General features: G+C 68.2%; 52 protein-coding genes and 7 pseudogenes. 29 read left to right on the forward strand and 30 right to left on the reverse strand.

The window, feature by feature from the left end:
• Positions 1-119 precede the first annotated feature (119 nt).
• Positions 120-2279, reverse strand: a complete 2160-nt coding sequence (locus H7I57_RS24015; RefSeq protein ID WP_264026577.1) for an acyl-CoA dehydrogenase family protein — start codon at positions 2277-2279, stop codon at positions 120-122.
• Between the two features lie 196 nt (positions 2280-2475).
• On the opposite strand from H7I57_RS24015, the gene kstR reads away from it, so the two are divergent.
• The 3 genes from kstR (at position 2476) to H7I57_RS24030 (ending at position 4585) form a co-directional block, all read left to right on the forward strand.
• The gene (gene kstR / locus H7I57_RS24020) at positions 2476-3183 is read left to right on the forward strand and encodes a cholesterol catabolism transcriptional regulator KstR (RefSeq protein ID WP_275081639.1); all 708 of its coding nucleotides are present in this window, start codon (positions 2476-2478) and stop codon (positions 3181-3183) included.
• A gap of 3 nt (positions 3184-3186) precedes the next feature.
• Entirely contained in the window at positions 3187-3939 is a 753-nt protein-coding gene (gene otsB, locus H7I57_RS24025) for a trehalose-phosphatase (RefSeq protein ID WP_264026578.1), read from the forward strand.
• Positions 3940-4006: 67 nt separating this feature from the next.
• The gene (locus H7I57_RS24030; RefSeq protein ID WP_264026579.1) at positions 4007-4585 is read left to right on the forward strand and encodes a class I SAM-dependent methyltransferase; all 579 of its coding nucleotides are present in this window, start codon (positions 4007-4009) and stop codon (positions 4583-4585) included.
• Here H7I57_RS24030 and H7I57_RS24035 read toward each other — a convergent pair.
• Positions 4527-5627, reverse strand: a complete 1101-nt coding sequence (locus H7I57_RS24035; protein ID WP_264026580.1) for an Rv3575c family transcriptional regulator — start codon at positions 5625-5627, stop codon at positions 4527-4529. The genes H7I57_RS24030 and H7I57_RS24035 overlap by 59 nt on opposite strands.
• Positions 5628-5731: 104 nt before the next feature.
• On the opposite strand from H7I57_RS24035, the gene H7I57_RS24040 reads away from it, so the two are divergent.
• Genes H7I57_RS24040 through H7I57_RS24055 form a run of 4 tightly spaced genes read left to right on the forward strand, consistent with a single transcriptional unit; the run spans position 5732 to position 9168 of the window.
• Positions 5732-6640: a metal ABC transporter solute-binding protein, Zn/Mn family gene (locus H7I57_RS24040; RefSeq protein ID WP_264026582.1), complete on the forward strand. Its 909-nt coding sequence runs from the start codon at positions 5732-5734 to the stop codon at positions 6638-6640.
• Between the two features lie 9 nt (positions 6641-6649).
• A complete protein-coding gene (locus H7I57_RS24045; RefSeq protein ID WP_264026584.1) occupies positions 6650-7534 on the forward strand; it encodes a metal ABC transporter ATP-binding protein in 885 nt (294 codons plus the stop codon).
• The gene (locus H7I57_RS24050) at positions 7527-8384 is read left to right on the forward strand and encodes a metal ABC transporter permease (RefSeq protein ID WP_264026585.1); all 858 of its coding nucleotides are present in this window, start codon (positions 7527-7529) and stop codon (positions 8382-8384) included. Before H7I57_RS24045 ends, H7I57_RS24050 begins: the two co-directional genes overlap by 8 nt.
• A gap of 19 nt (positions 8385-8403) precedes the next feature.
• The gene (locus H7I57_RS24055; RefSeq protein ID WP_264026587.1) at positions 8404-9168 is read left to right on the forward strand and encodes a LamB/YcsF family protein; all 765 of its coding nucleotides are present in this window, start codon (positions 8404-8406) and stop codon (positions 9166-9168) included.
• Here H7I57_RS24055 and H7I57_RS24060 read toward each other — a convergent pair.
• Positions 9165-9497 (reverse strand): ArsR/SmtB family transcription factor, encoded by a 333-nt coding sequence (locus H7I57_RS24060; protein ID WP_264026589.1) that lies wholly within the window; start codon positions 9495-9497, stop codon positions 9165-9167. The two genes, H7I57_RS24055 and H7I57_RS24060, sit on opposite strands and share 4 nt — an antisense overlap.
• A 101-nt stretch (positions 9498-9598) precedes the next feature.
• Here H7I57_RS24060 and H7I57_RS24065 point away from each other — a divergent pair, with 101 nt between their 5' ends.
• The 3 genes from H7I57_RS24065 to H7I57_RS24075 are packed head-to-tail and all read left to right on the forward strand — an operon-like array spanning position 9599 to position 12966.
• Entirely contained in the window at positions 9599-10801 is a 1203-nt protein-coding gene (locus H7I57_RS24065; RefSeq protein WP_264026654.1) for an MFS transporter, read from the forward strand.
• A 9-nt stretch (positions 10802-10810) separates the two neighbouring features.
• Positions 10811-11725 carry an MBL fold metallo-hydrolase gene (locus H7I57_RS24070; RefSeq protein WP_264026591.1) on the forward strand — a complete coding sequence of 305 codons (915 nt, stop codon included), beginning with the start codon at positions 10811-10813 and terminating at the stop codon, positions 11723-11725.
• The gene (locus tag H7I57_RS24075; RefSeq protein ID WP_264026592.1) at positions 11716-12966 is read left to right on the forward strand and encodes an SLC13 family permease; all 1251 of its coding nucleotides are present in this window, start codon (positions 11716-11718) and stop codon (positions 12964-12966) included. The genes H7I57_RS24070 and H7I57_RS24075 overlap by 10 nt, the downstream gene beginning before the upstream one ends.
• Here the strand turns inward: H7I57_RS24075 and rlmB are convergent.
• The 4 genes and pseudogenes from rlmB to carD all read right to left on the reverse strand — a co-directional run bounded on the left by rlmB (position 12963) and on the right by carD (position 16436).
• Positions 12963-13904 (reverse strand): 23S rRNA (guanosine(2251)-2'-O)-methyltransferase RlmB, encoded by a 942-nt coding sequence (gene rlmB, locus H7I57_RS24080; RefSeq protein WP_264026593.1) that lies wholly within the window; start codon positions 13902-13904, stop codon positions 12963-12965. The genes H7I57_RS24075 and rlmB overlap by 4 nt on opposite strands.
• On the reverse strand, positions 13904-15295 hold the full coding sequence (cysS, locus tag H7I57_RS24085; protein WP_275081648.1) for a cysteine--tRNA ligase: 1392 nt from the start codon (positions 15293-15295) through the stop codon (positions 13904-13906). The genes rlmB and cysS overlap by 1 nt, the downstream gene beginning before the upstream one ends.
• A gap of 182 nt (positions 15296-15477) precedes the next feature.
• A pseudogene (gene ispF, locus H7I57_RS24090) lies at positions 15478-15942 on the reverse strand (2-C-methyl-D-erythritol 2,4-cyclodiphosphate synthase); the annotation flags it as partial.
• Between the two features lie 5 nt (positions 15943-15947).
• Positions 15948-16436: an RNA polymerase-binding transcription factor CarD gene (gene carD, locus H7I57_RS24095; protein ID WP_264026596.1), complete on the reverse strand. Its 489-nt coding sequence runs from the start codon at positions 16434-16436 to the stop codon at positions 15948-15950.
• 304 nt (positions 16437-16740) lie between these two features.
• On the opposite strand from carD, the gene H7I57_RS24100 reads away from it, so the two are divergent.
• The 3 genes from H7I57_RS24100 to disA all read left to right on the forward strand — a co-directional run bounded on the left by H7I57_RS24100 (position 16741) and on the right by disA (position 19963).
• Complete coding sequence (locus H7I57_RS24100) at positions 16741-17337, forward strand: copper chaperone PCu(A)C domain-containing protein (protein WP_264026598.1); 597 nt, start codon at positions 16741-16743, stop codon at positions 17335-17337.
• Positions 17338-17416: 79 nt separating this feature from the next.
• On the forward strand, positions 17417-18805 hold the full coding sequence (gene radA / locus H7I57_RS24105) for a DNA repair protein RadA (protein ID WP_264026599.1): 1389 nt from the start codon (positions 17417-17419) through the stop codon (positions 18803-18805).
• Between the two features lie 39 nt (positions 18806-18844).
• The gene (gene disA / locus H7I57_RS24110) at positions 18845-19963 is read left to right on the forward strand and encodes a DNA integrity scanning diadenylate cyclase DisA (RefSeq protein ID WP_264026601.1); all 1119 of its coding nucleotides are present in this window, start codon (positions 18845-18847) and stop codon (positions 19961-19963) included.
• Between the two features lie 12 nt (positions 19964-19975).
• Here disA and H7I57_RS24115 read toward each other — a convergent pair whose 3' ends face one another.
• The gene (locus H7I57_RS24115; protein WP_264026602.1) at positions 19976-20740 is read right to left on the reverse strand and encodes a hypothetical protein; all 765 of its coding nucleotides are present in this window, start codon (positions 20738-20740) and stop codon (positions 19976-19978) included.
• 59 nt (positions 20741-20799) lie between these two features.
• Positions 20800-21420 (reverse strand): carbonic anhydrase, encoded by a 621-nt coding sequence (locus tag H7I57_RS24120; RefSeq protein ID WP_264026604.1) that lies wholly within the window; start codon positions 21418-21420, stop codon positions 20800-20802.
• A 28-nt stretch (positions 21421-21448) separates the two neighbouring features.
• On the opposite strand from H7I57_RS24120, the gene H7I57_RS24125 reads away from it, so the two are divergent.
• Positions 21449-22375, forward strand: coding sequence for an HhH-GPD family protein (locus H7I57_RS24125; RefSeq protein ID WP_275081640.1), 927 nt, complete (start codon positions 21449-21451; stop codon positions 22373-22375).
• Here H7I57_RS24125 and H7I57_RS24130 read toward each other — a convergent pair.
• Complete coding sequence (locus H7I57_RS24130) at positions 22324-23298, reverse strand: helix-turn-helix domain-containing protein (protein WP_264026607.1); 975 nt, start codon at positions 23296-23298, stop codon at positions 22324-22326. The genes H7I57_RS24125 and H7I57_RS24130 overlap by 52 nt on opposite strands.
• A 72-nt stretch (positions 23299-23370) precedes the next feature.
• Between H7I57_RS24130 and H7I57_RS24135 the strand changes: the two genes are divergently transcribed.
• Positions 23371-23622 (forward strand): hypothetical protein, encoded by a 252-nt coding sequence (locus H7I57_RS24135; protein ID WP_264026608.1) that lies wholly within the window; start codon positions 23371-23373, stop codon positions 23620-23622.
• Here the strand turns inward: H7I57_RS24135 and H7I57_RS24140 are convergent.
• Positions 23596-24366 carry an alpha/beta fold hydrolase gene (locus H7I57_RS24140; protein ID WP_264026610.1) on the reverse strand — a complete coding sequence of 257 codons (771 nt, stop codon included), beginning with the start codon at positions 24364-24366 and terminating at the stop codon, positions 23596-23598. The genes H7I57_RS24135 and H7I57_RS24140 overlap by 27 nt on opposite strands.
• 39 nt (positions 24367-24405) lie before the next feature.
• On the opposite strand from H7I57_RS24140, the gene mhuD reads away from it, so the two are divergent.
• Both mhuD and H7I57_RS24150 read left to right on the forward strand, forming a co-directional pair.
• Entirely contained in the window at positions 24406-24735 is a 330-nt protein-coding gene (gene mhuD / locus H7I57_RS24145) for a mycobilin-forming heme oxygenase MhuD (protein WP_264026613.1), read from the forward strand.
• Complete coding sequence (locus H7I57_RS24150; protein WP_264026616.1) at positions 24710-26074, forward strand: serine hydrolase; 1365 nt, start codon at positions 24710-24712, stop codon at positions 26072-26074. The genes mhuD and H7I57_RS24150 overlap by 26 nt, the downstream gene beginning before the upstream one ends.
• A 1-nt stretch (position 26075) precedes the next feature.
• On the opposite strand, the gene H7I57_RS24155 is transcribed toward H7I57_RS24150, so the two are convergent.
• The 6 genes from H7I57_RS24155 to lysS all read right to left on the reverse strand — a co-directional run bounded on the left by H7I57_RS24155 (position 26076) and on the right by lysS (position 32725).
• A complete protein-coding gene (locus H7I57_RS24155; protein ID WP_264026617.1) occupies positions 26076-26627 on the reverse strand; it encodes a histidine phosphatase family protein in 552 nt (183 codons plus the stop codon).
• Complete coding sequence (locus tag H7I57_RS24160; RefSeq protein WP_264026619.1) at positions 26624-27418, reverse strand: CbtA family protein; 795 nt, start codon at positions 27416-27418, stop codon at positions 26624-26626. Before H7I57_RS24160 ends, H7I57_RS24155 begins: the two co-directional genes overlap by 4 nt.
• 25 nt (positions 27419-27443) lie before the next feature.
• Positions 27444-27659, reverse strand: coding sequence for a CbtB domain-containing protein (locus tag H7I57_RS24165; protein WP_443678342.1), 216 nt, complete (start codon positions 27657-27659; stop codon positions 27444-27446).
• A 249-nt stretch (positions 27660-27908) separates the two neighbouring features.
• Positions 27909-30458: an ATP-dependent protease ATP-binding subunit ClpC gene (clpC1, locus tag H7I57_RS24170; RefSeq protein WP_264026622.1), complete on the reverse strand. Its 2550-nt coding sequence runs from the start codon at positions 30456-30458 to the stop codon at positions 27909-27911.
• A 283-nt stretch (positions 30459-30741) separates the two neighbouring features.
• A complete protein-coding gene (gene lsr2, locus H7I57_RS24175; protein WP_264026623.1) occupies positions 30742-31083 on the reverse strand; it encodes a histone-like nucleoid-structuring protein Lsr2 in 342 nt (113 codons plus the stop codon).
• 115 nt (positions 31084-31198) lie between these two features.
• A complete protein-coding gene (lysS, locus tag H7I57_RS24180) occupies positions 31199-32725 on the reverse strand; it encodes a lysine--tRNA ligase (protein WP_372510357.1) in 1527 nt (508 codons plus the stop codon).
• Positions 32726-32748: 23 nt separating this feature from the next.
• Here lysS and H7I57_RS24185 point away from each other — a divergent pair, with 23 nt between their 5' ends.
• Positions 32749-34011 carry an alanine racemase gene (locus tag H7I57_RS24185; RefSeq protein ID WP_264026624.1) on the forward strand — a complete coding sequence of 421 codons (1263 nt, stop codon included), beginning with the start codon at positions 32749-32751 and terminating at the stop codon, positions 34009-34011.
• On the opposite strand, the gene H7I57_RS24190 is transcribed toward H7I57_RS24185, so the two are convergent.
• From H7I57_RS24190 to ftsH, 11 genes are all read right to left on the reverse strand, one after another.
• Entirely contained in the window at positions 34012-34830 is an 819-nt protein-coding gene (locus tag H7I57_RS24190; RefSeq protein WP_264026625.1) for a type III pantothenate kinase, read from the reverse strand.
• A 4-nt stretch (positions 34831-34834) separates the two neighbouring features.
• The gene (gene panD, locus H7I57_RS24195; protein WP_264026626.1) at positions 34835-35242 is read right to left on the reverse strand and encodes an aspartate 1-decarboxylase; all 408 of its coding nucleotides are present in this window, start codon (positions 35240-35242) and stop codon (positions 34835-34837) included.
• On the reverse strand, positions 35242-36177 hold the full coding sequence (gene panC / locus H7I57_RS24200; RefSeq protein WP_275081641.1) for a pantoate--beta-alanine ligase: 936 nt from the start codon (positions 36175-36177) through the stop codon (positions 35242-35244). Before panC ends, panD begins: the two co-directional genes overlap by 1 nt.
• Positions 36174-37121, reverse strand: a complete 948-nt coding sequence (locus tag H7I57_RS24205; protein ID WP_264026628.1) for a Rossmann-like and DUF2520 domain-containing protein — start codon at positions 37119-37121, stop codon at positions 36174-36176. The genes panC and H7I57_RS24205 overlap by 4 nt, the downstream gene beginning before the upstream one ends.
• Before the next feature lie 78 nt (positions 37122-37199).
• On the reverse strand, positions 37200-38501 hold the full coding sequence (locus tag H7I57_RS24210) for a DUF6779 domain-containing protein (RefSeq protein WP_264026630.1): 1302 nt from the start codon (positions 38499-38501) through the stop codon (positions 37200-37202).
• 77 nt (positions 38502-38578) lie between these two features.
• Complete coding sequence (locus H7I57_RS24215; protein WP_264026632.1) at positions 38579-39055, reverse strand: DUF3180 domain-containing protein; 477 nt, start codon at positions 39053-39055, stop codon at positions 38579-38581.
• The gene (gene folK / locus H7I57_RS24220; protein ID WP_264026657.1) at positions 39055-39582 is read right to left on the reverse strand and encodes a 2-amino-4-hydroxy-6-hydroxymethyldihydropteridine diphosphokinase; all 528 of its coding nucleotides are present in this window, start codon (positions 39580-39582) and stop codon (positions 39055-39057) included. The genes H7I57_RS24215 and folK overlap by 1 nt, the downstream gene beginning before the upstream one ends.
• Positions 39583-39589: 7 nt before the next feature.
• Positions 39590-39973: a dihydroneopterin aldolase gene (gene folB / locus H7I57_RS24225; RefSeq protein WP_264026633.1), complete on the reverse strand. Its 384-nt coding sequence runs from the start codon at positions 39971-39973 to the stop codon at positions 39590-39592.
• Positions 39966-40775 (reverse strand): dihydropteroate synthase, encoded by an 810-nt coding sequence (gene folP, locus H7I57_RS24230; protein WP_264026659.1) that lies wholly within the window; start codon positions 40773-40775, stop codon positions 39966-39968. The genes folB and folP overlap by 8 nt, the downstream gene beginning before the upstream one ends.
• Before the next feature lie 38 nt (positions 40776-40813).
• A complete protein-coding gene (folE, locus tag H7I57_RS24235; protein WP_372510359.1) occupies positions 40814-41425 on the reverse strand; it encodes a GTP cyclohydrolase I FolE in 612 nt (203 codons plus the stop codon).
• Positions 41426-41476: 51 nt separating this feature from the next.
• Positions 41477-43822, reverse strand: a complete 2346-nt coding sequence (ftsH, locus tag H7I57_RS24240; RefSeq protein WP_264026636.1) for an ATP-dependent zinc metalloprotease FtsH — start codon at positions 43820-43822, stop codon at positions 41477-41479.
• A gap of 186 nt (positions 43823-44008) precedes the next feature.
• Between ftsH and H7I57_RS24245 the strand changes: the two genes are divergently transcribed.
• The 6 genes and pseudogenes from H7I57_RS24245 to H7I57_RS24270 all read left to right on the forward strand — a co-directional run.
• Positions 44009-44749: an alpha/beta fold hydrolase gene (locus H7I57_RS24245; protein WP_372510362.1), complete on the forward strand. Its 741-nt coding sequence runs from the start codon at positions 44009-44011 to the stop codon at positions 44747-44749.
• Entirely contained in the window at positions 44635-44961 is a 327-nt protein-coding gene (locus H7I57_RS33865; protein ID WP_264026639.1) for an alpha/beta fold hydrolase, read from the forward strand. The genes H7I57_RS24245 and H7I57_RS33865 overlap by 115 nt, the downstream gene beginning before the upstream one ends.
• 61 nt (positions 44962-45022) lie before the next feature.
• Entirely contained in the window at positions 45023-46456 is a 1434-nt protein-coding gene (locus tag H7I57_RS24255) for a PE-PPE domain-containing protein (RefSeq protein WP_264026640.1), read from the forward strand.
• A gap of 102 nt (positions 46457-46558) precedes the next feature.
• Complete coding sequence (locus tag H7I57_RS24260; RefSeq protein ID WP_264026641.1) at positions 46559-47296, forward strand: SIMPL domain-containing protein; 738 nt, start codon at positions 46559-46561, stop codon at positions 47294-47296.
• Between the two features lie 224 nt (positions 47297-47520).
• A complete protein-coding gene (locus H7I57_RS24265) occupies positions 47521-48924 on the forward strand; it encodes an IS1380 family transposase (RefSeq protein ID WP_264026642.1) in 1404 nt (467 codons plus the stop codon).
• A gap of 282 nt (positions 48925-49206) precedes the next feature.
• Positions 49207-49425: pseudogene (locus tag H7I57_RS24270) on the forward strand (transposase); the annotation flags it as partial.
• A 67-nt stretch (positions 49426-49492) separates the two neighbouring features.
• Here H7I57_RS24270 and H7I57_RS24275 read toward each other — a convergent pair.
• Positions 49493-50704, reverse strand: coding sequence for an NADH:flavin oxidoreductase (locus tag H7I57_RS24275; protein WP_264026643.1), 1212 nt, complete (start codon positions 50702-50704; stop codon positions 49493-49495).
• A gap of 139 nt (positions 50705-50843) precedes the next feature.
• On the opposite strand from H7I57_RS24275, the gene H7I57_RS24280 reads away from it, so the two are divergent.
• From H7I57_RS24280 to H7I57_RS34000, 4 genes and pseudogenes are all read left to right on the forward strand, one after another.
• Complete coding sequence (locus H7I57_RS24280) at positions 50844-51398, forward strand: cupin domain-containing protein (protein ID WP_264026644.1); 555 nt, start codon at positions 50844-50846, stop codon at positions 51396-51398.
• 255 nt (positions 51399-51653) lie between these two features.
• Positions 51654-52568: pseudogene (locus tag H7I57_RS24285) on the forward strand (IS256 family transposase); the annotation flags it as partial.
• A gap of 160 nt (positions 52569-52728) precedes the next feature.
• Positions 52729-53966: pseudogene (locus tag H7I57_RS24290) on the forward strand (IS1380 family transposase); the annotation flags it as partial.
• Positions 53960-54166 (forward strand): annotated as a pseudogene (locus tag H7I57_RS34000) (IS256 family transposase); the annotation flags it as partial. The pseudogenes H7I57_RS24290 and H7I57_RS34000, both read left to right, overlap by 7 nt.
• Before the next feature lie 60 nt (positions 54167-54226).
• Here the strand turns inward: H7I57_RS34000 and H7I57_RS33590 are convergent.
• Positions 54227-54385: pseudogene (locus H7I57_RS33590) on the reverse strand (wax ester/triacylglycerol synthase family O-acyltransferase); the annotation flags it as partial.
• Between the two features lie 129 nt (positions 54386-54514).
• Between H7I57_RS33590 and H7I57_RS24305 the strand changes: the two are divergent.
• A pseudogene (locus tag H7I57_RS24305) lies at positions 54515-55689 on the forward strand (IS3 family transposase).
• The last annotated feature ends 604 nt before the right edge of the window (positions 55690-56293 follow it).

Genomic DNA, 56293 nt, shown 5'->3' on the forward strand with positions numbered 1-56293 from the left:
CAGCGTGCACACAGATCACGCAAATCACCTCGAACGCGATCTATGTGCACATTCGACGCCCCGACCCCCTCGAAGCGTTACTGACCCACGCTCCTAGCTCAGCGCGGCGTTCAACTAGCTCAGCGCGGCAGGCCCAGCAACCGCTCCCCCGCCATGGTCAGCAGGATCTGCTCGGTGCCGCCCGCGATCGTCAGGCAGCGGGTGTTGAGGAAGTCGTGCACCTGCTGGTTCTCGACCGCGCCTGCGCCCTCGGACAGGTCCATCCGGAACTCGGCGAGGGCCTGCCGGTAACGCACGCCGATGAGCTTGCGCGCGCTGGCCTGCGGGCCGGGATCCTGGCCGACGACGGCGAGCTGGGCGATGCGCTGGTCGAGCAGCGAGCCCACCTGCGCAGTGACGATCAACGTCCCGAGCCGATCTTGTTGGGCGCCATCGAATTCCAGCTCGGCGACGACACGCAGCAGCTCTTCCATCGGGTTGCCCAGCGCGGTGCCCTGAGCCATCGCGACGCGCTCGTTGGCCAGCGTGGTGCGCGCCAACCGCCAGCCGTCGTTGACCTGGCCGACCACCATCTCGTCGGGCACGAACACGTCGTCGAAGAACACCTCGTTGAAAAGTTCGTCGCCGGTGATCTCACGCAGCGGCCGAATCACGATGCCCGGTGACTTCATGTCGATCAGGAAATAGGTGATGCCCTTGTGCTTCGGGGCATCCGGGTCGGTCCGGGCCAGGCAGACACCCCAGTGCGCCTTCTGCGCAGCCGACGTCCACACCTTCTGCCCGGTGAGCTTCCAACCGGAGACCTTGGCGCCGCTCGCGTTCGCGCCCTCGGCCCGAACGGCTTTGGTGCGCAGCGCGGCGAGATCCGATCCCGCGCCGGGCTCGCTGAACAGCTGGCACCAGGTCAACTCGCCCCGCAACGTCGCGGGCACGAACTGCTCGACCTGCTGCGGGCTGCCGTGTTCGAGGATCGTCGGCACCGCCCACCAGCCGATCACCAGGTCGGGGCGCGCGACGCCGGCGGCCGCCAGTTCCTGGTCGATCAGCAGCTGCTCGGCCGGGCCCGCGGCCCGCCCGTAGGGCCGCGGCCAGTGCGGTGCCAGCAGGCCGGTCTCGGCGAGCGCGATCTGGCGCTTCTCCTCGGCTGTTGCGGCGACTTCGGCCACCGCGGAAGCGATCTCGGGACGCAGGTCGGCCACCGAGGCCAGGTCGATCTGCAATGCCCTGCGGACGCCCTGCTGTGTCAGGGCCGCCACCCGCCGAAGCCATCGCGAGCGGCCGCCGAGGAACTGCGCGATGCCGTATGCGCGCCGCAGATAGAGGTGCGCATCGTGCTCCCAGGTGATCCCGATCCCGCCGAGCACCTGGATGCAGTCCTTGGCATTCGCCTTGGCGGCCTCGATTCCCACCGACGCCGCGAGCGCCGCGGCGATCGAGAGCTGGTCGTCGTCGTCTTCACCCGCGGCACGGGCGGCGTCCGCGGCCGCAACGGATACCTGCTCGGAACGCAGCAGCATCTCGGCGCACATGTGCTTGATCGCCTGGAAACTGCCGATCGGTTTGCCGAACTGTTCACGGACCTTCGCGTACTCGGTCGCGGTCTCGAGCAGCCAGCGGGCCAACCCCGCCGCCTCGGCGGCCAGGACCGTCGCCGCCAGATCGACGACGCGCTGCGCGGGCATCGTCACCTCCTCGGCGGCTGCGCCGTCGAACACCACCCGCGCCAGCGGGCGGGAGAAATCGGTGGCCTTCAGCGGCTCCACGGTCACCCCGCCCGCGGCGGCGTCAACCAGCAACCAGTGCTGACCGGCCGGCACCAGCAACACCCCTGCGGAGTCCGCGCCGAGCACGTAGGGCGCGCTCCCCGACACGCGGCCGTCGGCGTAGGACAGCTCGGCGGTCAACGTGATCCCGGCGGTGCGCTCACCCGACGCCAGGGCCTCGAGCAACTCGACGTGGGAGCCGTCCAGCACGAGGGTGGCCAGCGCCGTCGTCGCCACTGGGCCCGGCACCAACGCCGCCGCCGCTTCGTCGACCATCGCGCAGAGGTCGGCCACCGTGCCGTCGGCGCCGCCGTGCTCCTCAGGCAGCGCCACCCCGAAGATCCCTAGTTGCGCCAGACCCGTGTAGGGAGCCCGCCACCCGGCCGGGTCCCCCTGCTCCACGTCGCGCGCTGCGTCCACCGCGCCGGACCCGGAGGCCCAGCTCCGGACCAGTTCGCGCGCGGCGGACTGCTCATCGGTGATGGTCGCCGAGGTTTTCAATGATTGGGCCGACACCAGGACTCCTAGCGTTTGGGCGAGAAGACCGTGCTTCCCACTAGAACGTGTTCTAATAGTGCCAGCGTTGGACCGTCAAGTCGACCGCCATCGCAGCAGGGCACGCCGGGGTCTGCAGGGCACAGAGGTGAGAAATTCGAGACCGGCATGCGTATCGTTTTCAGCGTGACCGCATCACGAAGGAGTCGCTCGTCGCATGTCCGGGACGTCTGAGCTGTCAGCCGCGAACTCACCGACACCTGCGCGCGGCACCGGGTCCACCGATCCCGAGTCCCGACCGCGTCGGGTGATGAACGTGTCGGTGCTGGCCGAGTCCGAACTGGGATCCGAGGCGCAGCGCGAGCGACGCAAGCGCATCCTGGACGCCACCCTCGCGATCGCGTCCAAGGGCGGCTACGAAGCCGTCCAGATGCGGGCCGTGGCCGAACGTGCCGACGTCGCGGTGGGAACCCTGTACCGGTACTTCCCGTCGAAGGTCCACCTGCTGGTGTCCGCGCTGGGCCGCGAGTTCGAGCGCATCGACGCCAAGACCGACCGGGCCGCGCTGTCGGCGGGCGCCACCGCCTATCAGCGGCTCAACATCATGGTCGGCAAGCTCAACCGGGCGATGCAGCGCAACCCGCTGCTCACCGAGGCGATGACGCGCGCGTTCGTCTTCGCCGACGCGTCGGCCGCCGGCGAGGTGGACCACGTCGGCAAGCTGATGGACTCGATGTTCGCCCGCGCGATGAGCGACGGAGAGCCCACCGAGGACCAGTACCACATCGCCCGGGTGATCTCCGACGTGTGGCTTTCCAACCTGCTGGCCTGGCTGACGCGGCGGGCCTCGGCCACCGATGTCGCCAAGCGGCTCGACCTGGCCGTGCGGTTGCTCATCGGAGACGGCGACGAGCCTAAGATCTAGCCCGTGGGCCTGCCGCCGGAGTTGTCGACCGCTCTCGATCTGGCGGCCACCGTTCCGCGACTGCTGGTCACCTCCGACTTCGACGGCACGCTGGCACCCATCGTCAACAACCCGGCCGACGCCCGGCCGTTGCCGGAGGCCGGGCGGGCACTCGCCGAGCTCGCCGAACTGCCGTCGACCGCCGCCGCACTGATCTCCGGGCGTGCGCTGCGTGACCTGCGGGTGTTGTCGTCGATGCCCTCGACGGTGCACCTTGTCGGCAGCCACGGCGCCGAGTTCGCGTCGGGGTTCGCCCACGACATCGACCTGGAGCTGTTGCAGGCGATCACCGACACCCTGCACTCGATCGCGTCGGGCAAGCCGGGGGTGACCGTGGAGACGAAGCCCGCCAGCGTCGCGTTGCACGTGCGCAACGCCACTGCCGCCGACGGTGAGTCCGCGCTGCGGGAGGCACGCTCGGCCTCCGAGACCTGGGACGCCCATACCACCGCGGGTAAGGCCGTCCTCGAGTTCGCGGTGATCTCGACCGACAAGGGCGAGGCAATCGACATCCTGCGCGAGCGCCACGAGGCGTCGGCGGTGGTGTTCTTCGGCGACGACGTCACCGACGAGAAGGCGTTCCGGCGCCTGCGCGAGGGCGACGTCGGGGTCAAGGTGGGGCCCGGCGACACGCTGGCCGGCTTCCGCATCGACGCGCCGGACGACGTCGCTTCGGCGTTGAGCTACCTGCTCGACGTGCGGCGGACATTCGGCTGACCCCGGCGGTTTGTCAGATCGGCAACTCCTCTTGGCGTCGCGCGAGTCGTCGTTCAAGCTGATGGTCATGGCAGATTCTGCAGATGTGGCCGGCGCTCTGGCCGCCGAATGGGATGAGCGGTACACCTCACTCGGCGCCAAGATCCCCGACGGCAGGCCCAACCAGGTGCTGATCACTGCGGCGCGCGATCTCACACCCAGTCGGGCGCTCGAAATCGGCTGCGGCACAGGGGGTGACGCCATCTGGCTTGCCGGCCAGGGCTGGAAGGTGACGGCGCTGGACGTGTCACAGGTGGTGCTCGACCGCGCGGCCCGGGCAGGTCGGCAAGCCGGTGTCCACGTGGAGTGGGTGTGTGCCCGACTCGAGGACGCGCCATTGCCCGCCGGCGGCTTCGACCTGGTGGCCGCACACTACCCCCGCGCTGCGTCACTCGCCTGGGCGCGACGCGCAGCGGGCACTTCTCGCGGCCGTTGCGCCCGGGGGCACGCTGCTCGTCGTGCACCACGCCGACGTGGACGCGGAGAAGGCGAAGTCATTCGGGTTCGACATCACCGACTACCTCAGCCACGACGACGTGCTGCTCGCGTCACGCAGGCGGGCCTGACGTCCGGCCCCGAACCACCTCGGTCTCGAGCACCTCGATGACCGGCAGACCCGAACGCGGCGGGTGGTGCAGCAGTTCGCCTGCGCGGCGCCCCTTCTCGACGCTGGGCTGCACCACGGTGGTCAAGCCGCGCTGCAGCGCGTCGGGCACGCCGTCGAAACCGGTCACCGTCATCTGCCCGGGCACATAGATTCCCCGGGCACGCAGATGGTCCATCGCGGACAGCGCGAGGACGTCGGCCGTGCACATCAACGCGGTGATCCGGGGATTGGCCTCCAGCGCGATGTCGGCACCCGCACCGCCCGACGTGCTCAGATGTTCGTAGCTCTCGACCACGGTCAGCGACTCCGGGTCGAGACCCGCGGCCGACATCGCGTCGTGCACGCCCCGGATCCGCTCGCTCTGGACGTGGAAGTGCGGGGTCTGCACCCGCTCCGGGTCGGCCACCGCCGGTTCGGGTCCACCGTGCGGCCAGTCGCGGCCGAGGCGCATCGTCAGCAGTCCGATCTCCCGGTGACCGAGTTCCACAACATGTTCGGCGAGGCTGCGCATCGCCGCGCGGTCGTCGATGCACACCCGCGATACGCCGGGAACGTCCTTGGGCTGGTCCACCACGACGACGGGCAGATGCCGTTGCAGCACCGCGGGCAGATAGGGGTCGTCGTCGGAGGCCGAGTACACCACGAACCCGTCCACCCCGGCCGCCAGGACGGCCGCAGATCCGTCGGAGACGCTGCGATTGGGACCGACCGCGACCAGGAGCAGGCCCTGACCGGCCGCTTCACACGATTCGGCAAGGCCCGCAACAAAATCCAGTGCCGCGGGATCGCTGAAGGAGTAGTTCAGCGGCTCGGTGATCACCAGCCCCACCGCGCCCGCCTTGCGGGTGCGCAGCGAACGGGCCACGGGGTCCGGGCCCGGGTAGCCGAGCCGCTTGGCGGTGGACAGCACGCGCTCACGAAGCTCGGCCGACAACTGATCGGGCCGGTTGTAGGCGTTGGAGACGGTGGTCCGCGAAACCTTGAGCTCGGCGGCGAGCGAGGCCAGGGTCGCCCGCCGCCGCGGCGTCGGGCTTCTTGACATGCCAATTGACGTTAGTGGATGGGGTGGCCCCGGACCGCGAGGCACAGCACCCCGCATGGGCTATAGTTATTGGAAACGGTTTTCATTTGTATTAGGAGATGTGTATGCGTGCCCTCGTCGCCGCGGGAGCGGCCGCCCTGCTGACGGTCGCTGTCGCCGGTTGCTCACAGGAGCAGAAAGGCCCCGACAGCGACCAAGCCTCGGTGAACGTTGTGGCCTCCACCGACGTGTGGGGCAGCGTGGCCAGTGCCGTGGCCGGCGGCCATGCGACGGTGACCTCCATCGTCACGGGGACGGTCGCCGACCCGCACTCCTTCGAGGCCAGCCCCAGTGACGCCGCGAACATCTCCGACGCCTCCCTGGTGGTCTTCAACGGCGGCCACTACGACCACTGGGTCGAGGAGGTCCTCGCGAGCAACCCCGATGTGCCGACGGTCGACGGCTACTCACTGCTGGCGCCCTCGCAGCAGCCCGCCAACGAGCACGTCTTCTACGACCTCGGCACCGTCAAGGCGGTGGCCGACAGCATCGCCGAGAAGCTCGGCGAGTCCGACGCCGCCCACGCCGCCGACTACACCGCCAACGCGGAGCGGTTCGGCCAGGAACTCGACACCATCGCCGCGGCGCAGCGTGCGGTCGGCCAAGCGCACCCCGGAGCATCGGTGGTGTCGACCGAGCCCGTCGCCTACTACGCCCTGCGCAACGCCGGAATCACCGACAAGACGCCGGAGACGTTCGCCGACGCCGTAGAGGAGGGCGACGATCCCTCGCCCGCCGACGTGGCTGCGATGCTCGACCTCGTCAACGACCGCCAGGTGTCGGCTGTCGTGGTCAACACCCAAACCGAAACATCTGCGACCAAACAGATCTCGGAGGCCGCGCGACAGGCCTCACTGCCGCTCATCGAGGTCACCGAGACGCTTCCAGAGGGCCTCGACTACCTGAGCTGGCAGCGGGCGACGGTCGACGAGATCGCGACCCAACTGGATAGCGCGCCGCAGACAAGCCGATAATCGCTCCCTGTGCCCCCCAAGCCACGCGATGACCCGGACGAGGTCGTCTCGCTCGACAGTGCTCGCCTCGCGTTCGGCGAACGCGTCCTGTGGGACGGCCTCGATCTGGTCGTCCGCGCCGGCGAGTTCATCGCCGTGCTCGGCCCCAACGGCACCGGCAAGACGTCGTTGCTCAAGGTACTGCTCGGGCAGTTGCCGCTGAGCGCGGGCGCCGTCGCCGTCGCGGGCCGGCCGGTCACGTCCGGCAGCGACGACATCGGCTATGTGCCCCAACACCGGTCCCTCGATCGGGGACTGGCACTGCGGGGCTCGGACCTCGTCGCGCTCGGCTACGACGGACATCGCTGGGGCGTGGCCGGCTGGGGCCGCGCGGCCCGCAGCACCAAACGCGACGCGGTGCGGCGCGCACTCGCCCAGGTCAACGGCGGGCACCTCGCGCACGTCCCGGTGGGGGTGATGTCGGGCGGCGAGCAACAGCGCATGCGCGTCGCCCAGGCGCTGGTGACCGACCCGCTGCTGCTGCTCTGCGACGAACCGCTGCTCAACCTCGATCCGGCGAATGCCCGTCTGGTCTGCGCACTGATCGACCGGCGCCGCCAGGAGGCCGACACCGCGGTCCTATTCGTCACCCACGAGGTCGATCCGGTCCTGCCGTACGTCGACCGGGTGCTCTACCTGGTCGACGGGCGCTTCCGGATCGGCACCGTGGAGGAGGTCATGACGTCGGAGACGCTGTCCGAGCTGTACCGCTCCGACATCGAGGTCGTCAAGATCGGCGGGCGGTACATCGTCGTCGGCGACCAGAGCCAGTACCACCACGACCATTTCGATGACCACGTGCACGACCACGTGCACGACCACATCGACGACGCCCGCGGACACGGCCATGACTGAGAAACTCGACCACCTGCTGTCGAAGTTCTTCGCCTTCGACATCACCGCAGACCTGCTCAGCCGCGACTTCGTGCAGCAGGCGCTGCTCGCCTCGGCGCTGCTGGCCCTGGTGTCGGGCGTGATCGGACCGATGATCGTGATGCGCCAGATGTCGTTCGCGGTGCACGGGTCCAGCGAGTTGTCGCTCACCGGCGCGGCGTTCGCGTTGCTCGCCGGCTTCAACATCGGTGTCGGCGCCCTTCTGGGTTCCGCGCTGGCCGCCGTCTTGTTCGGCATCCTGGGACAGCGTGCGCGGGAACGGGATTCGGCGATCGGCGTCGTGCTGGCCTTCGGGCTCGGCCTGGCCGTGCTGTTCATCCACCTCTACCCCGGCCGCACCGGCACCAGCTTCGCGCTGCTCACCGGGCAGATCGTCGGCGTCGGCTACTCGGGGCTGGCCCTGCTCGCCACCGTCACCGTGCTGGTGGTGATGGTGCTGGCCGTGTCGTACCGGCCGCTGCTGTTCGCCACCGTCGATCCCGATGTCGCTGCCGGGCGCGGCGTACCGGTGCGCGGACTCGGCATCGTGTTCGCGGCGCTCGTCGGCGTGACCGCGGCCCAGGGGGTGCAGATCGTCGGGGCCCTGCTGGTGATGTCGCTGCTGATCACCCCCGCCGCCGCGGCGGCGCGGGTGTTCACCTCTCCACTGCGGGTGATGGCCGCATCGGTGATCTTCGCCGAGATCGCCGCCGTCGGCGGCATCGTGCTCTCGCTGGCACCGGGGGTGCCGGTATCGGTCTTCGTCACGACCATCTCGTTCGCGATCTTCCTGGTGTGCTGGTTGATCGGTAGCCGCCGTCGGGTGGGCTGAGCGACCTAGGCTTGTTGCCATGGCGGCACCGACCATCGATCTGAACGCAGACCTCGGCGAGAGCTTCGGGGTGTGGCGCCTCGGAGACGACGACGCGATGCTCGACACCGTCACCAGCGCCAACATCGCCTGCGGTTTCCACGCCGGCGACGCCGCCACCCTGGCGCGCGCCTGCCACGCCGCTGCCCAGCGCGGTGTCCGCATCGGCGCGCAGGTGGGCTACCGCGACCTCGCGGGCTTCGGCCGCCGTTTCATCGACGTGCCACCCGACGAGCTGACCGCCGAGATCATCTATCAGATCGGCGCTCTGCAGGCACTCGCGCGGGCCGCGGGTTCGGTGCTGAGCTACGTCAAACCCCATGGCGCCCTGTACAACACAATCGTCAGCCACGAATCTCAGGCCAGGGCGGTGGCCGAGGCGGTACACACCGTCGATCCCGAGCTGCCGGTACTCGGCACGGCCGGATCGGTGTTCTTCAGGCACGCCGAGCGGCTGGGACTCCGCACGGTCGCCGAGGCGTTCGCCGACCGGGCATATCAACCCGACGGCCAGCTCGTCTCGCGCCGCGAACACAACGCGGTGCTCTCCGACGTCACCGAGATCTGCGAGCGCGTCGCATCCATGGTCAAGACCGGGCGGATCACGGCGGTGGACGGGTCCACCATCGCGGTCCGCTTCGAATCGGTCTGCGTACACGGTGACTCGCCGGATGCCGTGCAGATCGCCCGCGCGGTACGCGAACGGCTGACGGCAGACGGCGTGAGCGTGGCGCCGTTCAGTTAGCGCGCAGCGTCCCTGTTAGCGCTGCGCACCACGCTGTCGAGCAACCCCGGGATCGCGGCCTCGACGTCGTCGCGGCGCAGCCGCTGGTAGGTGAGGCCGTCGATCACCAGCCGCTCGATGACGCCGGCCTCGCGCAGGATCTTGAAGTGGTGGGTCGCGGTCGACTTGTTGATGCCGTCGTAGAGCGCACCGCACTGCAGGGGAGCATCCGCGTTGTGGAGGCGGCGGACGATCTCGAGGCGGACGGGATCATGGATCGCGCCGAGCACCTGCTGCACCGAACCGACCGGGCGCACGGCCTTGTCGGCGTCGAGCACATCGTCGGCCATGAGTGTCCTTCACCACGAGAGGTTTGATGTCCGTCGAACCGAGCGTACGCTCGGTCGAGTTCGATGTCTGTCAAACCGACTCGGCGGGAGGTGACACCACGATGGTGGCGATCGACCGTTCGATCCCCGAGACGCAGCGGTGGGCCTATCCGCTCCTGCTGGTCCTGAGCGGCGTGGCACTCGGGGTGTCGGGGCTGCCCGCGCCGCTGTACGGCATCTACGAAGCCAACTGGCGCCTGTCCCCTCTCGCCACCACGATCGTCTTCGCCGTGTACGCGCTCGCGGCGCTCGCGGCGGTCCTCGTGTCGGGCAAGATCTCCGACGTCGTCGGCCGCAAGCCGGTGCTTCTCGGGGCGCTGGCCGCCCTGCTGGTCGGGCTGGGCGTCTTCCTGATCGCCGACAACATGGCCATGCTGCTGCTCGCCCGGACCATCCACGGCGCCGCCGTCGGCTCGATCGTGGTCGCGGGCGCGGCGGCACTGCTGGACCTGAGACCGGACCACGGGGTACGCGCGGGTCAGCTCAGCGGGGTGAGCTTCAACATCGGGATGACCGTGGCGATCATCGGGTCGGCGCTTCTGGCCCAGTACGCGCCGCATCCACTGCGGACGCCCTACGCGGTGGTGGCGGTCATCTGCCTGGTGGTCGGCGTCGGCGTGCTGGCGCTGCGGGAACCGCACACCGAGCGCACCCGCGGCCCCATCCGGATCGCCAGACCCGCCGTGCCCCAGGAGATCCGCGCCGATTTCTGGTTCTCGGCGCTGGGCGTCATGGCGTCCTGGTCGGTGCTCGGTGTGCTGCTGTCGCTGTACCCGTCGCTGGCGGCGCGGCAGACCCATATCGACAACCTCGTCTTCGGCGGCGGTGTCGTCGGCGCCACCGCCTTCGCCGCAGCGCTGGCACAGCTGGCGGCGACCCGGGTGCCCGCGAGATACGCGGCGATCATCGGTGACGTCGGTATGGCGGTGTCCCTGCTGCTCACGATTCCGGTGCTGCTGACCCACCAGTGGCAGCTGGTGTTCGTCGCCGCGGCCCTGCTCGGCGCGACGTTCGGGCTGGGTTTCGGCGGGTCGCTGCGCCACCTGGCCGACGTCGTGCCTGCGGGCCGGCGCGGCGAGACGATGTCGGCGTTCTATCTGCTGGCCTACACGGCCATGGCGGTGCCGACCCTCGTCGCAGGGTGGGCCGCGACCCGGTGGGATATCGCCGCGGTGTTCCCGTGGTTCGCGGGCACCGTCGCCGCCGCCTGCCTCGGCGCCGCGGTCGCCGGGTTGCGCAGCACCAGGGCGGCCCGCACACCCTAAGGTGGCGACGTGCGCATCACGCTCGGCAGGCCCGATCTGGCGAACTACTCCACTCGCTTCGACGTTCCTCCCGCATCACCGACGAGCCCGCTCACCGTCGCCTGGGGCGGCGTCACGACGCTGCTCCTCGACGACGGCGGCTCGGCGGTGATGACCGACGGATTCTTCTCCCGGCCAAGCCTTCTGACTGTGGCCGCCCGCCCGCTGAGGTCGTCGCGCGCACGGATCGACGCCGGACTGTCCCGGCTGGGGGTGGATCGTCTCGAGGCGGTCGTGCCGGTGCACACCCATTACGACCACGCGATGGACTCCGCAGAGGTCGCCCGGCGCACCGGTGCCCGCCTTGTCGGTGGGACGTCGGCCGCCCTCATCGGGCGCGGACACGGCCTCGAACGCGTCGAGGTCGTCGGATCCGGCGAACCCGTCACCGCGGGCACCTACGACATCACGCTGATCGAGGGCAGTCACTGCCCCCCGGATCGCTTCCCCGGCAGCATCACCGCTGCGGTCGTTCCCCCGGCCAGGGCATCGGCCTACCGGTGCGGCGAGGCGTGGTCGATGCATGTGCGCCACCGCCCCACCGGACGCGCGCTGCTGATCGTCGGCAGCGCCGGATACGTGCCGGACGCACTGGCCGGCCTGCGCGCCGACGTGGTCTACCTGGGCGTCGGCCAACTCGGGCTGCAGCCGCAGAGCTACCTCACCGAGTACTGGGCACAGACGGTCAGGATGGTCGGTGCGCGCCGGGTGGTGCTGACCCACTGGGACGACTTCTTCCGGCCGCTGGACAAGCCGTTGCGCGCGTTGCCCTATGCCGCCGACGATCTCGACGTCTCGATTGCCGTGCTGACCCGGCTGGCCGCCGACGACGATGTCGCACTGCACCTGCCCACGCTGTGGCGGCGCGACGATCCGTGGAGCTGACGCTGGCGCTGGTCGCGCTCGTCGCGGTGCTCGCATTCGCGCTCGCCCGGCCACACGGATGGCCCGAGGCCGTCGTCGCGGTGCCCGCAGCCGGCGTGGTCCTCGCCGCCGGTGCGATCTCCTGGCGGGAGGCACTCGGCGAAGTGGTCGAACTGCTGCCCGTGGTGGGCTTCCTCGCCGCGGTGCTGGTGCTCGCGCGCCTGTGTGACGACGACGGCCTCTTCCACGCGGCTGGCGTGGCGATGGCACGGGCCACTTCGGGCAGCCAGAACCGGCTGCTGGCTTCGGTGTTCGCCGTTGCCGCCGCGGTCACGGCGATCCTGAGCCTGGACGCCACCGTCGTGCTGCTGACGCCGGTGGTCCTGGCGACCGCCCGGACGCTCGCCGTGCCTGCCAAACCGCACGCCTACGCCACCGCCCATCTGGCCAACAGCGGGTCCCTGCTTCTGCCGGTGTCCAACCTGACGAACCTGCTGGCGTTCAGCGCGGCCGGGTTGACGTTCGTTCACTTCGCAGCGGTCATGACGCTTCCCTGGCTTGCTGCCGTCGTCACCGAATTTGTGTTGCTGCGTTGGGTTTTCGCCAAGGATCTGGTGGTGAGGCCGCGACAGGATGTGGTCACAGGGCCGATCGAGCTGCCGGTGTTCACCCTCGTCGTCCTCGGCCTGACCCTGGCCGGCTTCGCGGCGACCTCGCTGCTCGGCTTCTCCCCCGCATGGGCCGCGCTGGCCGGGGCGGCGGTGCTGGGGGTGCGCGGCCTCGCCCACCGGCGCACGTCGATCACGAGGATCGCGGCCGCGGTCGACACCCCGTTCCTGGCCTTCGTGTTGTGCCTGGGCATCGTCGTGAACGCCGTAATGAGCAACGGGCTGGGATCGGCGATGCAGCGGATGATCCCGGACGGCACAGGCCTGCTCGCGCTGCTCGGGATCGCGGCCGTGGCCGCGGTGCTGTCCAACGTGGTCAACAACCTGCCCGCCGTTCTGGTGCTGCTGCCGTTGGTGACGGGGGCTGGGCCGGCAGCGGTGCTGGCGGTGTTGATCGGGGTGAACGTCGGCCCGAACCTGACCTACATCGGTTCACTGGCGAACCTGTTGTGGCGCGCGGTGGTGCGAAGGGACTCCGGTGACGGCGACGCCGGTTTCGGCGAGTTCAGTCGCGTCGGCTTGCTGACCACGCCTGTGGTGTTGATCGCGGCGGTCCTGGGACTGTGGGCGGGAGTCCAGCTGGTCGGGCTCTAGGTCCGGCGCTGGCGCGCGATCTCGGCCAGCACCACGCCCGCGGCGACCGACGCGTTGAGCGACTCGGTGGGCCCCGCCATCGGAATCGAGACGACGGCGTCGCAGTTCTCCCGGACCAGCCGGGACAACCCCTTGCCCTCCGAGCCGACCACGACCACGATCGGGCCGGCACCGTCGATCGCGTCGATCTCGGTGTCCCCGCCGGCGTCGAGTCCGACGATCTGCAGGCCCGCATCACCCCACTGCTGCAGCGTCCGGTTGAGGTTCGTCGCCCGCGCGACGCGCAGCCTGGCGGCCGCCCCCGCACTGGTGCGCCACGCGACGGCGGTCACCGACGCCGACCTGCGCTGCGGGATCAGCACACCGTGCCCGCCGAACGCCGCGACCGACCGGATGATGGCACCGAGGTTGCGGGGGTCGGAGATGTTGTCCAGCGCCACCAGAAGCGGCTGTGCCGCCTCACTTTTCGCCTGTGCCAGCAGGTCGTCGGGATGCGCGTAGTCGTACGGCGGCACCTGCAGGGCCAGCCCCTGGTGCATGCCGTTGGCCGCGATCCGGTCCAGGTCGTGGCGAGGCACCTCGAGGATCGAGATCCCCTTGTCGGCGGCGATCTGCACGGCCTCGGTGAGCCGCTCGTCGGAATCCGCGCCCAGCGCCACATACAGTGCGGTCGCCGGCGCGTCGGCACGCAGACACTCCAGCACCGGATTACGACCGAGGACGATCTCGGTGTCGTCGGTTTTCTTGTGCCTGCCCTGCTGCTTGCGGGCGGTCTGGGCGGCCCGCTTGCCCGCCGGGTGGTGGGGCCGCTGATGTGCGGGCGGGGTGGCGCCCTTGCCCTCGAGCCCGCGGCGGCGAACCCCGCCGGAGCCGACGGTCGGTCCCTTCTTGGTGCCCGTTTTCCGTACGGCGCCCCGCCGTTGGGAGTTGCCAGCCATTACTTGTCCGACCCGTCTAGTAGCGACCACTGAGGACCGTCAGCGGTGTCGGTGACCTCGATTCCTGCCTCTTTGAGCCGATCGCGGATGGCGTCGGCCTCCGCCCAGTCGCGGCGCAGCCTCGCGTCCTCACGCCTGCGTACCTCGGCATGCACGAGCACGTCCACCGCGGCCAGCGCCGCCGACGTCTCGTCGCGCGACTCCCAACGCTCGTCCAGCGGGTCCGCGCCGAGGATCCCCATCATCGCGCGGATCGACATCGCGTGGGCCAGTGCGGCGTCGTGGTCACCCGCGTCGAGCGCGCGATTGCCCTCGGCGCGGGCGGCGTGAACCTCGGCGAGGGCGGCCGGAACCGCGAGGTCGTCGTCGAGCGCTGCGCCGAACCTCGGCGTCCACTGACCCGGCACCACCGCGCCGACCCGGCTGCGCACCCGGTGGAGGAAGTCCTCGATACCGGCATAGGCCTTGGCCGCGTCCTGCAGCGCGTTCTCGGAGAACTCCAACATGGACCGGTAGTGCGCACTTCCCAGGTAGTAACGCAGCTCGGCGGCCCGGACCCGTTGCAGCACAGCCGGTATCGCGAGGACGTTGCCCAGCGACTTGCTCATCTTCTCGCCACCCATGGTGACCCAGCCGTTGTGCAGCCAGAACCGGGCGAACCTGTCTCCGGCGGCTTCGGCCTGCGCGATCTCGTTCTCGTGATGCGGGAAGACCAGATCCATTCCGCCCGCGTGGATGTCGAACTCCGCGCCGAGGTAGGCCTGGCACATCGCGACGCACTCGGTGTGCCAACCCGGACGTCCGCGCCCCCACGGCGTCGGCCAGGACGGCTCACCCGGTTTGGCGCCCTTCCACAACGTGAAGTCGTGCTGGTCGCGCTTGCCCGACGCGACGCCCTCCCCCTGGTGCACGTCGTCGATCCGGTGCCCGGAGAGCTTGCCGTAATCGGGGAGGGTGCCGACGTCGAAGTACACGTCCCCTCCCCCGGTGTAGGCGTGTCCCCGGTCGATCAGGCTCTCGATCAGCTCGACCATCTGGGTGATGTGGCCGGTCGCCCTCGGCTCCGCCGACGGCGGAAGCACCCCGAGGGCGTCGTACGCGGCCGTGAACGCGCGCTCGTAGGTCGCCGCCCACTCCCACCACGGACGACCGGCGTCGGCGGCCTTGTTGAGGATCTTGTCGTCGATGTCGGTGACGTTGCGGATGAACGCGACGTCGAATCCCTTGGCCGTCAGCCACCGGCGCAGGACGTCGAACGCGACGCCGCTGCGGACGTGGCCGATGTGCGGCAGACCCTGCACCGTCGCCCCGCACAGGTAGATCGAGACGTGGCCGGGCCGCAGTGGCGCGAAATCGCGCACACCGCCAGACAAGGTGTCATGCAGACGCATGACAGATGCGGGGCGTTCGGTCACGACGGGCCAGCTTACCGGCCTGTTCAGGCCTGATCGTCATCGCCGACCACTTCGGTGTTGGCCGGCTCCTCGCGCGAGCGCTCGTCGGTGTCGGCCGGCTCCTCGCGCGAGCGCTCGTCGGTGTCGGCCGGCTCCTCGCGCGAGCGCTCGTCGGTGTTCACCAGGGCCGTGGCGATCGCCGCCAGGCCCTCTCCCCGGCCGGTCAGGCCGAGACCGTCGGTGGTGGTCGCCGACACCGACACAGGAGCGTTCAGGAGCCCGGAGAGCAGTTGCTGGGCCTCGGCACGCCGCGGGCCGATCTTCGGGCGGTTGCCGATGACCTGCACGGCGGCGTTACCCACCCGGAATCCGGCGTCGGCCAGCAGCGAGTGCACATGCCGGAGCATGTCGGCGCCGCTGACCCCGCGCCACTCGGGTCGGTCGGTTCCGAACACCTCGCCGATATCGCCCATGCCGGCGGCCGAGAGCAACGCGTCGCACAACGCATGAGCAGCGACGTCGCCGTCGGAATGACCGGCGCAGCCGTCACTGCCCTCGAAGAGCAGGCACAGCAGCCAGCACGGGCGTCCGGCTTCGATGGGATGTACGTCGGTGCCGAGCCCCACTCTCGGCAGGCTCGTCATCGAATTCAGGAGGCGGCGGCGAGTGCCTCGTCGAGAATCGTCGCAGCCTTCTCGTCATCGGTGTTCTCGGCGAGCGCGAGCTCACCCACCAGGATCTGCCGGGCCTTGGCCAGCATCCGCTTCTCACCGGCAGACAGCCCGCGCTCCTGGTCGCGACGCCACAGGTCACGCACGACCTCGGCGACCTTATTCACGTCGCCGGAGGCCAACTTCTCCAGATTCGCCTTGTACCGGCGCGACCAGTTGGTCGGCTCCTCGGTATGCGGGGCGCGCAGCACCTGGAAGACCTTGTCCAGGCCCTCCTGCCCGACGACATCACGAACGCCGACGTACTCTGCGTTGTCAGCGGGAACACGAACAGTGAGATCTCCCTGCGAAACCTTCAGGACGAGGTATTCCTTCGATTCGCCCTTGATGGTCCGGGTTTCGATCGCCTCGATCAACGCAGCACCGTGGTGTGGATAGACGACGGTGTCTCCGACCTTAAAAATCATCAGTTTCGAGCCCCTTTCACCCCTTGATGTTAACACGGGCCGCCAAGGGGTGCGGATCAACGATGCAGGTCAGGGGCACAGTCAGCGAACACTAGGGGTTGACAGGCCAGCGAATCCGTGCAAGGTATCGGGCCCTGGGCGGTAGCTGCAGGACCACCGGGTACGCGCGGAATCGGCTCTCCGGCAGACGCATCGCCCCTGCGCTACCGCACGCTTTCGTCACCTACTACTCTGCATAGTCGAACTACCGGGACGACCAGGACCCGGCACGCCACGTCCCTCGTCGGCCGAGCAGGAGGCCCCAGTGAACCCCTTGAGACGGCGCACTCGTGCATATGGCCGGCCGGCCGCGCTGGCAGCGTTCGGGCTGACCGCAGCGGTCGTGCTGAGCGGTTGCAGCGCGGGCCAGGTCGCCCAGACCGCGACACAGGAGCCGGCCGTCAACGGCACCAGCGGCCGGGTGGGCGACATCGTGCTGCGCAACGTCCACCTGCAGGCCACCCAGACCGCGGACTACATCCAGCCGGGCCGCGACGTGGACCTGATCTTCGTCGCCGCCAACGACTCGGCCGACGTCGACGACAAGCTCCTGTCGATCAGCTCCGACGTCGGAAAGGTGACGTTGACGGGTGACGGCGCGGTGCCCGCGAACGGGGTGCTGGTGGTCGGGACGCCCGACGGCCAGCCGACACCGTTGGAGAGCGTCGAGGCCGCCGACTCCGCCGAGGCCACCGTGGCGGTGTCCAAGCCCATCACCAACGGCTTGACCTACGACTTCACGTTCACCTTCGAGAAGGCCGGCGAGACCACCGTCGGCGTGCCGATCTCGGCGGGCGAGGCGTCCCGTCGCGAGGCTGCCGGCGGGGGCGGCGAATCGCACGGTTCCTCGGGCGGGCACTGAGCCGCGTCGAGCTGGATTGGTCCGAGACACGGCCGTTGATGGCTGAGGTTCTGTCGGTCCCGGCGGTTACGGTCACCGCGTGGCCAGGGTCAGTTCGAAACCACGTTCGCAGTACCGCTGTTCGGAATGCCAACACGTCTCGGCCAAGTGGGTGGGCCGCTGCCCCGACTGCGGCACCTGGGGCACGGTCGACGAAGTCGTCCTGACGGCTGCGGTCGCCGGCGCCACCCGGCGTGCGGTGACGCCGACCTCGCCCGCGGTGCCCATCAGCTCCATCGACCCCGGCGTCACCCGCCACTTCCACACCGGTGTCAGCGAACTGGACCGGGTACTCGGCGGAGGCCTGGTGCCCGGCTCGGTCACGCTGTTGGCGGGCGATCCGGGTGTCGGCAAGTCGACGCTGCTGCTCGAGGTCGCCCATCGCTGGGCGCAGACCGGTCGCAGGGCGCTGTATCTGTCCGGTGAGGAGTCGGCGGGCCAGATCCGGCTGCGGGCCGAACGCACCGGTTGCACCCACGACGAGGTCTACCTGGCCGCCGAGTCGGACCTGCAGACCGCGCTCGGCCACATCGAGGCCGTGCAACCCTCCCTCGTCGTCGTGGACTCCGTGCAGACGATGTCCACCGCCGAGGTCGACGGCGTCACCGGCGGCGTCACCCAGGTCCGCGCGGTGACGACCGCTCTGACGATGACGGCGAAATCGACCGGGGTGGCGATTCTTCTCGTCGGTCACGTCACCAAGGACGGCGCCATCGCCGGGCCCCGCTCCCTCGAGCACCTCGTCGACGTCGTGCTGCACTTCGAGGGCGACCGTACCTCGGCGCTTCGGATGGTTCGCGGCGTCAAGAACAGGTTCGGCGCGGCCGATGAGGTCGGGTGTTTCCTGTTGCACGACAACGGGATCGAATGTGTCGCCGACCCCTCCGGACTGTTCCGCGATCAACGGCCCAAGGCGGTGTCGGGCACCGCGGTGACCGTCACCCTCGACGGCAAACGGCCCATGATCGGTGAGGTGCAGGCGCTGATCGGCTCGCCTGCGAGCGGCAGCCCGCGCCGGGCGGTCAGCGGCATCGACTCCTCCCGTGCGGCGATGATCACCGCGGTGCTGGAGAAGCGGGCAAAGCTGCCGGTCGGCATGAACGACATCTACCTGTCGACGGTCGGCGGCATGCGCCTGACCGATTCGTCGTCGGACCTCGCGGTGGCGCTCGCGATCGCCTCGGCATGTGTGGACCTGCCGATGCCCGCCAACGCGGTGGCGATCGGTGAGGTAGGGCTGGCCGGTGACCTGCGGCGGGTGACCGGGATGGACCGCCGCCTCGCCGAGGCGGCCCGGCTCGGGTTCACCTGCGCCGTGGTGCCCGCGGGCGTGACCACCGCGCCACCCGGGCTGCGGGTGGTTTCCGCCGACGACATCACCGCGGCGTTGCAGGTGTTGCGCCGGATCAGCCAGAATGGCGCGAGCTGACCCGAAACCGGGGGCAGGGGACCGAACCGTGGAGAGCAAGTGGCCGTGAAGTCGACGGGACGGACTTCTCGCACGGTCGTGCCGCTGGCCCGGCCGACACTGCGGGAGACCATCGCCCGGCTTGCCCCCGGAACCGCCCTGCGCGACGGCCTGGAGCGCATCCTGCGGGGCCGAACCGGCGCGCTGATCGTCATCGGGTACGACGACAGTGTCGAGACCATCTGCGACGGCGGCTTCTCGCTGGACGTCCGGTATGCGCCCACCCGGTTGCGGGAACTGTCGAAGATGGACGGAGCGGTGGTGCTGTCCAGCGATGGCAGCCGCATTCTGCGGGCCAACGTCCAGTTGGTGCCCGATCCGTCGATCCCCACCGAAGAGTCCGGAACCAGGCATCGCTCCGCCGAGCGCACCGCGATCCAGACCGGCTACCCGGTGATCTCGGTCAGCCATTCGATGAGCATCGTCACCGTCTACGTCGCAGGCGAACGCCACGTGGTGCCCGAATCGGCGACGATCCTGTCCCGCGCGAACCAGACCATCGACACGTTGGAACGCTACAAGACCCGCCTCGACGAGGTCAGCAGGCAGCTCTCGACGGCGGAGATCGAGGACTTCGTGACTCTGCGCGACGTGATGACGGTGGTGCAGCGGCTGGAGATGGTGCGCCGCATCAGCCTGGAGATCGACTCCGACGTCGTCGAACTGGGCACCGACGGACGCCAGCTCAAGCTCCAGCTGGAAGAGCTCGTCGGCGACAACGACATCGACCGTGAGCTGATCGTGCGTGATTACCACGCCAATCCCGATCCACCCACCGCGGCTCAGGTCAGCGCGACCCTCGAGGAACTGGACGGGCTCTCCGACGGTGAGTTGCTCGACTTCACCACTCTGGCAAGGGTTTTCGGATATCCGTCGACCGCTGAGGCGCAGGACTCGGCGATGAGTTCGCGCGGTTACCGCGCCATGGCCGGCATCCCTAGGCTGCAGTTCGCCCACGTGGACCTGCTCGTGCGGTCGTTCGGCTCACTACAGGGTCTGCTGGCCGCGAGCGCCAGCGACCTGCAGTCGGTGGACGGCATCGGGTCGATGTGGGCGCGCCACATCAGGGAAGGTCTGTCCCAGCTGGCCGAGTCCACGATCGCCGACCGGCTCGCATAGCCTCCGCGGCGGTCAGCCGACGGGGCCGGGCGGTTGCCCTGGCCCCTGCGGCGGAAGGCCGGGGTTCTGTGCGGGCTGGGCGAGCATGAACGGCACGGTCGCCGAACGCAGGTTGCCCAACTGCACGACCAGGTTGTAGGTGCCCGGCCCGATGGGCTGGCGCGGCAGCGGACAGTTCGGGGCCGAATCCATCCCGGTCCACGTCACCTCGGTGGTCACCTGCTCGCCCGGCTGGAAGGTCTTGATCAGCGTCTCGTTGGACGGCGCGCAGTCCAGGTTCGACCACAGCCGCTGGTTGTCCAGCGTGTACACGTAGGCGGCCAGCACCGCGGCGCCCACGTCACGCTGGCAGGCGACCAGGCCGATGTTGGTGACGACCATGGTGAACTTCGGCTGGTCACCGACGACGTACTGCGGGACGTTCGTGATGCCCTTGACCGCAAGCGTCGAATCGGGGCAGTCGTCGCCCTCTTTGAGGATCGGCGGCGGCACGACGGCGGCCGTCGGGGTCGGCGTCGGCGGCGGGGCCTGCTGGGCAGGCGGCTGGATCGGCGACTTGACCTCGGGGTTCTCCCCCGGCAGCGGTGTCGGAGCGGCGGCCTGGGAGTCCGAGGACTCGTTGGCGGTCGGCTGTTCGGAGCTGGTGCTGTTCATCACGACCACCGCGACGATGGCCGCGATCACGCCTATGACGAGCACCGCGATGCCGAGGGCCAGCGCCCGGCGTCGCCAGTAGATCTGTTGAGGCAGCGGGCCATGCGGTTCTAGATCCAGCACCACATCACGGTAAGGGCACGTCACGTCACGTTGTTCGAGGTTGCGCGGCGTGTCGCGCCTCAGCCTTCGCCGATATCGCCTATATGGTCGCGCAGAACGACCTGACCGTCGGCCAGGTGGTAGGTCAGCCCGACGATGGCCAGCGATCCGGCCGCTATCGCCTCGGCGATCGCCGTCGACCGGCTCAACAACTGCTTGCCCGTCTCGGTGACGTGCCTGGCCTCGAACTCGTCGATGCGGGTGAGGCCTTCCTTGCGGCCGGACAGGATCGACGGAATGACCCGCTCCACGACGTCGCGGACATAGCCGCCGGGGATCTCGCCCTGGTCGAGGGCCGCCAGCGTCGCCCCGACAGCGCCGCAGCTGTCGTGGCCGAGAACCACGATCAGCGGGACGTTGAGGACGGTGACGGCGTACTCGATCGAGCCGAGCACCGAGCTGTCGACGACATGGCCGGCGGTGCGCACCACGAACATGTCGCCGAGGCCCTGGTCGAAGATGATCTCGGCGGCCACCCGGCTGTCCGCGCAGCCGAAGACCACGGCGGTGGGCTTCTGCGCCGCGGCGAGGCTGGCGCGGTGCTCGATGCTCTGGCTGGGATGCTCGGCCTTGCCGGCGACGAAGCGCTCGTTACCCTCTTTGAGTGCTTTCCACGCGGTCAAGGGGTTCGTGTTGGGCATGGTCGTCATTGTGCCTCAGTGGGCAGGGATGATCGATCCGACCGAGCTGGTGGCGTGGTTTGCGCGCGCCCAGCGTGACCTGCCGTGGCGGCGCCCCGGCGTCTCGGCATGGCAGATCCTGGTCAGCGAGTTCATGCTGCAGCAGACGCCGGTGGCGCGGGTGGAGCCCGTCTGGCTGGCCTGGGTCGCCCGCTGGCCCACGCCCTCGGCGACGGCGGCGGCAGGTGCGGCCGACGTGCTGCGCGCCTGGGGCAAGCTCGGTTATCCGCGACGGGCCAAGCGGCTTCACGAATGCGCGTCGGTGATCGCCGCTGAGCACCGCGACGTCGTGCCTGCCGATGTCGAAACCCTGCTGTCGCTACCGGGCGTCGGGACGTACACCGCGCGTGCCGTCGCGTGCTTCGCCTACCGGCAGCGGGTGCCGGTTGTGGACACGAACGTACGGCGGGTGGTGGCCAGGGCGGTGCACGGCCGCGAAGACGCGGGGTCGCCGTCGGCCCGCGACCTCGACGACGTCGCCGCGCTGCTGCCCGACGACTCGACCGCGCCGCAGTTCTCGGCGGCGCTGATGGAGTTGGGCGCCACGGTCTGCACCGCCCGCGGTCCGCGCTGCGGGCTGTGCCCGTTGTCGCACTGCGCGTGGCGGTCGCTGGGATTCCCGGCGGGCACCGGTGCCCCCAAGCGAACGCAGCGCTACGCGGGTACCGACCGCCAGGTGCGCGGTCGGTTACTGGATGTGTTGCGCGGCAGCGCTTTTCCCGTCGCTCGTGCGGAGCTCGACGTGGCGTGGACGACCGACACCGCGCAGCGGGACCGGGCGCTGGATTCGCTGCTCATCGACGGGTTGGTGGAGCAGACCGACGACGGCAGGTTCGCGCTGTGCGGCGAGGCGGGAACCGACGATCAGGCGGTCGCGGCGCAGTCGGAGTCTGCGCAGGCGAAGCGCTTGCGATAGTCCGAGGGCGTGACGCCGATGACCCGGCGGAAATGGTGGCGCAGCAGCGTCGCCGTGCCGAAGCCGGACTGCTCGGCAATGTGATCGATGTCCAGCGTCGACTCCTCGAGCAGCCGGCGCGCGAAAAGCACCCGCTGGTCGGTGACCCACTGCATCGGGGTGCGGCCTGTCTCCTCGACGAACCGGCGCGCGAACGTGCGGGCGGACATGTGCGCGCGCCGCGACAGCGTGGCCACGGTGTGCGGCTTGTCCAGGTTGGCCAGGATCCAGTCCAGGTGCGGCGCGAACCTCTCCGAACACCGCACCGGGATCGGCTGGTCGATGTACTGCCGCTGACCGCCGTCGCGCTGGGGCGGGACGACCATCCGCCGGGCGATCTTGTTGGTGACCTCGCTGCCCAGTTCCCGACGGACCAGGTGCAGACACGCATCGATGCCCGCGGCGGTGCCCGCGCTGGTGATCAGGTCTCCGTCGTCGACGAACAACACGTTGCGGTCGACGACGGCCGTGGGATACATGGCGGCGAGCTCGTCGGCGTGCATCCAGTGGGTGGTGCACGGCCTGCCGTCGAGCAGTCCGGCGGCGCCCGCGACGAACGCGCCCGAGCACACGGTCAAGATCATCGACCCCGACTCGGCCGCCCGGCGGACCGCGGCGAGAGCGTCTGGCGAGTACTCGGAGCCACCGATGGCCGGGATGGCCACCAGGTCGGCGCCGATCAGGTCGTCGAGCCCGTGATCGGGGATGATCGTCGCCCCGACCGAGGTGCGCAACGGCTTGCCCGGCTCCGGTCCGCAGACCTTGAAATCGAAATTGGGGACACCGTCGGCTGACCGATCGATCCCGAACACCTCGCAGATGACGCCGAACTCGAAAACCGCGAGCCCGTCGAGCACCAGTGTCGACACACTTCTCAACGTCATGGCAGCATCTTATCGAAGCGTGTCACTTCAGCCACTGTTGGCACGATGTTGTCGGCGCGCACGATTGCTGCCATGAGTATCGCACTGACCTTCCTGATCCTTCTCGCCCCGTTCGCTGTCTCCGCGCTGCTCAGCTGGGCGGCGAACCGCTCCGGGTCCCTACGGCTGCGCCTCGATCAGTTCCCGTTCTCCGCCCCCATGGCGGGCCGGTTGTTCGAGGACCGCGACTCCTACCGGACACAACACGAACTGGACGCCATCCGCACCCGCTTCGAGAAGCAGCCGCTGTGGCCGAACTCAGGCGCCACAGGGGAACGTCGATAGAAACGCCTCCACCGCGTCCCGATATTTCCGCGGCGCGTCGTCGTGGACGAGATGCCCGGCGCCGGACACGTGCAGATACGTCGCCCGGACCCCCGTCTCCGCCATCTTCTTCATCTGCCCCGGCGGCGTCACCGAGTCTCCGGCCTCCATCAGCAGCGTCGGCGCCGACACCGCCCGCCATTGACTCCAGTAGTCGCGGGTCCCCCACTCGGCGGCGATCTCTATCCAGCGGTGCGGGTCGCCGTGCAGGCGCCAGCCGGTGGCGGTGCGGTCGAACGCCTCGAGGAAGTACCGACCGGCCACCGGCCCGAACTCGTCGTAAACCTGTTGTGCCGTGGCGAATTCCGCGGGAAGCGCGTGCAACCACGGCTCCCACGGACCGGTGGTTCGTCCGCGGAAGTCCGGGGCCATGTCCTCGACGACCACGGCGCTGACCAGGTCGGGCCGTTCCGCCGCCAGACACCAGGAGTGCAGCGCGCCCATCGAATGCCCGACCATCACCGCCGGCCTGCCGAGGCTCGCCACCGCATCGCCGAGATCGGCGACGAAGCGTTCGGTGGATACCGGGAACCCGTCGTCCACCCCGCGGCCGCGGTGCCACGGCGCGTCGTAGGTGAACACCTCACCCCACTGCGCCAGCCATGGCACCTGACGCGACCACGTGGTGCCCCGGCCCATCAGCCCGTGCACCAACACCAGGGGCGTGCCTTCGCCGCCGCGGCGGGCCAGCAGTGGGGTGTCCATGTGCTCATCTTGCCTACGCCTAGCGGTAACCTGATCGGCATGCCCAGCCAGAACCCCGTGGTGAAGATCAACGCAATCGAGGTCCCGCCCGACGCCGGTCCGGAACTGGAGAAGCGCTTCGCGCACCGCGCCCACGCCGTCGACAACCAGCCCGGCTTCCTCGGCTTTCAACTGCTGCGCCCCGTCAAGGGCGAGGACCGCTACTTCGTGGTGACCCAGTGGGAGTCCGAAGAGGCCTTCCAGACATGGGCGACCGGGCCCGCCATCGAGGCGCACGCCGGCGAGCGCGCCAACCCCGTCGCCACCGGAGCGTCACTGCTGGAGTTCGAAGTTGTACTCGACGTTGCCGGGACCGACGCCACTGCGTGAGGCAGCCCGGGCTCGGCGCCGAGCGACCAAGCTGACGGTCGCACTCGTCCTCGTCGCAGCCCTGGCCTGCGGATGTGCCACGTCCCGGCCGGCGCCCGCCGAGACCGCGTACGGCGTGGCCATCCAGATCAACACACCACAGGGTCTGCGCGCCAAGCAGACCATGGACATGCTCAACAGCGACTGGCCGATAGGTCCCGTCGGGGTGCGCACTCTGGCCGCGCCGCAGGTCCTCGAGCACGTCGGGGTGACGCTCGACCGGATGTGGTGGGACCGGCCGTTCACCCTCACGAACGTCGACGTCGGCGCCGGTCACGCAACGCTGCACGTCCTCACGTCCTACGGTGTCGCGCAGACCATCGAGCTGCACACCGACGACGCGGGCATGGTGGACCGGTTCCAGGTGGCGCTCGACCCGCCGGTGATCGAGAAGTGGGCCGATATCGACACCGAACTGACCAAGTCCGGTGCGCGGTATTCCTACCAGGTCGCCAAGGTCACCGACGGCAAGTGCGTCAAGGTGGCCGGCACCAACATCGACATGTCGCTGCCGTTGGCGTCGATCTTCAAGCTCTACGTGCTGCTCGCCGTCGCAGAGGCGGTGAAGGCCGACACCGTCCAGTGGTCCGACCCGCTGACGATCACCAAGGAGGCAAAGGCGGTCGGCTCCTCGGGATTCGACGACCTGGCACCCGGATCCACGGTGACAGTGCGTGAAGCCGCGCAACAGATGATCTCGGCGAGCGACAACATGGCCACGGATCTGCTGATCGACCGGCTCGGGCCGGGAGCCATCGAGCGTGCGCTGGTGATCGCAGGCCACCACGACCCGTCCAGCATGACGCCGTTTCCCACCATGCACGAGCTGTTCTCCGTCGGCTGGGGCACTCCGGACCTGCGTGAACAGTGGAAGCAGGCGTCTCCGCAGGGCCGCGCCCAGCTCCTCCAGCAGACGAACTCGCGACCCTACGAACCGGATCCGCACCGCACCCACACGCCGGCCTCCGGCATCGGCGCCGAGTGGTACGGCAGCGCCGCGGACATCTGCCGGTTGCACACGGCACTGCAGGTGGGCGCCGTCGGCGAGGCGGCCCCCGTCAAGGACATCCTGTCCGCGGTTCCCGGAATCGATCTCGACCGAACGGAATGGCCCTACATCGGCGCCAAGGCAGGCAACCTGCCGGGCGACCTGACGTTCAGCTGGTATGTCGTCGACCGGGCCGGGCAGCCGTGGGTTGTCAGCCTTCAGGCGAACTGGCCGCAGTTCCGCAGCCAGACCGCTGCGGGCTGGCTGATGTCGATCGTGAAGCAGGCCTTCGGGCTCATCCCCAACGGATGACTCAGGGAGACGACCGGAGGGTCCACGCGTGCCCGCGGAAATGCATCACGGTGCGGCTCACGGGTGCGATGTCGATCCGCCAGAACGACTTCGGCGGAGCGTCCAGCGCGACGAGGATCGCGGCACGAATCACCGCGGGGTGAGTGACGGCGACCACGCGGCCGCGCTCGGACGTCAGCGAGTTCATCCAGCCGGCAACCCGGCCGATCAGGTCGATCACCGTCTCGCCGCCGTGCGGCGCACGGCCGGGGTCCGTCAGCCAGATGGCCAACTCGGCGGGCAACACCCCGCCGAGCACATCCCCGCGCCAGCGCCCGCAGTCCAGGTCGGCCAGCTTCGGCTCGGTCGATGGCCGCAGGCCGAGCAGGTCGGCGGTCTGACGGGTGCGCTTCTCCGGTCCGCAGCACACCTGCTCGCAGGCGCCGACGTCGATGCCTGCGCCGGCCTGCCGCCGGCCCGTCGAGTTGAGCGGTTCGTCGGTGGGGAACCGTCCGGCTGCCATCGCGTCCGTCATGGCGTGCGACACGAGGGTCAGCCGGACGACCTCACTCACGCGGGAAGTGCGTGCTTGCGCTCACCCAGTAGCCGCGACACCAGCGCGGCGAACACCAACGCGATGGTCGCGTAGATGACAACCTGCGTGCCCAACGAATACAACCGGAACTCGTAGAGCACGTCCGCCGGGAACCCTTCGTAGACGATGGCGCCTGCGTCGTCGACCAGCGGTCCCGGCGTCTCCTGGATATCCGGCAGAACCAGCATCACCACCGCGACCGCGACGACGTAGGCACCCGCCGCCGCCAGCGCGGCATTCCACGTGCCCAGCCGCGCCACCAGCCGACGGCCGAGGTAGACCGCACCAACCAGTAGCGCCGCGGCCACCACGACCAGCAGCAGGTACAGCAGGGTGCGCTGCCGGATCGTCTCGTCGAGGCTCAGTGCCGGCGGGCTGGCCGGATACTTCAGCGACGGGATGACGTAGAGGCTCAGCAGCATTCCGCCCGCGACATAGAGCGACAGCAGGCGCGCCGAGATGTCACCGACCCGGCCGTACGCCACCGCGAACACGACGGCGAACAGCGCACCGATCGCGACGCTGAACGCCAGCACACCGAGCCCGAGACCGATGTTCATCTGGACGGCGCGGGTGATCCCGCCTTCGGCACCGTGACTGTGGGCGTGGCCCGCGGCGGCCTCGACGACCTCGTGCGCGGCGCCGACACCCTCCTCATAGCGGATGGCCTTCTCGATCTGGGGTTCGACGAAGATACGGGCGAACAGGAACGCCAGCACGCCCGCGACGGCGCCGGCCAACAGGCCGCGCCAGATGATCTGCTTCTCCATTTTCGGTTGTTCTCCCGCCGGGCTGTCAGTGGCAGGGGAAGCCGAGCAGGTGACGTGCGTCGTGCATGAACTCGTGGATGTAGGTGCTGTTACCGAACACCGACGTCGCACCCTGGTCCATGCCGACGAAGTAGAGCACCAGCAACGCGAGGAATGCCGTCGTCGACAGCCACACCGCCGCCTTGGCCCCCGACAGGTCGATGGCGCCGGCGCGGGTTCTGCTCACGTCAGGAGAAGTCATCATGGTTCCTTTCCGGGATCTCGCGTCCCAGTCACAGATGCGATGGACATCGGGTCTGACTGTCTACAGTGGCGCGACCGTTCTGGAGTCTCACCAGATTCCGCTGTCCATCGATTACAGGTGCATCGTAGGGTACGCCTCCGGCGCACGGCGCCATTGCGGTGAAGATGTGCCGCTGCGCACGGGCGACCGGACATGCCGAACGGGCGGCCACCCGATTGGGTGACCGCCCGTCCGGTCTCGCTGGAGTTACTCCGAAGTGGCCGCGCTCGGCGTGCCCGCGGCACCGGCCTGAGCCAGGTCCGGTTCGACGGGCACGGCAGGCTTGCGGCTCCCGACGAACGTGAAGACGGCGTCCTCGCCGGCACCCTCGCCGTCCCAGTTCTCGACGTCGACCGTCACGAGCTGGCCGGGACCGACCTCCTCGAACAGGATCTTCTCCGACAGCGCGTCCTCGATCTCGCGCTGGATGGTCCGGCGCAGCGGCCGAGCTCCCAGCACCGGGTCGAACCCGCGCTTGGCCAGCAACGACTTGGCCTTGTCGGTGAGCTCCATCGTCATGTCCTTGGCCTTGAGCTGCTTGCTCACCCGGCCGATCATCAGGTCGACCATCTTGATGATCTCGTCCTGAGTCAGCTGGTGGAACACGATGATGTCGTCGATGCGGTTGAGGAACTCCGGGCGGAAGTGCTTCTTCAGCTCGTCGTTGACCTTCTGCTTCATCCGCTCGTAGTTGTTCTCACCGCCACCCTGGGTGAAGCCCAGGCCGACCGCCTTGGAGATGTCGGAGGTGCCCAGGTTCGAGGTGAAGATCAGCACGGTGTTCTTGAAGTCGACCGTGCGGCCCTGACCGTCGGTCAGGCGACCGTCCTCGAGGACCTGCAACAGGCTGTTGTAGATCTCCTGGTGCGCCTTCTCGATCTCGTCGAACAGCACGACCGAGAACGGCTTGCGGCGCACCTTCTCGGTGAGCTGGCCGCCCTCCTCGTAGCCGACGTAGCCCGGGGGGGCACCGAACAGCCGCGAGGCGGTGAAGCGGTCGTGGAATTCGCCCATGTCGATCTGGATGAGCGCGTCGTCGTCGCCGAACAGGAAGTTCGCCAGCGCCTTGGACAGCTCGGTCTTACCGACACCGGACGGCCCGGCGAAGATGAACGACCCCGACGGGCGCTTGGGATCCTTGAGCCCGGCGCGGGTGCGGCGGATCGCCTTGGAGACGGCCTTGACGGCATCCTCCTGGCCGATGATCCGCTTGTGCAGCTCGTCCTCCATGCGCAGCAGCCGAGTGGTCTCCTCCTCGGTCAGCTTGAACACCGGGATGCCGGTCCAGTTGCCGAGCACCTCGGCGATCTGCTCATCGTCGACCTCGGCGACCACGTCGAGATCGCCTGAGCGCCACTGCTTCTCACGCTCGGCGCGCTGCGCGACCAGGGTCTTCTCCCGGTCCCGCAGGCTGGCTGCCTTCTCGAAGTCCTGCGCGTCGATCGCGGATTCCTTCTCCCGGCGCGCGTCGGCGATCTTCTCGTCGAACTCGCGCAGGTCCGGCGGCGCGGTCATCCGGCGGATCCGCATCCGGGCCCCGGCCTCGTCGATCAGGTCGATCGCCTTGTCCGGCAGGAACCGGTCGTTGATGTAGCGGTCGGCCAGGGTGGCCGCGGCCGCGATGGCGCCGTCGGTGATCGAGACGCGGTGGTGCGCCTCGTAGCGGTCGCGCAGTCCCTTGAGGATCTCGATGGTGTGCTCGACCGTCGGCTCGCCGACCTGCACCGGTTGGAACCGGCGCTCCAGCGCGGCGTCCTTCTCGATGTACTTGCGGTACTCGTCGAGCGTCGTCGCGCCGATGGTCTGCAGCTCGCCGCGAGCCAGCTTCGGCTTCAGGATGCTGGCCGCGTCGATCGCGCCCTCGGCGGCTCCCGCCCCGACGAGCGTGTGCAGTTCGTCGATGAACAGGATGATGTCGCCGCGGGTGTTGATCTCCTTGAGCACCTTCTTCAGGCGTTCCTCGAAGTCACCGCGGTAGCGGCTGCCGGCCACCAGCGAACCGAGGTCGAGCGTGTAGAGCTGCTTGTCCTTCAGCGTCTCGGGCACGTCGCCGTGAACGATCGCCTGCGCGAGGCCCTCGACGACGGCGGTCTTGCCGACACCGGGCTCGCCGATCAGCACCGGGTTGTTCTTGGTGCGGCGGCTCAGCACCTGCATGACCCGCTCGATTTCCTTCTCCCGGCCGATGACCGGGTCGAGCTTGCCCTCCATCGCGGCCGCGGTCAGGTTGCGGCCGAACTGGTCGAGGACCAGCGAGGTGGACGGATTGCCCGCCTCGCCGCCGCGGCCGCCGGTACCGGCCTCCGCGGTCTCCTTGCCCTGGTAGCCGCTCAGCAGCTGGATGACCTGCTGGCGGACCCGGGTCAGCTCGGCGCCGAGCTTGACGAGCACCTGCGCCGCCACACCCTCGCCCTCGCGGATCAGGCCGAGCAGGATGTGCTCGGTCCCGATGTAGTTGTGGCCGAGTTGCAGCGCCTCGCGCAGGCTAAGCTCGAGCACCTTCTTGGCACGCGGGGTGAAGGGGATGTGGCCCGACGGCGCCTGCTGGCCCTGGCCGATGATCTCCTCGACCTGGCTGCGCACGCCTTCCAGGGAGATGCCCAACGACTCGAGCGACTTGGCGGCCACGCCCTCGCCCTCGTGAATGAGTCCCAGCAGGATGTGCTCGGTGCCGATGTAGTTGTGATTGAGCATCCTGGCTTCTTCTTGAGCCAGGACGACAACCCGACGCGCACGGTCGGTGAATCTTTCGAACATCCGTGGTTACCTGCTCTCCATCGCATAGATAGGTGCCGCACGACGACCTTCGTGAGTCAGTGCTATGCACCTGCCGTCCACTGTAATGGGCGGCAGCCCCGGGTGCCCCGCCTGGAGGTCCCCTTCGGGAAACATCGAAAGTGACATCTCACGTAAGAACCGGCCTGCACCCGGTGCTGCTAGAGCAACGCGGGGAGGCGCTGATTCGTTTCAATGGCGGCGCCACGAGGAGTTCGCCGCTAGCGAACACCTGAACGGTGCGGAGTGTGCCGGCTATCGATTACTAGGTTGCTGCGTGAAACGCGTCGATCACGTCAGCGGGGATTCTGCCGCGTGTGGAGACGTTGTGGCCGTTGCGGCGCGCCCATTCTCTGATTGCTGCACTCTGCTCGCGGTCGATCGCCGCCCGTCCCCGGCCGGTGCCGACCGAGCGGCCACGCCTGCGGCCCCCGACCCGGCGGCCTGCATCGACCCACTGCTTCAGATCGCTGCGAAGCCTGGCGGCGTTCTTGGCGGAGAGGTCGATCTCGTAACTCACCCCGTCGAGACCGAATTCGACCGTCTCGTCGGCGGCGCCTTCACCGTCGAAATCATCCACCAACGTGACGGTGACCTTCTTGGCCATTAACCCCACTGCCCTTCGTTACACACTTCGTCATTCTTGGATATGACACCCACGCCCCGAGCACCAATGTGCCATACCGTGTCAATCCATTCAACAACGGATGAATCGTGGCAGTTCAGTTGCCGTGTCGACGAACAATGGGGAACAAAACCGTGTCCCTAATCGACAGACCGGTCAAGGCCATCAACAAGCGATCGATACCCATTCCTGTGCCGGTGGTTGGCGGCATTGCATACTCCAGTGCCGTCAGGAAATCCTCGTCGAGCGCCATTGCCTCATCGTCACCGGCCGCCGCCGCGCGCGCCTGCGCCTCGAATCTTTCCCGCTGAATGACCGGATCGATCAACTCGGAGTAACCGGTCGCCAGCTCGATATGTCGAACGTAGAGATCCCATTTCTCCGTGACTCCGTGGATGCTGCGATGAGTCCGCGTCAGCGGTGTGGTCTCCAGCGGGAAGTCGCGCACGAATGTCGGCGCCCAGAGCTTGTCTCCGACCGTGAATTCCCAGAGTTCCTCGACCAATTTCCCATGCCCGAAACCGCGATCCCGGGGAATCTCGACACCGAGGCGGTCGGCGATCTGCCAAAGTCGGTCCGCGGAAGTCTGCGGGGTGATCTCCTCGCCGAGCGCTTCGGACAATGACGGGTACATCTCAATGATGTCCCATTCCCCGTCGAGGTCGTACACGGTGCCATCAGGCAATGGCACCTTGCGTGTCCCGATGGCCTCGTCGGCGACCTCTTGAATAATTTCACGCGTCATGACCGCGGAATCGTCGTAGGTGCCGTAGGCCTGATATGTCTCGAGCATCGCGAATTCCGGTGAATGGGTGGAATCCGCGCCCTCGTTTCTGAACACCCGATTCAACTCGAAGACCCGGTCGAATCCGCCGACCACGCATCGTTTCAGAAAAAGTTCGGGTGCAATGCGCAGGTAGAGGTCTGCGTCGAGCGCATTGGAGTGCGTCACGAAAGGACGTGCCGCCGCACCGCCTGCCAGCGTTTGCAGGATCGGTGTCTCCACTTCGAGAAACCCGCGCCGTTCCAGCGCGGAACGCACCGCGCGCACCACCGCCACCCGCTGCCGGGCGACCGCCCGCGCCTCCGGGCGAACGATCAGGTCGACATAGCGCTGCCGGACCCTGGCCTCCTCGCTCAGTTCCTTGTGCGCGACCGGCAACGGCCGCAGCGCCTTGGACGTGATTTGCCAGGAGTCCGCGAGCACAGAGAGTTCGCCGCGACGGGAGCTGATCACCTCGCCGTGGACGAACACGATGTCACCCAGGTCGACGTCGGCCTTCCACGCGTCGAGTGATTCCCGCCCGACCCGATCGAGGCTGACCATCGCCTGCAGCTGCGATCCATCGCCCTCCTGCAGCGTCGCAAAGCACAGCTTTCCGGAGTTGCGCGCGAAGATCACCCGGCCCGCGACGCCGACCTGCTGACCCGTTTCGGTGTCAGCGGCCAGGTCGGGATAGGCCTCTCGCACCTCGGCGAGGCTGTGGGTGCGGGCCACCTCGACGGGATAGGGCTCGCGCCCCTCGGCGAGCAGCCGCTCGCGCTTGGCCTGACGAATCCGGAACTGCTCGGGAACGTCATCGCGGATCTCGTCGGAGTCAGGGTGGGAATCGGGGGGTGTCACGACGTGCCAGCTTAAATGAACAGATGGCTGTGCCCATCAACGCGCCGATCAACCGGGCGGCGGTCCGTGCGCTGGACGACCAGCCGCTGGACTGGAGCTTCAAGGGAATCCCGGCACAGTGGTGGGGGCGCACGCCCGCCCAGATCGTCGCGCAGGCGCCCGAGTCGTTCTCCGGCGGCGCCATCGGCCCGATGTGCGTCCTTCACGCCGAGGCGTTGTCACACAACCTCGCAGCGATGGCCGGGTGGTGCCGCGAGCGCGGGGTCGAGCTCGCACCGCACGGCAAGACCCACATGGCGCCGCAGCTGGCCGCCCGCCAACTCGACGCGGGCGCGTGCGGGATCACCGTCGCCACCATCGGCCAGGCCGCGGTCTACCGCGCGTTCGGTGTCGGTGAGCTGGTGCTGGCCAACGAGCTCGTCGATGACGCCGGGTTGCGCTGGCTGGCCTCCGAACTGGACGGCGATGACGGCTTCGGGTTCGTGTGCTGGGTGGATTCGGTGCGGGGCGTCGAGCTGATGACGTCGGCGCTGGCGGGCGCACGACGACGCGTCGACGTGTGCGTCGAACTCGGGATGCCGTCCGGGCGCAGCGGCTGCAGGACAGCCGACGCGGTGGACGAGGTCGCCCGCGCGGCGGCCGCGTCGCCCCGGCTGCGGCTGGTCGGTGTCGCCGGCTACGAAGCCGCGGCCGGGCAGTCGCTGCATCCCGCCGCGACGGCGGCCGTCGCCGAGCACCTCGCCGGGCTGCGTGCGGCGGTGATCCGCCTCGCCGGACTGTTCGAGACCGACCGCGTCATCGTCAGCGCCGGCGGCAGCACGTACTTCGACGCCGTCGCGGACGCGCTGACGCGCTGGCCCGACGGCATGTCGGTGCGCACGATCCTGCGCAGCGGCTGCTACCTGACCCACGACCACGGGCTGTACGCGACGACGTCACCGCTGACCCGCGGCGGGCGCGCCGGTCTGCGTCCCGCCCTCGAATTGCGCGCGCAAGTGGTGTCGCGCCCCGAGGCCGACCTGGCGATCGTGACGATGGGCCGCCGTGACGTGGCGTTCGACCAGGGGCTGCCCGTCCCGATCGAGCTGCCCGGCAGCGAGGTCGTCAAGCTCAACGACCAGCACGCGTTCGTGAGGCTCGGCGCAGCCGACCGTCCACGGGCGCCGGTCGGCGCGTGGCTGCGGTTCGGCGTCTCCCACCCCTGCACGGTGTTCGACAAGTGGCGGCTGATCCCGGTGGTCGACGGCGACGACCGGGTGGTCGACCTGATCCGCACCTATTTCTGACTAGCGGGCGGGTCGGAGCTTGCCCCGCTGACCGTCGCGGTTGCGTTCGAAGACCAGGCGCAGGCCGTCCAGGGTCAGGTGACGGTCGTAGTGCTCGACGGAGCGCACGTCCTCCAACACCAGCGGCGCCCCGTGCCCGGTCGCGACCACCGCGACGTCGTCGCCCTCGCCGAAGCCGTCGACGTCCTCGCGCACCCGCTTCACCAATCCGTCCACCAGCCCGGCGAATCCGAACACCGCACCCGCCTGCATGCATTCGACGGTGTTCTTGCCGATGATCGACCGCGGGCGGGTCAGCTCGACGCGGCGAAGCGCGGCCGAGCGCGCCGCCGCCGCATCGGACGACACCTGCACGCCGGGGGCGATGGCGCCGCCGAGGAACTCCCCCTTGGCCGACACGACGTCCACACAGATCGACGAGCCGAAGTCCACCACGATCGCGGCCGACTTGTACTTGTGATACGCGGCAAGACAATTGACGATGCGGTCGGCACCCACCTCTTTGGGGTTGTCGACGAGCAGCGGGATGCCGGTGCGCACCCCCGGTTCGATCAGCACATGGGGCACGGCCGGCCAGTACTGTTCGAGCATCAGGCGCACCTCGTGGAGCACCGACGGCACGGTCGACAAACCCGCCGCCCCGGTGAGCTGTTCGCCGTCGTCACCGATCAGGCCGTCGATCGTCAGGGCCAACTCGTCGGAGGTCACCTCGGACTCGGTGCGGATCCGCCAGTGGTGGACGACCTTGGCGTGGTCACCGGAACCCGACACCAGACCGACGACCGTGTGGGTGTTGCGGACGTCTATCGCCAGGAGCACGCCATCACCTCGGCGACATCAGCCCGGAAGCGTCCGACGGCACATACGCCGGGTCGGCGCCGAGGTCGATCTGCCGGTTGTCGGCGTCGACGAACACCACCCGCGGCCGGTAGGCCCTTGCCTCCGCGTCCTCCATCGTCCCGTAGGCGATGAGGATCACCAGGTCGCCGGGATGGATCAGATGCGCTGCGGCACCGTTGATGCCGATCACACCGCTGCCTCGCTCACCGGTGATCACATAGGTGACCAGCCGGGCACCGTTGTCGACGTCGACGATCGTCACCTGCTCCCCCTCGAGCAGGTCGGCCGCGTCCATCAGATCTGCGTCCACGGTCACCGAACCGACGTAGTGCAGATCGGCCTGCGTGACGGTGGCACGGTGGATCTTGGACTTCAGCATGGTTCGTAACATCAGTTCCTCCAGGGCAATTCGTGTTCGTCGAACTCGACCTGCGGCCCCGGACCCGACGGCACCCCGATGTCGATGGCGATGTTGTCCAGAAGTCTGGTCGCGCCCAGTCGGCCGGCGACCAGCATCCGGCCCATCCCCACCTCCGGTGCCGGGCCCAGCATCGCGTCACGCACCTCCAGGTAGTCGACCTCGATCGCGGGCACCTCGTCGAGCACCGCGCGCGCGGCGTCCACCGCCGCCGCGGTTCCCTCCCCCGCCGCGTACATCCCCGCGAGCAGGGCCGCCGACAACGCGCCCGCCTGCTCCCGCTGGACAACGTCGAGGTAGCGGTTCCGCGACGACATGGCCAGCCCGTCGGGCTCCCGCACGATGGGCACCCCCACCACCTGCACGTCCAGGTTCAGATCCGTGACCATCTGCCGGATCAGCGTCAACTGCTGGTAGTCCTTCTCCCCGAAGAACGCCCGGTCCGGATGCACAGCGTTGCACAGTTTGAGCACCACGGTCAGGACGCCGGCGAAATGTGTTGGCCGCAGCGCACCTTCGAGTTCGGCACCGAGCGGACCCGGCACCACGGTGGTGCGGGTGCCCTCGGGGTACATGTCATCGGCGGTCGGGGTGAACGCGATCTCGACACCCTCGGCGCGCAGCGCGGCGAGATCGTCGTCGAGCGTGCGCGGGTAGGCGTCGAGGTCCTCACCGGCGCCGAACTGCAGCGGGTTGACGAAGATCGACACCACCACGACGGCGCCCTGCACCCGTTTGGCGGCGCGGATCAACGTCAAGTGGCCCTCGTGCAGCGCTCCCATGGTGGGCACCAACACGATCCTGCGGCCGGTGGCGCGCAACGCCCGCGTCACGGCGGAGACGTCCGTCGGTCGCGCGTACGCGTTGAGCTGCCCCGCGGCGAACTTCGGGGTGCTGCCGGTGATCATGCCTGTCCCGCTTCCGCCAGGGCCTCGAACACCGCGTCCGGGGCCTTCGCACGTTGGGCCGTGCGCCACGAATTCGTCCGATACGCCTGTGCCAGATCAGGACTCACCTCGTCGAGCGCGCGCAGATGACCGGCCACCGCCGCCGCGTCGCCGCGGGCGACCGGACCGGTGAGTGCGGCCTGGCCACGCTGCAACGCGTTCTCCAGCGATGCCCGCGCCAATGGACCGATGATCCGCTCGGCCAGCCCACCCGGAGTGTCGGAAACGGGCTCCTGTCCCAGCAGTTCCTGGCCCCACAGTGCGGCGCGCAACGCCTCGACCGCGTCGAGCAGCACGGTGATCACATGGTTACCGCCGTGGGCCAGCGCGGCGTGATAGAGCGTCCTGGCGTCCTCACGGACGCGGAACGGTTCGCCGCCGATCTCGAGGACCAGCGACTGAGCGATCGCGTACCCGATCTCGTCGGCCGCGGTGATGCCGAAGCATGTGCCCCGCAGGCGGTCGATGTCCTCGTCCGACCCCGCGAAGGTCATCGCCGGGTGGATCGCCAGCACGATGCACCCCTGCTCGGCCAGCGGCGCCAGCACGCCGATCCCGTTGGCGCCCGAGGTGTGCACCACGATGGTGTTCGCGCGCACGGCCCCGGTCGCGGCCAGTCCGGTCACCAGTGCGGGCAGTTCCGCGTCGGGGACGGCCAGCAGCAGCAGTTCGGCCCGCCTGGCCACCTCGTCGACCGGCAGCACGGGGGTGTCGGGGAGCCAGCGCTGCGCGCGCTGCCGCGAGGCGCTCGAGACCGCGCTGCAGCCGGCGACGACGTGTTCGGCGCGTTCCAGCGCGAAGCCCAGCGCGGTACCCACCCGACCAGCGGAGATGACGCCGATCGTGAGCCGGGCCGGGCGGAGTCCCTCGTGGGGAGGGTTCCCGCTGGCGGGGGGCTGCAGCATTGCAGACGACCTCGCAGTTTCTGATGAGTACGTTCCGGTCCTGCGTGGCGGGTACCGGACGGTCGCTACGAGATTAGCTCAATCCTCGCGACGCCTGCGCCCGCCGCCTCCCGACGGGCTCGCCTGCAGTCGCGCCAACAACTCCGCGACGGACTGGCCACCGGTGTGGGCGCCCCCGTCGGAATCCTCCTGCTCGGCGTGCTCGGCGTGCTCGGCGTGCTCGGCGTGCTCGGCGTGCTCGGTGGCCGGGGGCGCCGTAGGCGGCGCCACCGGCGCATCGGCGTCCGGAGGGCCGGCATAGTGCCGACCGCGTGGCGGTTCGGCGGGTGGCGGAGTCAGACCGGGTGCCTGCGGCGGTGGCGGCTCGTCGGGCACCCGCCTCCTGCCCACGTATTCGACGGTCCCGTTGCCACCTGGGGACGCCACCCAGTTGCTGCCCGGCGCGCCCGGCGGAATCCACTGCCCCTCAGCCGGAACCGGCTCCCACTGAGCGGCCGCGGGAGCGGCAGGTTCAGGCGCCTGGGGCTGCGGCGTGGGCGGCGGCAACCAGGGGAACTGCGGCTCGGGCTGGGGCGGGATGTTTTGCGGCGGCGGCGGCGGTGGCGGTGGCGGTGGCGGTGGCGGCGTGGACGGTCGTGGCGCCCATTGCCGCCCCGCCTGCTCGTCGGCCCGGTGCGTCCTCGCCTGCTCGGCGAACCTGCGATGCGCACCTCCCGCCTGGTCGACCGGCGACACCCGCTCGTCCTCCGGTGGGTGCGGTTCGGCGGGGACGTCGATGATCGGGCTCTCCACGGTGTCGGGGGCGTGCACGTCGACGTCGGGGACCACTTCGGCGTCCTCGGTGTCGATCCGGCTGCTGCTGACCCGCCCCGCTGTGTCGGCGCCGGGAGTCCAGTCGCTGAACGCCCGCGCACCGGACCGATCCGTCTCGATCGCGTGCCGATGGGACAGGTCCGTGTCGAACAGGTATTCCAGATTCGCGCGCAGCGCGGCCAATTCGGCGCGCAGTGCCGACACCTCGTCGGATGCCTGCGCCCGCAACTCCGAGGCGAGCTCACGGCGCAGCTGTGTCTCGACCGCGAGCTCGTACTCCCGCCGCGCGGAGATCTCGCGCTCCAGCTGCAGGTCGTACACCAGCTTCAGGTCACGCACCTTCGCCTGGTCGCTGTCGCTCTGCCTGCGGTAGATGACGGACACGAACGCCGCCACCACCGCAGCCCACAAAGCCAGGATGACCGCCAGCTTCAGCAACTCGACACGGTTGGTGAACACCAGGGCCGAACTCGCCGCGATGGCGAGCACCAGCAACACCGACATCAGGACCCAACCCGGCCGTCGAGCGCCGCGCCGAAGGCGCGCGCCACGGGTCGGATCGGTCATGGGCCGACTGTACCTGTCACAGGTCATCTCGCGTGTCGACATGTACGGCGATTCGGCTGGCGCGCTGAAACAATCGGTCAGCCGGGTGCGGCGTCGGCGTTCTCCTGTGGTTCGTCGGGAGACCTGCAGCAATGCTGCAGCCACAGCGCCGCGACGACCAGCGCGAGCGCGCACAACCCGGCCACCACCGCACCCGAGGTGTCCTCTGCGGCCACCCGCAACGTGCTGCGGCGCGGCAGCACGTAGGCCAGCACCGCCAGCCACCACCCCAGCACCACACTGCCCACCCACGCCGATGCCTTGGCGATCACCACCGATCGCGCCACCGCGAGCGGATGCAGCCGACCCTGCCCGACGCCGATCTCACCGTCACGAATCCTGGCGCGCACCAGGAAGCCCCAGCCCGCGACGGCGATCGCCAGGCCCAGCAGCGACACCCCGGTCCACGGCGTGATCGGCGGGAACCATCGGTACACCACGCGCACCAGCAGATAGCCCACCACCGCGGTCGCGACCACGGCGGCGAGCAGGTCGCGGAGTCGGGTCGGTCCCATCAGCGTCCGTTCCCGGTGCGCAGCGCCGACTCGGTGGGCCGCACCCCGGCGCGTTCCGCCGGGTCGACGTCGTCGAGAAGGTGCGCGACGGTCCTCGCCCGACCCGCGACGGTCAAGGTGGCTCCCGGATCGACGGCCAGCCACGGCACCAGGACGAATGCCCGCACGTGGGCGTACGGGTGCGGCAGCGTGAGGACGTCGTCGCGCACCGTCACCTCGCCGCGAGTGTCATGACAGGTGACGAGGTCGACGTCCAGCGTTCTCGGGCCCCACCGCTGGTCGCGGACCCGGTGCGCGGCGTCCTCCAGTTCGTGGGCGCGACGCAGCCAGCCGTGCGCGTCCACGTCCGGATCATCGGCGAGGACAACGGCATTGAGGAACGGCCGTTGCTCGACGCCGCCCCACGCGTCGGTCTCGTACACCGGTGAGACCGCCACCGCCGAGCGGCCGAGTCCGTCGACCACCGACTGCAGCCACGCCATCCGGTCCCCGACGTTCGAGCCGATGGACAACACCACCGACGTCATCGCACGATCACCGGTCTGCGTCCCGGCCGCCACGGCGCGACCGTCGGGCCACGACCGCGACATCGGCGAACTCCAACGGGATCGGCGCCCCCGGCTTGTGCACCACGACCTCCACGGCGTGGACCCGTTCGTCAGCCATCACGTCGTCGGCGATCTCCGCGGCCACCGTCTCGATCAGCTGCCGCGGGGGGCCGGCGACGATGTCGGCGGCACGCTGCGCGAGGACGCCATAGTCCAGGGTGTCGGCGAGGTCGTCGCTGGCGGCGGCGGCGCGCAGATCGAGCCACGCGGTGATGTCGACGACGAAGTCCTGGCCGTCGCGACGCTCATGGTCGAAGACGCCGTGATGGCCGCGAACCGTCAGTCCCCGCAATTCGATTCGGTCAGCCATGCTCGCCCGCCGCCTGCCACGCCGCAACCACAGCCAGCGCGTCGACCGACGCGCGCACGTCGTGCACCCGGACACCCCACACCCCGTGCCAGCCGGCCAGCGCGGAGATGACCGCGGTGGCCGTCTCCCGGCCGCCGGGCGGTCTTGGCGCTCCGTCGGGACCGGCGAGCAGCGTGCCGAGGAATCGTTTGCGTGACGCACCGACCAGGACCGGGACACCGGTGTCGACGAACTCGTGCAGCGCGTTGAGCAACGCCCAATTGTGTTGTGCGGTCTTGGCGAAGCCGAGACCCGGATCGATGATCAGCTTGTCCGGGGCCACCCCCGCGCGCACGGCGGCATCGACTCCGGCCATCAGTTCGTCGCGCACCTCGACGACCACGTTGCCGTAGGCGGGTGCGTCGTGCGGACGGTCGCTTCCCACCGACCGCCAGTGCATGAGCACCCACGGCACCCCGGCCTCGGCGACGACCCGCATCATGTCCGGGTCCGCCCTGCCCCCGGACACGTCGTTGACGATCGACGCGCCGTTCTCCACGGCGGTACGCGCCACCCCGGCGTGCATGGTGTCGATGCTGATCGTGACCCCCTGTCGGGCAAGCTCTTTGACGACGGGCAGCACCCGGGAGATCTCGACCCGGGGGTCCACCCTGGTGGCGCCGGGCCGGGTCGACTCCCCACCGACGTCGACGACGGCGGCACCCTGGGCGACCAACTCGAGGCCGTGCTCGATGGCCCGATCGCGGTCGAGGAAGAGTCCCCCGTCGGAGAAGGAGTCGTCGGTGACGTTGACGACGCCCATCACCTGCACGCCGTCGCTGCGCTCGCCCCCGTCTGAACTCACCTTCGCAGAATCAGGTCCAGCGCCTCGGCCCGAGAGGCGTTGTCGTGCTTGAACTGTCCGCGCACCGCGGAGGTCGTCGTCACCGCGCCGGGCTTGCGCACCCCCCGCATCGCCATGCACAGGTGCTCGGCCTCGACGACCACGATCGCACCGCGCGGGTCCAGCTTGCGAATCAACGCATCGGCGATCTGGGCGGTCAGCCGTTCCTGCACCTGCGGCCGCTTGGCGTAGAGGTCAACCAGGCGGGCGATCTTCGACAGCCCGGTGACGCGCCCGTCGACCCCGGGGATGTAGCCGACGTGGGCGACACCGTGGAAGGCCACCAGGTGGTGCTCACAGGTGGAGTACATCGGGATCTCCTTGACCAGCACCAGTTCGTCGTGTTGCTCGTCGAAGGTGGTGTTGAGCACGGTGTCCGGATCGGTGTACAGGCCGGCGAACATCTCGCGGTAGGCGCGGGCCACCCGGGCCGGCGTGTCCGCGAGACCGTGGCGATCAGGGTCTTCCCCGACCGCGATCAGCAGCTCACGGACCGCGGCCTCGGCACGGTCCTGGTCGAAATCGGCGTGGGTGCGCGTGACCGGGTGATTGTTCGGCGACCGCGTCATCGGAGTCTCCATTTCAGGTGTCAGCCAGGGTGAAGCTACGGGCTCCGTGGACTATCCCTTGCTGCTCTCGCGGCCTGGATCCTCGGTGGGTGTGGGTGCCCCGCCCTGGGGCGCTGGGTGCCCGGGCTGAGGGTAAGCCTGATACGGCGGATACCCCTGATAGGCAGGTGGCTGCCCCTGCCACCCCGACGGCGGCGGCGGCGGATACCAGGGCTGCTGATGCTGCGGCCCCTGCTGTGGGGGCCCGCCGTGCTGTTGCGGTCCACCGTGCTGTTGCGGTCCGCCGTGCTGGGGAGGCCAGCCTGGTGCATGCCAGCCGGCGGGAGCACCGTAGTCCGGCTGCGTGGGCCCGGCCGGGGCCGCCCCGTTCGCGCCGGAACCGTTGGCCCCGTTCTTGTGGGCAGCCTCGGCGGCCGCCTTGGACGCCTGGGCGATCGCGGTCTTGAACGCGGGCTCGGGGACCGGCTTTGGCCACGGCTCGCCGCGCTCGATCGCCAGTTCTCCCGGCGTCTTGATCGGGGGCTTGTCCGAGGGCACCCGGCCACCGAAGTCGTCGAACATCGTCAGTCGGGGCCGCTTCTTCACATCACCGAAGATGGCCTGCAGTTCGACGCGGTGCAGCGTCTCCTTCTCCAGCAGCTCACCGGCCAGGGTGTCCAGCACGTCGCGGTACTCGGTGAGGATCTCCCACGCCTCGGTGTGCGCGGCCTCGATGAGCTTGCGCACCTCGTCGTCGATGATCTGGGCGACCTCGTGGCTGTAGTCGGCCTGGGTGCCCATCGTGCGGCCGAGGAACGGGTCACCGTGCTCGGTGCCGTACCGCACCGCGCCCAGCTTGGAACTCATGCCGTACTCGGTGACCATCGCGCGGGCGATCTTGGTGGCCTGCTCGATGTCGGACACCGCACCGGTGGTGGGCTCGCGGAAAACCAGTTCCTCGGCGGCACGGCCACCCATCGCGAAGACCAGTCGCGCGATCATCTCCGACCGGGTCATCAGGCCCTTGTCGTCCTCCGGCACGGCCATCGCGTGGCCGCCGGTGCGGCCGCGAGCCAAGATCGTCACCTTGTAGATCGGCTCGATGTCGGGCATCGCCCAGGCCGCCAGCGTGTGCCCGCCCTCGTGATAGGCGGTGATCTTCTTCTCGTGCTCACTGATGATGCGGCCCTTGCGGCGCGGCCCGCCGACGACCCGGTCGACGGCCTCTTCGAGGGCGGCGCCGGTGATGACGGTGCCGTTCTCGCGGGCGGTCAGCAGCGCCGATTCGTTGATGACGTTGGCCAGGTCGGCGCCGGACATGCCGACGGTGCGTTTGGCCAGCCCGTCGAGGTCGGCGTCGGGCGCGATCGGCTTGCCCTGCGAATGGACCTTGAGTACGGCGCGCCTGCCCGCGAGATCGGGGCTGGAGACCGGGATCTGGCGGTCGAAGCGACCTGGCCGCAGCAGCGCCGGATCGAGGATGTCGGGCCGGTTGGTGGCGGCGATCAGGATGACGCCCTGCCGTTCACCGAACCCGTCCATCTCGACGAGCAACTGGTTGAGCGTCTGCTCGCGCTCGTCGTGACCGCCGCCGAGGCCCGCGCCGCGCTGGCGGCCCACGGCGTCGATCTCGTCGACGAAGATGATGCACGGGCTGTTCTGCTTGGCCTGCTCGAACAGGTCACGCACCCGGGAGGCGCCGACGCCGACAAACATCTCGACGAAGTCCGAGCCCGAGATCGTGAAGAACGGCACGCCCGCCTCGCCTGCGACCGCGCGGGCCAGCAGCGTCTTGCCGGTGCCCGGAGGACCGTAGAGCAGCACGCCCTTGGGAATCTTGGCGCCGAGGGCCTGGTAGCGGCTCGGGTTCTGCAGGAAGTCCTTGATCTCGTACAGCTCCTCGACCGCCTCGTCGACGCCCGCGACGTCGGCGAACGTGGTCTTGGGCATGTCCTTGGAGAGTTGCTTGGCCTTCGACTTGCCGAACCCGAAGCCCATCCGGCCACCGGACTGCATGCGGGAGAACATCACGAAGAGGCCGACGAGCAGCAGCAGCGGCAACATGTAGATGAGCAGCGTGCCCAGCATGCTGCTCTGGTTGACCACGGTGTTGGTCTTGGCGTTCTTGGCCTGCAGCGCCTCGAACAGCGTCACCCCGTAACCGGTGGGGTACTTGCTGATGATCTTGTCGCTGTTCTCGGTGTCGCCGTTGCCGTTCTTCAGCTCGAGCCGCAACTGCTGTTCACGGTCGTCGATCTGCGCACTGGTGACGTTGTCGCTGTTGATCTGCGCTATCGCCACCGAGGTGTCGACAGGCTTGTATCCGCGGGTGTCGTCGCTGAAATAGAAGAACGACCACCCGAGCAGCAGCACCACGGCGATCACCGTGAGCGTGCGGATCACATTCTTGCGGTTCATATGTACCTAGGCCGGCGGCGGAACCACCGGCCAAATCCTTCCAATACGCGCAGCTGGAATAGTCAAGGCTACCGCTAGATCAACGACTGGCAGTTCCCGGCGGCGTTCTGGCGCCGAACGTGCATTCCCTGTCGTGATTCTGCGCTTCGCACGACGGTAGGAGCACGTTCGGCGAAAGTGGGGGTCATGCGGTCGCGAAAGGTACAGACAAACGGGGTCACGCTGAGCGTGGCCGAGGCGGGCGAGCCCGGGGCGCCGCTGGTCGTGCTCTGCCACGGCTTCCCTGAGCTGGCGTTTTCCTGGCGCCACCAGATCGCCGCCCTCGCCGACGCCGGCTTCCACGTGCTGGCCCCCGACCAGCGGGGGTACGGCGGCTCGGATGCGCCTGACGCCGTGGAGGCCTACACCGTGGTCGAACTCTGCGCCGACGTGGTCGGGCTTCTCGACTCGGAAGTCGGCGGAGGCGCCGAGCAGGCGGCGCTGGTCGGACACGACTTCGGCGCCGTCGTGGCCTGGACCGCGCCGCTGCTGCATCCCGACCGCTTCCGCGCGGTCGCCGGCCTGAGCCTGCCCCCGGTGCCCGCCCGAAGGTGCCGACGACGCAGGCGTTCCGCCGGATCTTCGGGGACAACTTCTTCTACATCCTGTACTTCCAGGAGCAGGGGCCCGCCGACGCCGAACTCGCCGCCGATCCGGCGACGACGCTGCGGCGCCTGTTCGCCACCCCCGCCGCCGGTGACGAGGCCGCCGCTCTGCGCATGCTGGCTCCCGGACCCGAGGGCTTCCTGGCCCGCATCCCCGACCCCGGCGGGTTGCCCGAGTGGATCAGCCGCCGGGACTTCGACGTCTACGTCCAGGAATTCACCCGCACCGGGTTCACCGGACCGCTCAACTGGTATCGCTGCTTCGACCGCAACTGGGAGCTGACCGCGGCGCCGCCGGCGGCCACGGTCGACATCCCCGCCCTCTTCATCGGCGGCGCAGCCGACGCCACCCTGGCCTACACCCCGCGAGACCGAGCCCGCGAGGTCGTCACCGGCGAGTACCGCGAGGTGCTGATCGACGGGGCGGGCCACTGGCTGACGGAGGAACACCCCGACGAGATAAGCCGCATATTGGTCGACTTCCTCGTAGTGTGACTCGTATCACTAGTGGGTACCTGTAACGGGGGTTCGGGTCCACTCGGCAAGGGGGAGGGAAATGGAGCTTGCAACAAAGAGCCGTGGCACCGGCGAGGATAGGTTGCCCGACCGCGCATGCCTGGTCGCGTCCGCACGCGCCGCGTTCGGCGACATCGGCGCGGGGGCGACCGTGGAAGAGATCGCCAAGAGCGCCGGCGTCAGCGCGGCCACGCTCTATCAACAATTCGGCGACAGGAGCGGATTGGTCACCGCGGTCCTCGATGATCTCCTCACTTCCCTTGGCGCGGAAGGCGATCCGCGGAGTGAGAGCCGCGGCACCGCCGCACTGAGGATCCCGCGCCTTCAACTTCGGCAGGCTGTCCTGCCACTGGCCGCGATGGCGGCTCTATTGCCGGTGGCCGCCGCGCCCACCGCGGGCGCGGCCGAGGAACCCGCGCCGCCGACGGTGTTGACGATCTCCCCGCTGTGGCCCGTCATGCCCATGGATAAGGCGCTGGGCGGTTCCCTCTGCGAATCCGACGGCTGCGACTCGGTCCCGTACGTGCCTTTCTGGACCGCGAACGGCGTGACCGCGCTCGAGAAGCGGCTGGCCACCATCGACGGCGGCGGCGCCACCATCGACAACCCGGCGATCGTATTCGCCTTCAGCAACGGAGCGCTGGTCGCCGGACAGTGGATGGCGGAAAACACCGACAACCCGGAAGCACCCTCTCCCGACGAGTTGTCGTTCGTGTTCATCGGAAACCCGAGGCGCGCCCACGGAGGCAGCATGCCGGCGATGCCGCCGTCCGAGTACCAGGTCATCGATGTCGTCCGTCAGTACGACCCGAAGGCCGACTTCCCGGACGACCCCTTCAACCTGCTGGCGCTGGCGAACGTGGCGCTCGGGATCCTGTCTCCGATGCACCTCAACTACACCGGGGTGGACATCGACGATCCGGCCAACGTGAGGTGGACCGAGGGCAATACGACCTATGTGTTCGTGCCGACCGAGAACCTTCCTCTGCTGGCGCCACTGCGACTGCTCGGGATGGGCCAGTTGGCCGATGCGCTCAACGAGCCGCTGAAGGAGATCGTGGAACGGGCCTACGACCGCTCGTACCTCCCGACCGAAGAACCGGCCGTCACTGAGGCCGAAGGCACCTCAGCGCCTGCTGGTGCGCGCGTCGCGGACTCGACGGAGGCCGATGAAGACGCCGAGGAGCCGCTCGGTGTCGACCCGGCAGTCGACGAAGAGGACACGTCCGGCAACGAAGTGGAAACCGATCCGGACTCCACCGATCCGAACACCGCCGACAAAGCGACAACGGACGAGGCGACCGAGGACGAGGCGACCGAGGACGAGGCGACCACGGACGAAGCGAGCGAGGACGAAGCGACCGAGGACGAGGCGACCGAGGACGAGGCGACGGCCACCGATGACACATCGGACAAGCCTGCCGATACCCAGCAGTCAGATGCGAAGGACACCAGCGGCACCGACACCGACTGACAACGACACTTCGTTGCGGAGAACCAATTGCCGCACAACGGGATTCGCTGGCGGCGTCGGCGGTACCGGGGCTCCGGTCCGGCGTGCGTTAGGGTGCCAGGCATGCCGATCGCCGCGCGACCGAAATCAGCCAGCACCAAGCTCATCGCGTTCGCCGCAGCGGGAATCGCCGCGGCGGCACTGACCTCCTGCGACTCGCAGGCGGGCCCGACGCTGACCCCCGACGCCGACACCCGGCAGGTGACCGTCGTCGGTGCCGGCCAGGTGCAGGGCACCCCCGACACGCTGACCGTGAACGCGTCGATGGAGTTCCTCGCACCGGACGCGACGGCCGCGATGAACCAGACCAACGACCGCCAGCGAGCCGTGATCGACGCGCTCGTCGCCGCGGGCATCGAACGCAACGACCTGGCCACCACGCAGGCCGATCTGCAGCCGCAGTACGACAGCGACAGCACATCGATCTCCGCCTACCGGGCGACCAACTCGATCAACGTGACGATCCGCGACCTCGATCTGGCGTCCGACGCGATCGGCCTGATCGTCAGCACCGGCGGCAACGCCACCCGGATCAACTCGATCAGCTACTCGATCGAGGACGACTCCCAGCTGGTGCGCGACGCCCGGGCCCGCGCGTTCGAGGACGCCAAGGACCGCGCCGGCCAATACGCCCAGTTGTCCGGGCTCAATCTCGGCAAGGTGATCTCGATCTCCGAGTCCGCGGGTCCGACGCCGCCCCAGCCGATGCAGGCGCCCCGCGCCATGGAGGCCGCCGTGCCGCTGGAACCGGGACAGCAGACGGTCGGCTTCTCGGTGACGGTGATCTGGGAGCTGTCCTAGCTAAGCCTCGATCCACGGACTGACCTGCTGTTATGTGAGTGTCGGAATGAGGAAAGTGCCCTCTGAGCTGGGATGATTGGTGTTCTCAAGCAACAATCGGGTNAGCCTCGATCCACGGACTGACCTGCTGTTATGTGAGTGTCGGAATGAGGAAAGTGCCCTCTGAGCTGGGATGATTGGTGTTCTCAAGCAACAATCGGGTCCAGTTCGGAAAGGCACTTCCGGTGCAAGTTTCGCATAGGTTCGCTGCGGAGTCAGCGGTGTTCGACGATGACAATCTCGTGTCGTGTGCCGGGCTGGTGCCGGTGATGACGTTGGCCGAGCAGACCGGGCTGCGGCGTCTACTCGTAGACAAGGTCCGCATCACGGCGCCACGGATCAAGTCCGGGGCGGCGAACCCCGCGCCGAAGCTGGCCACCGTGGTGGCGGGCATGTGCGCGGGCGCGGACTGCATCGATGACATCGACGTTCTCCGGTCGGGCGGGATGAAGACGCTCTTCGATGGGGTGTATGCACCCTCGACCGTGGGAACGGTGTTGCGGGAGTTCACCTTCGGTCACGCCCGCCAACTCGAGTCAGTACTACGCGAGCATCTGGTGGCGTTGTGCGGGCGGGTCGAGCTGCTGCCCGGTGCCGATCAGCAGGTGTTCGTCGACATCGATTCGCTGCTCCGCCCGGTCTACGGACACGCCAAGCAGGGCGCCTCCTACGGACACACCAAGATCGCCGGCAAGCAGATCCTACGCAAGGGACTCTCGCCGCTGGCGACCACGATCAGCACCCCGGGCGCCGCGCCGGTGATCGCGGGGATGCGGCTACGCGCCGGGAAGACCGGCTCGGGCAAGGGTGCCGGGCGGATGGTCGCCCAGGCGATCAGAGCCGCCCGCGCCGCCGGCGCCAGCGGGCAGATCCTGGTCCGCGGCGATTCGGCCTACGGCTCCCGCGCGGTGGTGGGCGCATGTCGGCGCCACGGCGCCCAGTTCTCGCTGGTGATGACCCGCAACCCGGCGGTCGACCGCGCGATCGCCGCGATCGACGAGGCCGCATGGACCCCGGTGTCCTATCCCGGTGCGGTGCGCGATCCCGACACCGGGGCCTGGATATCGGATGCCGAGGTCGCCGAAATCGCCTACACCGCCTTCGCGTCCACCAAAGAGCCGATCACCGCCCGGCTGGTGGTGCGCCGCGTCAAGGACGCCTGCTACCCGGATGCGTTGTTTCCGGTGTGGCGGTATCACCCGTTCCTCACCAACACCGACCTCCCGGTCGAGGCGGCCGACATCATCCACCGCGGCCACGCCATCATCGAAACCGTGTTCGCCGACCTGATCGACGGACCACTGGCACACATCCCGTCGGGCCGCTTCGGCGCGAACTCCGCGTGGGTGCTGTGCGCGGCGATCGCCCACAACCTGCTGCGCGCCGCCAGCGTTCTCGCCGGTGACCAGCACACCCGGGCACGCGGATCAACGCTGCGACGCAAGATCGTCAACGTCCCCGCCCGACTGGCCCGCCCGCAACACCGACCGGTCCTGCACCTGCCCACCCACTGGCCCTGGTCGAAGGCCTGGCTTGCACTGTGGCACAACACCATCGGATACAGCCCACCACTGACCGCAACAGCCTGACCACCCGCCGACAAGGCCCGACCGGAACGCACAGGAAAAGCTGGGTAGACCAGCGGTTCCTTCACGCCACACCACCGGACAATCAAGATCAAAGACTTCTCACCGCTTCATCAAGGCCCGTCGGTGGATTGAGGCTTAGAACCGACGCCGAGTACCGCGGCTGGTCCGACGAAGCCGCCCGCCACAACCGCGTCGCCCATGCCCTCACCGACCACCTCCATCGCCTCGACCGCTGAACATCCAGCGCTGACAGATTGACCTACCTCCGAGGGCCGGATACAGGAACGACTCAACAAGGAGATCCGCCGACGCACCGACGTCGTCGGCATCTTCCCCGACCGCAACGCACTCATCCGCCTCGTCGGCGCCGTGCTGGCCGAACAACACGACGAATGGGCCGAATCCCGGCGCTACCTCGGCCTCGACGTCCTCAGCAAATCCCGAGCCGACCAGGACTCACCAACAGAACAGGAGGCCACCCCCGCGGCACTGACCGCCTGAACCACAAACTCGAAGAATCACACGACGACGTCGTACACCACGCCCCTGGACTTGACCGACACGAGATTCATCCATGGCTGAAGTCAGGTGCACCGGTGACGGCGCAAATGGTGCGGCTGAAGATCGAAGGCATACAGCGATTGCAGTGTGTGCACGCCGAGTGCACGGTGTGCCGGTCGCCGTCGGCGGCTATCCGGTTGATCAAATCCGGCTCGGCCAGCAGAGCCCGGGCCATTGCAACGAAGTCGAACCCCTCAGCCATCGCCAGATCCATGGTTTCTCGGTTGGTGATGCCGCCCAGCAAGATCAAAGGCATCGAAAGCTCGGCACGGAAGCGTCGGGCATCGCTCAGTAGGAAGGCGTCACGATAGGGGTAGTGGTGCAAAAACTTGTGGCCAATCATCCGTACGCCCCAGCTCAGCGGTGGACTGAAGACGCTGGCGAATTCTCGCACGGGAGCTTCGCCGTGAAAGAGATACATCGGATTGAGCAGCGAACTTCCTGCTGTTAGCTCGAGCGCGTCCAGTCCGCCGTCTTCCTGTAGCCATTTGGCTGTGGTGAGGGCTTCGTCTACGGCAATACCACCGCGTACACCATCGGTCATGTTCAGTTTGGCGGTTACCGCCATGTGCGTAGCCCCGGCTCTGTCCAGCGCGCGTCGCACTGCCATCACGACGCCGCGTGCCACCTTGGCCCGGTTCTCCAGCGACCCGCCGAACTCATCGCGTCGCCGATTGACCAGCGGGCTGAGGAAAGAGCTCGCGAAATAGTTGTGGCCCAGATGAACTTCGATCGCATCAAAGCCTGACTCGACGGCGAGCAGGGCCGCGTCGGCGTGAGCGGCAGTGACGTCCCGGATGTCGTCCCGGGTTGCCCTCTTGGGAAAGTTCATTCCGGTTGGATTGAAAAGGCGAATCGGCGACATGGCGGGTGCATTGTTTTCGCGAGCGTTCGCGAGCGCGCCAGCGTGGCCGATCTGCACGCTGGCTGCCGCACCCTCAGCGTGCACAGCATCGGTTAGCTGACGGAAACCGGCGACAGCCGTCGGGCGCATCCAAATCGGTTTGCCCGGGGTGCGCCCCCCGGGCGAGACGGCACAGAAAGCCACCGTCGTCATGCCCACTCCGCCCGCCGCAGGGAGGCGATGGTATTCGATCAGGTCGTCGGTGACGAGCGCGTCGGGCGTGCGCGCCTCGGTCGTGGCAGCCTTGATGATCCGATTACGCAATTTCACCGGGCCGAGTTGGGCAGGGGCGAAAACGTCAGGCGCGCTGTGCATATCGAAAGCATACGGCGGGGTTTAGTCGAGTCAAGACGCTTTCAGCGCGTTGACGCACCTTCCTGCGTGGCATACGATAGGTTTGTAGCTAATCAGGCAGATTGATTTAATGCATTTAAGACATAGAGGTATCGAACACATGAGTGCATCTCCTGAAACCTCTTCGGCGTCTGCTCCCGAGAATGGTCAGGGACCAGGGATTATTCCCTACACCGGCCAGTCTCTCGGTGATGTCGGCGAGATCATGAATGCTCCTGAGATGTCGTCGGACATCATCGAGCAGATCGCTGGTTTCGACATTGCCCTTTTGGCTGGTGGCACTGCCATTGATGTCATCTTCCGGGACACCGCGGAAGGCGGATTCAGCCTCGCCAATATGCGATTGGCACCGGACTACATCTTACCGACCCATCGGCATAACGTTGACTGTCTCTACTACGTGCTCTCGGGTTCGATACAGCTCGGCAGACGCCGAATCGACGCGGGCGGTGGCTTTTTGGTGCGGGCAGACCGCTCATACGGGTATCGGGCAGGCGCAGAAGGCGCCACGGTGTTGGAGTTTCGTCATTCGACAAGGTTCAACATGGTCGTCACCGAGACGAGTCCGGCAAAGTGGAGCGAAATGGTCGAGACCGCAAAGCAAAACGAAGGCTGGCCCGGCTTCGCGGAATCGGTCTCCATGCCCAAGGCCTAACCAGACCGCTCAACCCGCGGTTGTTGATCGGCGCATTTGTTGTGTACTGTATCGGGCACTCCCCGACGCCTGTATATGCCCATTCATCCGGCAAGGTTGCCGTAATGTGAGCAGTCAGCCGGGTTGCGTCCAGCACAGTGGTGTACGAGTCGGACCTGATCAGCGGTACCGGCGTGTCGTAGCCGAATGATTGAAGGTCATCGCGTGATTCTTCGAGAGACCCGCGAAAGTCACTCGAGCAAAGGAATCGACGCGATGACCACTGCCCACGATATCGACCTGCCGACTGTGTTGGCCGAACGACTCACCACCTGCCACCCCGACGTGCTGCGCGAACTGCTGGCCACGTTCATCCACACCCTGTTGGGCGGCGAAGCCGACGCGCTGTGCGGCGCCGGATACGGCCAACGCAGCACCGATCGGACCAATCAACGCAACGGTTACCGTCACCGCCAATTCGACACCCGCGCAGGCAGTCTGGATTTGGCGATCCCCAAGCTGCGCCACGGCTCCTATTTCCCGGACTGGCTGCTGGAACGCCGCAAACGCGCCGAGCGGGCGCTGACCACGGTGGTGGCCACCTGTTATCTGCTCGGGGTATCCACGCGACGGATGGACAAGTTGGTCGAGGCGTTTCGGACCCGCCCGCTGGACGCCGGCCCGTACACGTTCGTGGCTGCTGACGCCCTGGTGCTCAATGTCCGCGAGGGCGGCCGGGTGGTCAACGTGCACGCGCTGATCGCGGTCGGGGTCAACGCCGAGGGCTACCGCGAAATCCTGGGCATCGACGTCACCACCGCCGAGGACGGCGCCGGCTGGCTGACGTTCTGGCGATCGTTGACCGCCCGCGGCCTGACCGGGATCAAACTCGTCACCAGCGATGCCCACGCCGGCCTGGTGGCCGCGATCGGCGCCACCTTGCCCGGCGCGACCTGGCAGCGCTGCCGCACGCACTACACCACTAACCTGATGGCCCTCACCCCGAAAGCGTCGTGGCCGTGGGTGCGTACCCTGTTGCATTCGGTGTTCGATCAGCCCGACGCGCAATCAGTTGGTGCTCAATATGATCGGATCATCGACGCGCTGGTCCACAAACTGCCCAGGGTCGCCGAACACCTCGAGGCCGCCCGGGAGGACCTGCTGGCCTTCACCGCCTTCCCCAAACAGATCTGACGCCAAATCTGGAGCAACGACCCCCAGGAACGGCTAAGCCTCGATCCACCGATGAATTGGCTGGTCATGGGGTGTCGTAACGAGGAAAGTGCCCTCTGAGCTGGAACGATTGGTGTTCTCTACGCAGCAATCAGGTCCGGCCAGAAAGACACTTCCGGTGAAAGTGTCCCACAGGTTCACCGCCGCGTCGGCGGTGTTCGATGATGAGCATCTCGTGTCGTCTGCTGGTCTGGTACCGGTGATGACGCTGGCGACCCAGACGGGGTTGTCTGACCTGGTGGCCGCCAAGGTTCGGATCGCCGAACCACGGATCAAGTCCGGGTCGGCCAACCCGTCACCGAAGTTGACCACGGTGATCGCCGGGATGTGTGTCGGCGCGGACAGCATCGATGACCTCGACCTGGTCCGCAGCGGTGGGATGAAGGCGCTCTTCGACGGTGTGTACGCGCCCTCGACTGTTGGAACGTTATTGCGGAGTTCACCTTCGGGCATGCCCGGCAACTGGAATCAGTCCTACGAGAACACCTGGGCGCGCTGTGCTCACGCGCAGAGCTGTTACCGGGTGCCGACGGGCGGGCGTTCGTCGATATCGACTCGCTTCTGCGTCCGGTCTTCGGGCACGCCAAACAAGGCGCGTCGTACGGGCATACCAAGATCGCGGGGAAACAGATCCTGCGCAAGGGCCTGTCGCTCTTGGTCACCACGATCAGCACCGATACCGGTGCGCCGGTGATCGCCGGGGCCCGACTGCGGGCCGGCAAGACCAATTCCGGCAAAGGCGCAGCCCGGATGATCGCCCAAGCCGTGGCCACCGCGCGTGCCGCCGGAGTCACCGGTCAGATCCTGGTGCGCGGCGATTCGGCCTACGGCAACAGCACTGTGACCGCGGCCTGCCGCCGTGCCGGCGCCCAGTTCTCGCTGGTGCTGACCAAATCGGCCACCGTTGCCGCGGCCATCGATTCGATCAACGACGACGCCTGGACCCCGGTCAACTATCCCGGCGCGGTACGCGACCCCGACACCGGCACATGGATTTCTGAGGCCGAAGTCGCCGAAACCACCTACACCGCGTTCAGCTCCACCGACAATCCGGTGACCGCCAGGTTGATCGTGCGCCGCGTCAAAGACGCCCGCTACCCCGACGCGCTGTTCCCGGTGTGGCGGTATCACCCGTTCTTCACCGACACCGACGAACCGGTCGACGCCGCTGATATCACCCACCGCCGCCACGCCATCATCGAAACCGTCTTCTCCGACCTCATCGACGGGCCCCTGGCCCACATGCCCTCAGGACGTTTCGGCGCCAACTCGGCCTGGATCCTGTGCGCGGCGATCGCCCACAACCTGCTGCGCGCCGCCGGCGTGCTGGCCGGCGCCACCAACGCAGTCGCACAGAGACCAGCTGCATCAGCATCGTCGGGGCCGTGCTCGACCGCGCATCCCGTGGCTGGCGCGGACTGACCATGACCCCCGCCGGACTGCGCCAGCTCCAAGACCTCCGCCGCAGCCTGCTGCACCCGCCCCGACAACTGCGACCCCAGCACACCTCCGAGCCCGCCACCCACAGCACCCAAACTGTCACCGCCACCGCGTAACATCACCCACCGAAGCAAGAACCCGCGCCCGCCGATTTACACCGGATTCTGGACGCCACCGCGCCTCAGCGTGCTGCGGAACAGTTCGAAAGTGAAGTCACCTCCGTGTCGATCCGCATACTGTGAGGCGTCGATCACCGCGACCTTGATCGTGTGTTGGTGTAGGTTAGGAGTCTCGTTGTAGAGAAGCATGGCGTCCCAGCCGTTCAGCCTCTTCACCAGTGATCGCCCCCTCGCATCACAGCTCGTGTCCAACACAAGTATGCACGCGCGAATCCGGGTCTGCTGCAGGAATAGGTGACTTCTGAGTTGGCTTGCCCCGCCGGTGTGGGCTGGAAGGATGTTCCTGTGCCCAGGCCTTATCCCAGAGAGTTCCGTGACGATGTCGTGCGGGTGGCTCGCAACCGCGATGACGGGGTGACGATCGAGCAGATCGCCACCGATTTCGGCGTCCATCCGATGACGCTGCACAAGTGGATGCGTCAAGCCGACGTCGACGAGGGCACCAAGCCTGGAAGAAGCACCGGCGAGTCCAGTGAGCTGCGGGAAGCGCTGCATCGGGTCAAGTTGTTGGAGCAGGAGAACGAGGTCCTACGCCGGGCCGCCGCCTACCTGTCGCAGTCCAATCTGCCGGGAAAAGGTTCTACCCGCTCGTAGACGAGCTCGCTGCCGACGGTATCGCCGTCGCGGTGACGTGCCGGGTACTCAAGCTCGCCCGCCAGCCGTATTACCGTTGGCGGGCCAACCCCATCACCGAGGGCGAACTCGTCGAGGCTTACCGCGCCAACGCCCTGTTCGACGCCCACCACGACGACCTGGAGTTCGGCTACCGCTACCTCGCCGAAGAGGGCCGTGACGCCGGTGAGTCGATGGCCGATCGCACCGCTCGGCGGATCTGCACCGACAACAAGTGGTGGAGCATGTTCGGGAAGAAGCGCGGCAAGAACGGCAAGACCCGTGCCACCGGTGCACGACGATCTCGTCGAGCGCGACTTCACCGCCGATGAGCCGAATCAGTTGTGGCTCAGCGATATTACTGAGGACCGTACCGTCGAGGGCAAGCTTTACCTCTGTGCGATCAAGGACGTGTTCTCCAACCGCATCGTGGGTTACTCGATCGACCCCCGGATGAAGTCCCGGCTGGCGACCACGGCGCTGCACAATGCGGTGGCGCGGCGTGGTGACGTGGCTGGATGCATTCTGCACTCCGACCGCGGATCTCAGTTCAGGTCAAGGAGATTCGTGCATGCACTAGGCCGCTACGCAATGGTTGGGTCGATGGGACGCGTCGGCGTGTGCCTGTTAATGCCTTCGATAATGCTGCCGCGGAGAGCTTCTTCAGCCTGCTGCAGAAGAACGTCCTGGACCGCCGCCGCTGGGACACCCGAGAGCAACTGCGGATCGCCATCGTCACCTGGATCGAACGCACCTACCACCGGCGTCGACGCCAGACCGGCCTCGGCCGGTTGACCCCCATCGAATTCGAAGCAATCATGACCACACCGGCCAGTCAGGCCGCGTGACCGAAACTGTCACCTGATCGTGCAGCAGACCCCACCTCGTCGAGGGGCCTGGCCGGACGCGAGAAGTTTATTGCCCTCGGCGAGCTTGCGGATGATCTGATCCGGCGTATGCCGCCGGCGCTTGTTCGATGCCATGTCGTTGCTGATTCTTCCTGCCCGAACACTACGACGGGCTCACCTCAACCGCACCTGGTCGTCCTCGTCCGTGCTGGTGCGGTGTTCCACACAGGCAAACTGCTCGAGCGGCCCGCCGACATCACGCCCGCAGAAGCCGATACCGAATCAACCGAAACGGAGGTCGCCTGAAACACCCCGATCCACAGGTCTGGACAATTTCTCCCACTTCCGTGGGTGCGAAAGGCCGGCAATTACCATCGTGAGCTCAGCATCATTTCGAGAACTCGCACCGTCAACCGCGTAATGGAGTACTCCCAATGGTTGAGATATGCGTTAAGCCCAGCGCTAATTCATCGAATTCGCGTTCAGGGACCCTATCGACGCGGCGAGGCAGTTGGTTGAGCACCTCGCCGTGGCGAGTTCTGACTTGCTGCGCTGCAGCGCTGATGAGCACCGAAGCCGACACGGTGTGTGACGCCATATGGCG

It is taken from the genome of Mycolicibacterium pyrenivorans, from assembly GCF_025821625.1.
Classification (GTDB): domain Bacteria; phylum Actinomycetota; class Actinomycetes; order Mycobacteriales; family Mycobacteriaceae; genus Mycobacterium; species Mycobacterium pyrenivorans.

What these genes read in the sequence shown, in the direction of transcription:
- H7I57_RS24275 (WP_264026643.1), bottom strand. Translation starts at nt 50,704, where the DNA reads ATGCACAGCGCGCCTGACGTTTTCGCCCCTGCCCAACTCGGCCCGGTG.
- panD (WP_264026626.1), bottom strand. Translation starts at nt 35,242, where the DNA reads ATGTTACGAACCATGCTGAAGTCCAAGATCCACCGTGCCACCGTCACG.
- kstR (WP_275081639.1), top strand. Translation starts at nt 2,476, where the DNA reads ATGTCCGGGACGTCTGAGCTGTCAGCCGCGAACTCACCGACACCTGCG.
- H7I57_RS24135 (WP_264026608.1), top strand. Translation starts at nt 23,371, where the DNA reads ATGAGTATCGCACTGACCTTCCTGATCCTTCTCGCCCCGTTCGCTGTC.
- H7I57_RS24040 (WP_264026582.1), top strand. Translation starts at nt 5,732, where the DNA reads ATGCGTGCCCTCGTCGCCGCGGGAGCGGCCGCCCTGCTGACGGTCGCT.
- ftsH (WP_264026636.1), bottom strand. Translation starts at nt 43,822, where the DNA reads ATGAACCGCAAGAATGTGATCCGCACGCTCACGGTGATCGCCGTGGTG.
- folK (WP_264026657.1), bottom strand. Translation starts at nt 39,582, where the DNA reads ATGACGTCGGTGGTGTTGTCCATCGGCTCGAACGTCGGGGACCGGATG.
- H7I57_RS24055 (WP_264026587.1), top strand. Translation starts at nt 8,404, where the DNA reads ATGGCGGCACCGACCATCGATCTGAACGCAGACCTCGGCGAGAGCTTC.
- H7I57_RS24280 (WP_264026644.1), top strand. Translation starts at nt 50,844, where the DNA reads ATGAGTGCATCTCCTGAAACCTCTTCGGCGTCTGCTCCCGAGAATGGT.
- folP (WP_264026659.1), bottom strand. Translation starts at nt 40,775, where the DNA reads ATGGGCGTCGTCAACGTCACCGACGACTCCTTCTCCGACGGGGGACTC.
- H7I57_RS24205 (WP_264026628.1), bottom strand. Translation starts at nt 37,121, where the DNA reads ATGCTGCAGCCCCCCGCCAGCGGGAACCCTCCCCACGAGGGACTCCGC.
- H7I57_RS24185 (WP_264026624.1), top strand. Translation starts at nt 32,749, where the DNA reads ATGGCTGTGCCCATCAACGCGCCGATCAACCGGGCGGCGGTCCGTGCG.
- H7I57_RS24130 (WP_264026607.1), bottom strand. Translation starts at nt 23,298, where the DNA reads ATGACGTTGAGAAGTGTGTCGACACTGGTGCTCGACGGGCTCGCGGTT.
- lsr2 (WP_264026623.1), bottom strand. Translation starts at nt 31,083, where the DNA reads ATGGCCAAGAAGGTCACCGTCACGTTGGTGGATGATTTCGACGGTGAA.
- H7I57_RS24160 (WP_264026619.1), bottom strand. Translation starts at nt 27,418, where the DNA reads ATGGAGAAGCAGATCATCTGGCGCGGCCTGTTGGCCGGCGCCGTCGCG.
- H7I57_RS24125 (WP_275081640.1), top strand. Translation starts at nt 21,449, where the DNA reads ATGATCGATCCGACCGAGCTGGTGGCGTGGTTTGCGCGCGCCCAGCGT.
- rlmB (WP_264026593.1), bottom strand. Translation starts at nt 13,904, where the DNA reads ATGGCTGGCAACTCCCAACGGCGGGGCGCCGTACGGAAAACGGGCACC.
- cysS (WP_275081648.1), bottom strand. Translation starts at nt 15,295, where the DNA reads ATGCGTCTGCATGACACCTTGTCTGGCGGTGTGCGCGATTTCGCGCCA.
- H7I57_RS24060 (WP_264026589.1), bottom strand. Translation starts at nt 9,497, where the DNA reads ATGGCCGACGATGTGCTCGACGCCGACAAGGCCGTGCGCCCGGTCGGT.
- H7I57_RS24245 (WP_372510362.1), top strand. Translation starts at nt 44,009, where the DNA reads ATGCGGTCGCGAAAGGTACAGACAAACGGGGTCACGCTGAGCGTGGCC.
- H7I57_RS24165 (WP_443678342.1), bottom strand. Translation starts at nt 27,659, where the DNA reads ATGACTTCTCCTGACGTGAGCAGAACCCGCGCCGGCGCCATCGACCTG.
- folE (WP_372510359.1), bottom strand. Translation starts at nt 41,425, where the DNA reads ATGACGCGGTCGCCGAACAATCACCCGGTCACGCGCACCCACGCCGAT.
- H7I57_RS24050 (WP_264026585.1), top strand. Translation starts at nt 7,527, where the DNA reads ATGACTGAGAAACTCGACCACCTGCTGTCGAAGTTCTTCGCCTTCGAC.
- H7I57_RS24255 (WP_264026640.1), top strand. Translation starts at nt 45,023, where the DNA reads ATGGAGCTTGCAACAAAGAGCCGTGGCACCGGCGAGGATAGGTTGCCC.
- panC (WP_275081641.1), bottom strand. Translation starts at nt 36,177, where the DNA reads ATGATCACCGGCAGCACCCCGAAGTTCGCCGCGGGGCAGCTCAACGCG.
- clpC1 (WP_264026622.1), bottom strand. Translation starts at nt 30,458, where the DNA reads ATGTTCGAAAGATTCACCGACCGTGCGCGTCGGGTTGTCGTCCTGGCT.
- folB (WP_264026633.1), bottom strand. Translation starts at nt 39,973, where the DNA reads ATGGCTGACCGAATCGAATTGCGGGGACTGACGGTTCGCGGCCATCAC.
- mhuD (WP_264026613.1), top strand. Translation starts at nt 24,406, where the DNA reads ATGCCCAGCCAGAACCCCGTGGTGAAGATCAACGCAATCGAGGTCCCG.
- H7I57_RS24030 (WP_264026579.1), top strand. Translation starts at nt 4,007, where the DNA reads ATGGCAGATTCTGCAGATGTGGCCGGCGCTCTGGCCGCCGAATGGGAT.
- carD (WP_264026596.1), bottom strand. Translation starts at nt 16,436, where the DNA reads ATGATTTTTAAGGTCGGAGACACCGTCGTCTATCCACACCACGGTGCT.
- H7I57_RS24065 (WP_264026654.1), top strand. Translation starts at nt 9,599, where the DNA reads ATGGTGGCGATCGACCGTTCGATCCCCGAGACGCAGCGGTGGGCCTAT.
- H7I57_RS24120 (WP_264026604.1), bottom strand. Translation starts at nt 21,420, where the DNA reads ATGCCCAACACGAACCCCTTGACCGCGTGGAAAGCACTCAAAGAGGGT.
- H7I57_RS24210 (WP_264026630.1), bottom strand. Translation starts at nt 38,501, where the DNA reads ATGACCGATCCGACCCGTGGCGCGCGCCTTCGGCGCGGCGCTCGACGG.
- H7I57_RS24215 (WP_264026632.1), bottom strand. Translation starts at nt 39,055, where the DNA reads ATGGGACCGACCCGACTCCGCGACCTGCTCGCCGCCGTGGTCGCGACC.
- H7I57_RS24260 (WP_264026641.1), top strand. Translation starts at nt 46,559, where the DNA reads ATGCCGATCGCCGCGCGACCGAAATCAGCCAGCACCAAGCTCATCGCG.
- H7I57_RS24140 (WP_264026610.1), bottom strand. Translation starts at nt 24,366, where the DNA reads ATGGACACCCCACTGCTGGCCCGCCGCGGCGGCGAAGGCACGCCCCTG.
- H7I57_RS24035 (WP_264026580.1), bottom strand. Translation starts at nt 5,627, where the DNA reads ATGTCAAGAAGCCCGACGCCGCGGCGGCGGGCGACCCTGGCCTCGCTC.